Annotated in this window: 53 protein-coding genes and 3 pseudogenes (1 of these 56 cut by a window edge); 16 read left to right on the top strand and 40 right to left on the bottom strand. The window is 61.2% G+C overall.

Annotation, left to right across the window (positions count from 1 at the left end; translation table 11 throughout):
* From HCF10_RS10045 to urtA, 12 genes and pseudogenes are all read right to left on the bottom strand, one after another.
* On the bottom strand, positions 1 to 1,180 hold the 5' portion of the coding sequence (locus HCF10_RS10045; protein WP_167655424.1) for an MATE family efflux transporter. It extends 176 nt beyond the left edge of the window; 1,180 of the gene's 1,356 nt are visible here — the first part of the coding sequence; its start codon is at positions 1,178 to 1,180; the stop codon falls past the left edge of the window.
* Positions 1,181 to 1,217: 37 nt separating this feature from the next.
* The gene (locus HCF10_RS10040) at positions 1,218 to 2,210 is read right to left on the bottom strand and encodes an AAA family ATPase (RefSeq protein WP_145337232.1); all 993 of its coding nucleotides are present in this window, start codon (positions 2,208 to 2,210) and stop codon (positions 1,218 to 1,220) included.
* A gap of 3 nt (positions 2,211 to 2,213) precedes the next feature.
* Entirely contained in the window at positions 2,214 to 3,257 is a 1,044-nt protein-coding gene (locus tag HCF10_RS10035) for an aliphatic amidase (RefSeq protein WP_131700172.1), read from the bottom strand.
* A 15-nt stretch (positions 3,258 to 3,272) separates the two neighbouring features.
* The gene (locus HCF10_RS10030; protein WP_131700171.1) at positions 3,273 to 3,620 is read right to left on the bottom strand and encodes an FmdB family zinc ribbon protein; all 348 of its coding nucleotides are present in this window, start codon (positions 3,618 to 3,620) and stop codon (positions 3,273 to 3,275) included.
* A gap of 2 nt (positions 3,621 to 3,622) precedes the next feature.
* Positions 3,623 to 4,852, bottom strand: a complete 1,230-nt coding sequence (gene fmdA, locus HCF10_RS10025; RefSeq protein WP_131700170.1) for a formamidase — start codon at positions 4,850 to 4,852, stop codon at positions 3,623 to 3,625.
* Positions 4,853 to 4,941: 89 nt separating this feature from the next.
* A pseudogene (locus HCF10_RS31380) lies at positions 4,942 to 5,082 on the bottom strand (GntR family transcriptional regulator); the annotation flags it as partial.
* A gap of 250 nt (positions 5,083 to 5,332) precedes the next feature.
* Positions 5,333 to 6,310: a hypothetical protein gene (locus tag HCF10_RS31085; protein ID WP_178116767.1), complete on the bottom strand. Its 978-nt coding sequence runs from the start codon at positions 6,308 to 6,310 to the stop codon at positions 5,333 to 5,335.
* Between the two features lie 432 nt (positions 6,311 to 6,742).
* A complete protein-coding gene (urtE, locus tag HCF10_RS10010; RefSeq protein ID WP_145337231.1) occupies positions 6,743 to 7,432 on the bottom strand; it encodes an urea ABC transporter ATP-binding subunit UrtE in 690 nt (229 codons plus the stop codon).
* A 10-nt stretch (positions 7,433 to 7,442) separates the two neighbouring features.
* Complete coding sequence (urtD, locus tag HCF10_RS10005) at positions 7,443 to 8,201, bottom strand: urea ABC transporter ATP-binding protein UrtD (RefSeq protein ID WP_145337230.1); 759 nt, start codon at positions 8,199 to 8,201, stop codon at positions 7,443 to 7,445.
* Positions 8,198 to 9,349, bottom strand: a complete 1,152-nt coding sequence (gene urtC, locus HCF10_RS10000; protein ID WP_145337229.1) for an urea ABC transporter permease subunit UrtC — start codon at positions 9,347 to 9,349, stop codon at positions 8,198 to 8,200. The genes urtD and urtC overlap by 4 nt, the downstream gene beginning before the upstream one ends.
* A gap of 10 nt (positions 9,350 to 9,359) precedes the next feature.
* A complete protein-coding gene (urtB, locus tag HCF10_RS09995; protein ID WP_167655423.1) occupies positions 9,360 to 10,277 on the bottom strand; it encodes an urea ABC transporter permease subunit UrtB in 918 nt (305 codons plus the stop codon).
* Between the two features lie 103 nt (positions 10,278 to 10,380).
* Positions 10,381 to 11,589, bottom strand: a complete 1,209-nt coding sequence (gene urtA, locus HCF10_RS09990; RefSeq protein WP_131700166.1) for an urea ABC transporter substrate-binding protein — start codon at positions 11,587 to 11,589, stop codon at positions 10,381 to 10,383.
* A 215-nt stretch (positions 11,590 to 11,804) separates the two neighbouring features.
* Between urtA and HCF10_RS09985 the strand changes: the two genes are divergently transcribed.
* Both HCF10_RS09985 and HCF10_RS09980 read left to right on the top strand, forming a co-directional pair.
* Entirely contained in the window at positions 11,805 to 15,188 is a 3,384-nt protein-coding gene (locus HCF10_RS09985; protein WP_131700165.1) for an ATP-binding protein, read from the top strand.
* Positions 15,163 to 15,828, top strand: coding sequence for a response regulator (locus HCF10_RS09980; protein ID WP_131700164.1), 666 nt, complete (start codon positions 15,163 to 15,165; stop codon positions 15,826 to 15,828). Before HCF10_RS09985 ends, HCF10_RS09980 begins: the two co-directional genes overlap by 26 nt.
* A 9-nt stretch (positions 15,829 to 15,837) precedes the next feature.
* On the opposite strand, the pseudogene HCF10_RS09975 reads toward HCF10_RS09980, so the two are convergent.
* Positions 15,838 to 15,939, bottom strand: a pseudogene (locus HCF10_RS09975) (IclR family transcriptional regulator); the annotation flags it as partial.
* Positions 15,940 to 15,970: 31 nt separating this feature from the next.
* Here HCF10_RS09975 and HCF10_RS09970 point away from each other — a divergent pair.
* Positions 15,971 to 16,214: pseudogene (locus tag HCF10_RS09970) on the top strand (ABC transporter substrate-binding protein); the annotation flags it as partial.
* Between the two features lie 34 nt (positions 16,215 to 16,248).
* Here HCF10_RS09970 and nadE read toward each other — a convergent pair.
* From nadE to HCF10_RS09955, 3 genes are read right to left on the bottom strand one after another with little or no spacing between them, the layout of a single operon-like run.
* A complete protein-coding gene (gene nadE / locus HCF10_RS09965; RefSeq protein ID WP_167655422.1) occupies positions 16,249 to 17,055 on the bottom strand; it encodes an ammonia-dependent NAD(+) synthetase in 807 nt (268 codons plus the stop codon).
* Position 17,056: 1 nt separating this feature from the next.
* Positions 17,057 to 18,274 carry a nicotinate phosphoribosyltransferase gene (pncB, locus tag HCF10_RS09960; RefSeq protein WP_131700162.1) on the bottom strand — a complete coding sequence of 406 codons (1,218 nt, stop codon included), beginning with the start codon at positions 18,272 to 18,274 and terminating at the stop codon, positions 17,057 to 17,059.
* An 11-nt stretch (positions 18,275 to 18,285) separates the two neighbouring features.
* Entirely contained in the window at positions 18,286 to 18,933 is a 648-nt protein-coding gene (locus HCF10_RS09955; RefSeq protein WP_167655421.1) for a nicotinamidase, read from the bottom strand.
* Positions 18,934 to 19,079: 146 nt separating this feature from the next.
* Between HCF10_RS09955 and HCF10_RS09950 the strand changes: the two genes are divergently transcribed.
* On the top strand, positions 19,080 to 19,772 hold the full coding sequence (locus HCF10_RS09950) for an NUDIX hydrolase (RefSeq protein WP_167655420.1): 693 nt from the start codon (positions 19,080 to 19,082) through the stop codon (positions 19,770 to 19,772).
* A 140-nt stretch (positions 19,773 to 19,912) separates the two neighbouring features.
* On the opposite strand, the gene HCF10_RS09945 is transcribed toward HCF10_RS09950, so the two are convergent.
* Positions 19,913 to 20,686 carry an L-iditol 2-dehydrogenase gene (locus HCF10_RS09945; RefSeq protein ID WP_131700159.1) on the bottom strand — a complete coding sequence of 258 codons (774 nt, stop codon included), beginning with the start codon at positions 20,684 to 20,686 and terminating at the stop codon, positions 19,913 to 19,915.
* 21 nt (positions 20,687 to 20,707) lie between these two features.
* Positions 20,708 to 22,018, bottom strand: coding sequence for an ABC transporter substrate-binding protein (locus HCF10_RS09940; RefSeq protein ID WP_131700158.1), 1,311 nt, complete (start codon positions 22,016 to 22,018; stop codon positions 20,708 to 20,710).
* Between the two features lie 211 nt (positions 22,019 to 22,229).
* Here HCF10_RS09940 and HCF10_RS09935 point away from each other — a divergent pair, with 211 nt between their 5' ends.
* From HCF10_RS09935 to HCF10_RS09925, 3 genes are all read left to right on the top strand, one after another.
* On the top strand, positions 22,230 to 23,168 hold the full coding sequence (locus tag HCF10_RS09935; protein ID WP_167655419.1) for an AraC family transcriptional regulator: 939 nt from the start codon (positions 22,230 to 22,232) through the stop codon (positions 23,166 to 23,168).
* A 155-nt stretch (positions 23,169 to 23,323) separates the two neighbouring features.
* Positions 23,324 to 24,271 (top strand): nucleoside-specific channel-forming protein Tsx, encoded by a 948-nt coding sequence (locus HCF10_RS09930; protein ID WP_027607506.1) that lies wholly within the window; start codon positions 23,324 to 23,326, stop codon positions 24,269 to 24,271.
* Positions 24,272 to 24,285: 14 nt separating this feature from the next.
* Positions 24,286 to 25,314, top strand: coding sequence for a purine-nucleoside phosphorylase (locus tag HCF10_RS09925; RefSeq protein ID WP_167655418.1), 1,029 nt, complete (start codon positions 24,286 to 24,288; stop codon positions 25,312 to 25,314).
* A gap of 16 nt (positions 25,315 to 25,330) precedes the next feature.
* On the opposite strand, the gene HCF10_RS09920 is transcribed toward HCF10_RS09925, so the two are convergent.
* From HCF10_RS09920 to HCF10_RS09910, 3 genes are all read right to left on the bottom strand, one after another.
* The gene (locus HCF10_RS09920) at positions 25,331 to 26,290 is read right to left on the bottom strand and encodes a quinone oxidoreductase family protein (protein WP_167655417.1); all 960 of its coding nucleotides are present in this window, start codon (positions 26,288 to 26,290) and stop codon (positions 25,331 to 25,333) included.
* 30 nt (positions 26,291 to 26,320) lie between these two features.
* Positions 26,321 to 26,494 (bottom strand): DUF1427 family protein, encoded by a 174-nt coding sequence (locus HCF10_RS09915; protein ID WP_131700718.1) that lies wholly within the window; start codon positions 26,492 to 26,494, stop codon positions 26,321 to 26,323.
* Between the two features lie 69 nt (positions 26,495 to 26,563).
* Positions 26,564 to 27,340 carry an AraC family transcriptional regulator gene (locus tag HCF10_RS09910; RefSeq protein WP_167655522.1) on the bottom strand — a complete coding sequence of 259 codons (777 nt, stop codon included), beginning with the start codon at positions 27,338 to 27,340 and terminating at the stop codon, positions 26,564 to 26,566.
* Positions 27,341 to 27,457: 117 nt separating this feature from the next.
* Here HCF10_RS09910 and HCF10_RS09905 point away from each other — a divergent pair, with 117 nt between their 5' ends.
* Both HCF10_RS09905 and HCF10_RS09900 read left to right on the top strand, forming a co-directional pair.
* Positions 27,458 to 27,700 carry a DUF6555 family protein gene (locus HCF10_RS09905; RefSeq protein WP_131700717.1) on the top strand — a complete coding sequence of 81 codons (243 nt, stop codon included), beginning with the start codon at positions 27,458 to 27,460 and terminating at the stop codon, positions 27,698 to 27,700.
* Positions 27,701 to 27,716: 16 nt separating this feature from the next.
* Complete coding sequence (locus HCF10_RS09900; RefSeq protein WP_145337223.1) at positions 27,717 to 27,980, top strand: hypothetical protein; 264 nt, start codon at positions 27,717 to 27,719, stop codon at positions 27,978 to 27,980.
* A gap of 45 nt (positions 27,981 to 28,025) precedes the next feature.
* Here the strand turns inward: HCF10_RS09900 and HCF10_RS09895 are convergent, their stop codons facing one another.
* The 3 genes from HCF10_RS09895 to HCF10_RS09885 form a co-directional block, all read right to left on the bottom strand.
* Positions 28,026 to 28,196: a metallothionein gene (locus HCF10_RS09895; protein ID WP_131700715.1), complete on the bottom strand. Its 171-nt coding sequence runs from the start codon at positions 28,194 to 28,196 to the stop codon at positions 28,026 to 28,028.
* Between the two features lie 88 nt (positions 28,197 to 28,284).
* Positions 28,285 to 28,737: a DMT family transporter gene (locus HCF10_RS09890; protein ID WP_167655416.1), complete on the bottom strand. Its 453-nt coding sequence runs from the start codon at positions 28,735 to 28,737 to the stop codon at positions 28,285 to 28,287.
* A gap of 4 nt (positions 28,738 to 28,741) precedes the next feature.
* Positions 28,742 to 29,230 (bottom strand): DMT family transporter, encoded by a 489-nt coding sequence (locus HCF10_RS09885; RefSeq protein ID WP_065939787.1) that lies wholly within the window; start codon positions 29,228 to 29,230, stop codon positions 28,742 to 28,744.
* A 118-nt stretch (positions 29,231 to 29,348) separates the two neighbouring features.
* Here HCF10_RS09885 and HCF10_RS09880 point away from each other — a divergent pair, with 118 nt between their 5' ends.
* The 3 genes from HCF10_RS09880 (at position 29,349) to HCF10_RS09870 (ending at position 31,132) form a co-directional block, all read left to right on the top strand.
* On the top strand, positions 29,349 to 30,281 hold the full coding sequence (locus tag HCF10_RS09880) for a LysR family transcriptional regulator (protein WP_131700712.1): 933 nt from the start codon (positions 29,349 to 29,351) through the stop codon (positions 30,279 to 30,281).
* 126 nt (positions 30,282 to 30,407) lie between these two features.
* Positions 30,408 to 30,758 carry a type II toxin-antitoxin system Phd/YefM family antitoxin gene (locus tag HCF10_RS09875; protein WP_371920983.1) on the top strand — a complete coding sequence of 117 codons (351 nt, stop codon included), beginning with the start codon at positions 30,408 to 30,410 and terminating at the stop codon, positions 30,756 to 30,758.
* A complete protein-coding gene (locus HCF10_RS09870) occupies positions 30,755 to 31,132 on the top strand; it encodes a type II toxin-antitoxin system VapC family toxin (protein ID WP_131700710.1) in 378 nt (125 codons plus the stop codon). Before HCF10_RS09875 ends, HCF10_RS09870 begins: the two co-directional genes overlap by 4 nt.
* 21 nt (positions 31,133 to 31,153) lie before the next feature.
* Here the strand turns inward: HCF10_RS09870 and HCF10_RS09865 are convergent, their stop codons facing one another.
* The 3 genes from HCF10_RS09865 to HCF10_RS09855 form a co-directional block, all read right to left on the bottom strand.
* Positions 31,154 to 32,473 (bottom strand): Nramp family divalent metal transporter, encoded by a 1,320-nt coding sequence (locus HCF10_RS09865; protein WP_131700709.1) that lies wholly within the window; start codon positions 32,471 to 32,473, stop codon positions 31,154 to 31,156.
* Positions 32,474 to 32,514: 41 nt separating this feature from the next.
* Positions 32,515 to 34,068: a DUF726 domain-containing protein gene (locus HCF10_RS09860; protein ID WP_131700708.1), complete on the bottom strand. Its 1,554-nt coding sequence runs from the start codon at positions 34,066 to 34,068 to the stop codon at positions 32,515 to 32,517.
* A 93-nt stretch (positions 34,069 to 34,161) separates the two neighbouring features.
* Entirely contained in the window at positions 34,162 to 34,944 is a 783-nt protein-coding gene (locus HCF10_RS09855; protein WP_167655414.1) for an AraC family transcriptional regulator, read from the bottom strand.
* Between the two features lie 103 nt (positions 34,945 to 35,047).
* Between HCF10_RS09855 and HCF10_RS09850 the strand changes: the two genes are divergently transcribed.
* The 3 genes from HCF10_RS09850 (at position 35,048) to HCF10_RS09840 (ending at position 38,467) form a co-directional block, all read left to right on the top strand.
* A complete protein-coding gene (locus tag HCF10_RS09850; RefSeq protein ID WP_167655413.1) occupies positions 35,048 to 35,905 on the top strand; it encodes an EamA family transporter in 858 nt (285 codons plus the stop codon).
* Positions 35,906 to 36,031: 126 nt separating this feature from the next.
* Positions 36,032 to 37,840 (top strand): monovalent cation:proton antiporter-2 (CPA2) family protein, encoded by a 1,809-nt coding sequence (locus tag HCF10_RS09845; protein ID WP_131700705.1) that lies wholly within the window; start codon positions 36,032 to 36,034, stop codon positions 37,838 to 37,840.
* Between the two features lie 72 nt (positions 37,841 to 37,912).
* Complete coding sequence (locus HCF10_RS09840) at positions 37,913 to 38,467, top strand: hypothetical protein (protein WP_167655412.1); 555 nt, start codon at positions 37,913 to 37,915, stop codon at positions 38,465 to 38,467.
* Positions 38,468 to 38,598: 131 nt separating this feature from the next.
* Here the strand turns inward: HCF10_RS09840 and HCF10_RS09835 are convergent, their stop codons facing one another.
* From HCF10_RS09835 to HCF10_RS09825, 3 genes are read right to left on the bottom strand one after another with little or no spacing between them, the layout of a single operon-like run.
* Positions 38,599 to 39,318, bottom strand: coding sequence for an alpha/beta hydrolase (locus HCF10_RS09835; RefSeq protein WP_145338849.1), 720 nt, complete (start codon positions 39,316 to 39,318; stop codon positions 38,599 to 38,601).
* Positions 39,319 to 39,329: 11 nt separating this feature from the next.
* Positions 39,330 to 40,085 (bottom strand): precorrin-6A synthase (deacetylating), encoded by a 756-nt coding sequence (cobF, locus tag HCF10_RS09830; protein ID WP_167655411.1) that lies wholly within the window; start codon positions 40,083 to 40,085, stop codon positions 39,330 to 39,332.
* A 45-nt stretch (positions 40,086 to 40,130) separates the two neighbouring features.
* The gene (locus tag HCF10_RS09825) at positions 40,131 to 40,685 is read right to left on the bottom strand and encodes a histidine phosphatase family protein (protein WP_131700701.1); all 555 of its coding nucleotides are present in this window, start codon (positions 40,683 to 40,685) and stop codon (positions 40,131 to 40,133) included.
* Positions 40,686 to 40,843: 158 nt separating this feature from the next.
* Here HCF10_RS09825 and HCF10_RS09820 point away from each other — a divergent pair, with 158 nt between their 5' ends.
* Entirely contained in the window at positions 40,844 to 45,454 is a 4,611-nt protein-coding gene (locus HCF10_RS09820) for a dermonecrotic toxin domain-containing protein (protein ID WP_167655410.1), read from the top strand.
* 27 nt (positions 45,455 to 45,481) lie between these two features.
* On the opposite strand, the gene HCF10_RS09815 is transcribed toward HCF10_RS09820, so the two are convergent.
* From HCF10_RS09815 to HCF10_RS32000, 10 genes are read right to left on the bottom strand one after another with little or no spacing between them, the layout of a single operon-like run.
* Entirely contained in the window at positions 45,482 to 46,459 is a 978-nt protein-coding gene (locus HCF10_RS09815; protein WP_131700699.1) for a LysR family transcriptional regulator, read from the bottom strand.
* 51 nt (positions 46,460 to 46,510) lie between these two features.
* Positions 46,511 to 47,452, bottom strand: a complete 942-nt coding sequence (locus tag HCF10_RS09810; protein ID WP_053140749.1) for a peptidylprolyl isomerase — start codon at positions 47,450 to 47,452, stop codon at positions 46,511 to 46,513.
* The gene (locus HCF10_RS09805) at positions 47,449 to 47,910 is read right to left on the bottom strand and encodes a YbjN domain-containing protein (protein WP_167655409.1); all 462 of its coding nucleotides are present in this window, start codon (positions 47,908 to 47,910) and stop codon (positions 47,449 to 47,451) included. The genes HCF10_RS09810 and HCF10_RS09805 overlap by 4 nt, the downstream gene beginning before the upstream one ends.
* 20 nt (positions 47,911 to 47,930) lie before the next feature.
* On the bottom strand, positions 47,931 to 48,557 hold the full coding sequence (locus tag HCF10_RS09800) for a DNA repair protein (protein WP_167655408.1): 627 nt from the start codon (positions 48,555 to 48,557) through the stop codon (positions 47,931 to 47,933).
* Between the two features lie 18 nt (positions 48,558 to 48,575).
* Positions 48,576 to 50,276: a putative porin gene (locus HCF10_RS09795; protein WP_167655407.1), complete on the bottom strand. Its 1,701-nt coding sequence runs from the start codon at positions 50,274 to 50,276 to the stop codon at positions 48,576 to 48,578.
* A gap of 46 nt (positions 50,277 to 50,322) precedes the next feature.
* A complete protein-coding gene (locus HCF10_RS09790; RefSeq protein WP_167655406.1) occupies positions 50,323 to 51,027 on the bottom strand; it encodes an energy transducer TonB family protein in 705 nt (234 codons plus the stop codon).
* A 3-nt stretch (positions 51,028 to 51,030) separates the two neighbouring features.
* Positions 51,031 to 51,456 carry an ExbD/TolR family protein gene (locus HCF10_RS09785; protein WP_131700693.1) on the bottom strand — a complete coding sequence of 142 codons (426 nt, stop codon included), beginning with the start codon at positions 51,454 to 51,456 and terminating at the stop codon, positions 51,031 to 51,033.
* An 11-nt stretch (positions 51,457 to 51,467) separates the two neighbouring features.
* Positions 51,468 to 53,267 (bottom strand): DUF2341 domain-containing protein, encoded by a 1,800-nt coding sequence (locus tag HCF10_RS09780; protein WP_167655405.1) that lies wholly within the window; start codon positions 53,265 to 53,267, stop codon positions 51,468 to 51,470.
* 24 nt (positions 53,268 to 53,291) lie between these two features.
* Positions 53,292 to 54,881, bottom strand: a complete 1,590-nt coding sequence (locus HCF10_RS09775; RefSeq protein WP_167655404.1) for a ShlB/FhaC/HecB family hemolysin secretion/activation protein — start codon at positions 54,879 to 54,881, stop codon at positions 53,292 to 53,294.
* Positions 54,882 to 54,940: 59 nt separating this feature from the next.
* Entirely contained in the window at positions 54,941 to 55,534 is a 594-nt protein-coding gene (locus HCF10_RS32000) for a transposase (RefSeq protein WP_167655521.1), read from the bottom strand.
* Positions 55,535 to 56,224 lie beyond the last annotated feature (690 nt).

The following is a 56,224-nucleotide window of genomic DNA, read 5'->3' as shown; positions in this document are numbered from 1 at the left end:
TCGCCACTGGCATCAGCACCACGCCGCTGGCGCGCATGATCCCACCGATCACGGCCTGGAAGCCGAATACGAGGATGCTCCACAACATGATGTGCAGCAGGTGTTCGGCGTTGATCCGCGCGGCATCGTCGGTGATGAACAGGCCCAGCAACCAGTGGGACAACCCATAACCCAGCACGATCAGGCCACCGGTCAGGCACGTATTGATCAACAGCCCGGTGCGCAGGATCGGCCCGATACGCTCCAGGCGCCCGGCCCCAATCGCCTGGGCGCCGAGGATCGACGCGGTGATGGCAATCGACAGGGCCGGGAATTGCACGTAGTTGACGATCTGCGTCACCGCCCCATAGGCCGCCGTGGCTTGGGAACCGTGGCCGTTGACCAAAGCCAGGATGACCAGCTCCGACAGCGACAACACCACCATCTGCAAGCCTGTAGGCAAGCCGATGCGCAGGACTTTGCCAAGGATGACGCGGTCCAGGCGCAAGGCCGCGAGCAGTTCGCGATCCGGCGCCATCACATGGTTTTTATGGCGCAGGCGCAGGACCAGAAACAGCATTGCCGAGGCATTCCCCACCAGGCCTGCGTACACCGCGCTCTGGATACCCAGGGGCGGCAGACCGATCCAGCCGCGAATCAGCGCCGGGGTCAGCAGCAGGCCGACCAGGGTCGAGACCATCAGCGCCAGCAGCGGCGAGATCGTGTCGCTGACACCGCGCAATAGCTGGGTGTAGAGGATAAACACCAGCAGCAGCGGCATGATCAACATCATCATCTGGGCATAGCCCACTGCATCATTGAGTACATCAATCGGTGTGCCCAATGCCTGCAACGCCGGGCGCGCAAACAGGCTGCCCAGCACCGCTGCGATCAGGCCCACCAGTGCGCCGAGGGTCAGGGTGGCACCGGTAATCGCCTTTACCATCCCGGTTTCCTGGGCACCCCACGCCTGGCCAATCAGCACCGAGGCGCCCGCCCCAAGGCCGATCACCAGGGCAATAAAGAAAAACACGATGGGAAACATCCCCGACACCGCCGCCAACGCCTGGGTGCCGAGCATTTGCCCGACATAAATGCCGTTGAGGGTGCCGGAAAAGCTTTGCAGGAAGTTGGACAGCACCATCGGTGCCAGAAAGATCAGGTAGATCTGCCACAGCGGGCGTTGCACAGGGCTTTGCATGAAAAACGGGGCCTCGGAGAACTAAAGCGTCCGAGGGTTATACCGTAATTGGATCCGATCTTCCTGTGCTTTGTCCTTGTACCGCGTCCACCACCAGGCAGGCATTGCGTACCGTGGCATTCAGGCGCAGGGCATTGCCCTGCAAGACGCATTCGGCAATCGCCGGCTCCAGCTCCACCCGCAAACGCCGGCCCAGCGCACGTGCGCCGAACCGCGCATCGTGGTGACGGCACAGCCAGGCCCGCGCGTGTTCATCCAGCACCAACGAGCACTGTTGCGCCGCCAAGCGCTGATTGAGTTTGCCCAGCTCCACCTCCAGCAGTGCTTCCAGCCACTGAGCGTCGATGGGTTCGAACATCAGGATGCGGTCGATACGATTAAGGAACTCCGGTTCAAAATGACCATGCAGCGCCTCTTCCAATACAGCCGCCTCATCCCGGACAAATACCCGCAGCAACCGACGCCAACCTTGGGCGAACCGCTGACGATGACGACGCGCCTGCCGCGCGCCGATATTGCTGGTCATGAAGATCAGGCAGTTGCGAAAGTCCAGGGTGCGAGTGCCTGCAGCCAACGTCAGTTGGCCGTTTTCCAGAATGCCCAGCAGGCTGCGCAGCACTTCCTGGCTGGCCTTTTCCAGTTCGTCGAACAGCACGATGCCAGGTCGGCTGTAGGTACCCTGGATCAACTCGCTGTTGAACAGGCTGATACCCTCCTTGCTGCCCACATAGCCGGGGGGCGCGCCAGTGAGCGCAGCGGTGTAATGTTCCTGGGCCAGGGTGTGCATGTCGATGCGGCAAAAGCCGTCGGCGCGGCCGTGCAGCGCCTGGGCCAGCAGGCGCACGACCTCGGTCTTGCCCACACCGGTCGGGCCCATGAACAGATTGACGCTTAGCGGTCGATCACGCTCACCGATATCCGCCTTGACCACCTTGAGCAAGCCTTCCACCTGAGCCAGTGCAGCGTCCTGGCCGACGATCCGGCTGCGCAACAACGCCATCACCTGCGCCGGTTCAAAGGTAAAGCGCATGCGCTACTCCAGCGTCTTTTCTTTACCGCCATGGGGCAATTGCCCCACCGGGCACTCGGCCACGCCCACCGTGCTGCGGGTGATTTTCTCCACATTCTCCTGCGCCTTTTGCGCATCCAGCACCCAGGTACGGTAGAACTCGAACGGACAGTCGGCCACGCCCTTGTCGCCATCGCCCGAGGCATGCATACCGGTGTAGCCGCGGTGCAGCAGCTTGAACAGATGGTTCTGCGACTGGTCATTGGCTCGCGCATCGCGAATCTGCGACACCGACAATTGCGCGTACTGGATGCCCATCTCCTCCTCACCGCACTCGCCCAACGTGCGCCCGTCAAAGCCGATGATCGCCGAGTGACCGAAGTACGAATACACCCCATCGAACCCAGACGCGTTGGCCACCGCCACGTAGCAGTTATTCGCCCAGGCCATGCTCTTGGACATCTGCACCTGCTGCTCCTTGGCCGGGTACATATAGCCCTGGCAGCGCACGATCAGCTCCGCGCCCTTCATCGCGCAATCGCGCCAGATCTCCGGGTAGTTGCCGTCATCACAGATGATCAGGCTGATCTTCATGCCTTTGGGTCCGTCGCACACGTAGGTGCGATCGCCCGGGTACCACCCCTCGATGGGGCACCAGGGGATGCACTTGCGATAGCGCTGCACAATTTCGCCGCAGTTATTGATCAATACCAACGTGTTATAGGGCGCCTTGTGCGGATGCTCCTCATGGCGCTCGCCAGTGAGCGAAAACACGCCCCAGGTATTGGCCTGGCGGCAGGCGGCCGAGAAGATCGCCGTCTCGTCGCCAGGAATACTCGCAGCGGTCGCCATCATCTCGTCGTGGTCGTACATGATGCCCATGGTGCTGTATTCAGGGAACACCACCAAGTCCATGCCGGGCAGGCCCTGTTTCATGCCGAGGATAATGTCGGCAATCTTCTTCGCGTTGTCGATGACCTCGGCCTTGCTGTGCAGACGCGGCATCTTGTAGTTCACCACCGCGACACCGACGGTGTCCGGGCTGCTGGAAATATCGCCATGACGCATTGCAGTGCTCCTGCTCTAGTGACTGATCATCCACGGCCGCGGGCCGGTCCTGGTCTTGAGGCCCAAAGGGTTGGCCTTGCTCGGCAGCTCCTTTTTGCGGGTGCCACAGCAACTGCATCCGGTCGGGTGTCGACGGCTTTCCTGATACTCACCGACGGTTTGCGGCGCGTTGGCGCTGCGCTCGTTGCCGGCGATGGCCTTGCGCTGGTTGGCCGACAGCGTTTGCAGCGCCGGGGCCGACACCAATAGCTGCCCGCCGGGCCCGGCGCAGTAAGGGCACTGGTTGGGCTCGTGGCGCTGGGCGATAGGCCGCAACATCGTGAACGTGCCGCAGGTGTCGCAGGCGTATTCGTAGGTCGGCATGGCTACAGGTCCGGAGCGATGGGCAAGTCGATACTGCCGTCGAGAAATAGGGTCGGCCCGTTGGCGTTGGGGTTGATATCGAACTCGAAGATTTCCGTGGGCAACCACAAGGTCGCGCAGGCATTCGGTATATCCACCACGCCACTGATGTGCCCCTGCACCGGTGCCGAGCCGAGCAACGCGTAACCCTGGGCTGGCGAATAGCCGAACTTGGTCAAATAGTTGATCGCATTCAGGCATGCCTGGCGGTAGGCGACGTTGACGTCCAGGTAGTGCTGCTGGCCCTGCTCGTCCACCGAGATGCCTTCGAAGATCAGGTAGTTCTTGTAGTGCGGCGTGATCGGGCTCGGCTTGAACACTGGGTTCTTGATCCCGTATTTGGCCATGCCGCCTTTGATCAGCTCGACTTTCATATGCACCCAGCCAGCCATTTCAATGGCGCCGCAAAAGGTGATTTCACCGTCGCCCTGACTGAAGTGCAGGTCGCCCACCGACAGCCCGGCGCCGTTGACGTAGACCGGGAAGAAGATCTTCGAACCCCGGGACAAATCCTTGATGTCGCAGTTACCGCCATGTTCACGCGGCGGCACGGTGCGCGCGCCGGTGGCGGCGGCATCGTCGCGGGCCTGCCCCTTGAGCTTGCCCATATGCGCGGTGGCGGCCAGCGGTGCGTTGGCCAGTGGCGGTACACGGGTTGGGTTGGTGTCGATCAGCTCCTGTTCACGGCGGTTCCAGTCGGCGAGCATCACCGGATCGGGCAAGCAGCCAATCAGACCAGGGTGGATCAGGCCGGCGAAATTCACCCCCGGAATATGCCGCGAGCGGGTGAACATGCCCTTGAAATCCCAGATGGCTTTTTGTGCGCTGGGGAAGTGATCAGTGAGAAAACCACCGCCATTCTGCCGGGAGAAAAACCCGTTGAAACCCCACTGTGAATCGGCCTTGGCACCGATATCGAGCAAGTCCACCACCAGCAGGTCTCCCGGCTCGGCGCCGTGCACACCCACCGGGCCCGACAGGTAATGCACGGTGGACAGGTCCACATCGCGCACATCGCTGGCGTCGTCGTTGTTCTTGATTGCGCCGGCGGTCCAGTCGTAGGTTTCCAGGATGAAGTCGTCGCCCGGCTTCACCCAGCACGCCATCGGGATATCCGGGTGCCAGCGGTTATGGATTTGCTCGTTCTCGGTAACAGGCTGGTTGAGGTCGACTTTGATCAGCGTTTCGGTCATGGACTGGCTCCTGGACGGATGACGTAGGGCGTTCGATCCAGTCTCGGGGAGCCAGGTAAATCGGGGAATACGTTGGATGACGTATGAGGTCAGACCTTGTCGCGTTTCATCTGCATGGTCAGGGTGAAACGATCGGTGGGGTAGACCGATTCCGACACGGCGATCAGCCCACCGGGCTCATCGCGATATTGACGAATGATGGCCAGGCCCAGTGCGCCACTTTGCGCTTTGAAGCAGTGCATCACCGGCGCTGGCGTCGACCTTGATGCTCGACACACAGAAGTAATGCCCCCCGGTTCCAGCCCCAGTCGCCGGGCCAACGCACTATCGAGTACGTTCGAGTTGAATGTGGCCAAGCCGGTGCTGATCCACAACGTAGAGCATTCACTGTTTATGACCACAGCACTCAACCCCGTACTGGGCTATGAACGCGTCGCTACGAAGCGAGGTGCCACCGAGACGGTCGGCGGCACCCTCGGTTCATCCAGCGGCAGTTGCACGCTTTTTATCGATCACGTGATCCAGGTTCGCCAGATCAAACCGCCCGTCCTTGTACCCAGGGCCGCCTTTGTCATTAACGCCAACATCCGTATCTTCCAGAAGCTGTTTGCGCTTGAGAAGTTCTGCCGCCGCTTGGCGCGCTTCCGGACTGTAGGCTTTATCCGAAGGCAACAACCCTGCTGCTTGTTTCAACTCCTTGAAGTTGACATAGTCATCACCATCACCGTACTCGACAAAGTTCGCTTTAATTGTTCTAAGCAGCTCTTCATCACTCATGCCTTTAAATCTATTGGAGGTATTACCGAGGTCGTCCCGGGTAAAACTCCCATCCAGCGTGCCTGTTTTACCTTCATCAAGTTCCTTGAACAAACTCCCCCGCGCCAGCAGTTCCTTGGCAATATTTATCTCATCCTGAGTGGCAGGTGTACCGTCCAGACGGTAACCCGAGGCCACTGCATTCAGCGACCTGTCGGTTATGGCGCCAGGGGTATTCGGGTCTTCCAGGGAACTGAAATGGGAGAGTACCTGATTGGAAAAGTCTTCCTTGCTGAGGTGGGTATAGGACTTACTCTCGGCATCAGGCATGCGCAAGACCTGGCCCCCACCGTAGTAGGGTTGCTGCGCGGCGAAGTTTGAATTGTCATACCTCGGCGATTGCCCGAAGTGCGGCTGGGGAAACTGCTGGTTGACCCTTTGCTGCTGCATGGCGCCGTTATAAGGCCCCGAGCGCGGCGACTGCTTGAAGGGTGCCTCCTGCGCTTCATAATGGTCAACGACGGCGGATACGTCCCCATGGCTGATAACGCCATCCTCCTGGCCGCCGTGGTTGATTGCGTCAAGCAGGTGTTCCATTTTCGGATTGTTGAGAATCGCGCGGGCCAACAGGGTCATCTGATCATGATAGGGGTTTCCCGTCGGCGGACGACCGGCAGCGAGCTGAAGCGAATCACGCGACACAAAAGCCGTTCCCGGGGTTCTGAAGTAATCAAAATTACCTGAAAAGTCTCGCGCGATTCTAGAGCTCTGAGCGCCCTCATAACCGCTATAACCATGACCCCTTCCAGCGCCATCAGTGACTGGATTAAAGCCAGTGCCGGCAACTGGCTGACAGTGGGGTTGTTGACGACAATACAGTTCCATAGCTACACCTCAGTGTTATGGGGGTCGATAAATGCCAATCCAATAAAACTGCTTGCTGGATCAACGCCCCTCTCTGTGGTGACTGATAATAAGCCGGTTCCAAAAAACCAATTAAATGTACAACTAAGCGCGGGAAAACTACTTGGACATACTCTGCATGCGCCCCGAGCAGCAATACGATAAAACCTGCCATGGCTGTCGGAGAGCGCCTGGAATAAACCTGTATCCTCGCAGCCTTTGCCGCCCTGCTCACACCGACAAGTACCGACTGATCGTCGCCTCATCCACCCGATCCCGGGTCTCTTCAATCACGAACCGCCCCTTCTCGATCACCAGGAAGCGGTCGGCGATCTCCAAGGTAAACGACAACACCTGCTCCGACACCACAATGGTCAGATCCCGCAGGTTGCGAATCTCCTTCAACGTGCGCGCGATGTCCTTGATGATCGACGGCTGAATACCCTCTGTCGGCTCATCCAGCAGCAGCACCTTGGGGTTGGTTGCCAACGCCCGGGCAATCGCCAGTTGCTGTTGCTGGCCGCCGGACAGGTTGCCACCCTTGCGCGATTGCATGTCGTAGAGCACCGGGAACAGTGCATACAAATCCTCCGGCACTTTCCCCCGCGCGGACGCCGACAGGCCGGTCTGGATATTTTCCAGCACGCTCATGCTCGGGAAAATCATGCGGCCCTGGGGCACATAGGCAATCCCGCGCGCTACCCGTTCATGGGTTTCCAGCGCCGACACATCCTGCCCGTCAACGCTGACCTGGCCCTTCCACTGCGGCAGGATGCCCATCAGGCTCTTGAACAAGGTGGTCTTGCCCATGCCATTGCGGCCCATCACCGCGACAATCTCGCGCTTGGCCACGCTCAGGTCCAGGTCGTGGAGGATCTGGCTCTGCCCGTAGCCGCAGGACAACTGGTCGATCTTGAACATGCGCGGTTCCTCAGTGGCCCAAATACACTTCGATGACTTTCGGATTGCTTTGCACCGACTCCATGCTGCCCTCGGCCAGCACCTTGCCCTGGTGCAGCACCGTGACTTTGTGGGCGATGCTTTTGACAAATTCCATGTCGTGCTCGATCACCAGCACCGAACGGCCCTGGCTGATGCGGTTGAGCAGCTCGGCGGTTTGCGCGCGTTCGTTGACGCTCATACCGGCCACCGGTTCGTCGAGCATCAGCAGCTCGGGGTCTTGCATCAGCAGCATGCCGATCTCAAGCCACTGCTTTTGCCCATGGGACAGCAGGTCGGCCTGTTGCTGCAGCAAATCGCCAAGGAAGATCTCCCGCGCCACCTCTTCCACCCGGGCAATCACCTGGGGGTTACGCTTGAAAAACAGCGCCCCCCACACCTTGCGACCTGCCGGATAAGACATCTCCAGGTTCTCGAACACCGTGAGGTTTTCGTAGATCGACGGGTTCTGGAACTTGCGTCCCACCCCAGCGCGCACGATGTTGTACTCGCGCATCTTGGTCAGTTCCTGGCCGTCGAACTGGATACTGCCGCTGGTGGCGCGGGTCTTGCCGCAGATCAGGTCGAGCACCGTGGTCTTGCCGGCGCCGTTGGGGCCGATCACCACGCGCACTTCGTTGCGGTCGATATACAGGTTGAGGTTGTCGACGGCTTTGAAGCCGTCGAACGAGACAGTGAGGCCTTCGATGGCCAGCACCGGTTTATTCATTTCAAAGCCGACGGCGGTCATGGCTGGGTCTCCAGGATCTTTGTGTTGGCCTTGGCTTTAACCGGGGTGTTCGCCACAGGTGTGCGCCGCAGCAGTTTCGCCAACGCCTGGCGCCCATGACTGTCCCACAAGCCGGCCAAACCGTTGGGGAAGTACATGACCACGGCGATAAACAGCCCGCCCATCAGGTAAAGCCACAGTTCGGGGAAGGATTCGGAAAAGTAGGTCTTGCCGTAGTTCACCAGCAGCGCGCCATACACCGCGCCGAGCAACGACATGCGCCCGCCCACCGCCGCAAAAATAACCATCTCGATCGACGGCACAATGCCCACGAACGACGGCGACATAAAGCCCACCTGCAAGGCGAACATCGCCCCGCCAATCGCCGAAAACGCGGCGGCCACGCAGAACACGAAGATCTTGAAGCTGGCCACGTCATACCCGGAAAAGCGCACGCGTTCTTCCTTGTCGCGCATGGCCATCAACAGCCGGCCGAGCTTGGACGCGAGGATGAAACGGCCGATAAAGATGCAGCCGAACAACAAGCCGGCGTTGATGAAGTACAACATCATCTTCGCGCTGTCGGTACGCAGGTCCCAGCCGAGCAGCGTCTTGAGGTCGGTGACGCCATTGACGCCACCCGTCAGGCCTTGCTGGCCGACGATCAGCACCGTGAGGATCAGCGCAATCGCCTGGGTGACGATGGAAAAATACACATCGCCTACGCGCCGCTTGAACAGCGCCATGCCGATGACAAACGCCAGCAGCACCGGCACGGCGATCACCGCCGCCAGGGTAAAGCTGAAACTGTGGAACGGCTGCCACAGCCAGGGCAACTCAGTGATCTGGTTCCAGTCCATGAAGTCAGGGATACCCGGTGTGGATTGGATCCTGGTGCTCTGCGGGTCCGATGCCTCAAGCTTGAGAAACATCGCCATGCAGTAGCCGCCAACCCCAAAAAACACGCCCTGCCCCAAACTGAGGATGCCGCCATACCCCCAGCACAGCACCAGGCCCACGGCGACAAACGCGTAGGTCAGGTACTTGCCGACCATATTCAGGCGAAAAGCGTCCAGGGTCAGGGGGAATATCACCAGGATCAGCAGCGCCAACAGCACGAGGCCGATCATGTTTTGCTGGCCGCCCAGCAGCTTGTCTAAAGCCTTCATCTGCTCGCCTCTACTTGCGCACTTTGATGGAGAACAGCCCTTGCGGGCGCAGCATCAGGATCAGAATCACCGAGGACAACGTAAGTACCTTGGCCATCGAACCACTGAGGAAAAACTCCGACAGCGATTGGGTCTGCGCGATCACGAACGCCGAGGCAATGGTGCCAAACAGACTTTGCGCACCACCGAACACCACCACCAGGAAGGTGTCGACAATGTACTGCGAACCTGCCGTGGGTCCCGTGGAGCCGATGGTGGTGAACGCCGCACCCGCCACGCCCGCCACGCCGCAGCCGAGGGCAAAGGTCATGCGGTCGACCTTGCGCGTATTGATGCCCACCGCGCGGCTCATCAGGCGGTTCTGTACGGTAGCGCGCACTTGCAAGCCCCAGCGCGAGCGGTACAGCATCAGGAAGATCACAGCGGTCAGCAGCAGGGTCAGGGCCATCATGAACAGGCCGTTGCGCGGGATTTCGATGGCGTCGGTGAAGTTGACCGAGCCCATCAGCCAGGTCGGCGGTTCGGCGCTGACTTCGCGGGCACCGAATACCGAGCGGAAGGTTTGCTGCATCATCAGCGACAAGCCCCACGTGGCGAGCAAGGTGTCCAGCGGGCGCTTGTACAAACGACTGATCATCGCCCACTCCACCAGCCAGCCAACGGCACCGGCCACCAGGAATGACAGGGCGATGGCGAAGAAGAAGTAATAGGGTTGGAAGCTCGGCGCAAAGTGCGCGGTAAGGCTGGAACATACGTAGGTGGTGTAGGCGCCGATGGTCAGGAACTCACCGTGGGCCATATTGATCATGCCCATCTGGCCGAAGATGATCGCCAGCCCCAAGGCCATCAGCAACAGCACGCAGAATACGGACAAGCCGTTGAACCCCTGCATCGCCGCGATGGCTCCAAATTCCGATAGCCATTCCATGATGATGGTCTCCTACAAAGAGATAAAATGCAGTCTGCTTTGGCTTTGCTGTATGCGGGAGGGGGCTTGCCCTCCCACATGTGGATCTGGGTTCGCCTGTTACTTATTGGTAGCCTTTGGGGAACGGGTTCGGCTCGATCAGATCCGACTCGTAGATCACCTTGAACTGGCCGTTGGGCAGTACTTCACCGATGCGCGACTTGCTCCACAGATGGTGGTTCTCGTGGATCTTCACGTAGCCTTCCGGCGCGGTTTTCAGCTCGATGCCTGGAGACGCGGCGACGACTTTATCCACGTCGAAACTGCCGGCCTTCTCCACCGCCGCTTTCCACAACCATGGCCCGAGGTAGGCCGCCTGGGTCACATCGCCGATCACCGAATCCTTGCCGTACTTGGCCTTGAACGCATCGACGAAGGCTTTGTTGTTGGGGTTGTCCAGGCTCTGGAAGTACTTCATCGAGGCGTAGAAGCCGGCCATGTTTTCGCCGCCGATGCCGAGCAGTTCGTCTTCGGTCACCGAGAGCGTCAACAGCGTCTGCTTGGACGCATTCACACCTGCCGCATTGAGCTGTTTATAGAACGCCACGTTGGAACCGCCGACCACTGCGGCGAACACCACGTCCGGCTTCTTCAGCTTGACCTTGTTGATCAGCGACCCGAACTGAGTGTTGCCCAGTGGGTAGTAGTCTTCGCCCACCACGGTGCCGTGCAGCACGTTTTCAATGTGCTTGCGCGCGATCTTCATCGACGTGCGCGGCCAGATGTAGTCGGAGCCGACCAGATAGAAGGTCTTGGCGCCTTTGGTCTTGGCGATCCAATCGAGGCTGGCGAGGATCTGCTGGGTCGCTTCCTGCCCTGTGTAGATGACGTTTTTCGACTGTTCCAGGCCTTCGTAGAAGGTTGGGTAGTAGAGCAGGCCATTTTCTTTCTCGAAAATCGGCAGTACGGCTTTGCGCGAGGCCGAGGTCCAGCAGCCGAACACGGCGGCGACTTTGTCGTTGACCAGCAGCTTCTTGGCTTTTTCGGCGAAGGTCGGCCAGTCGGAGGCGCCGTCTTCCTGGATCACCTTGATCTGCCGTCCCAGAATCCCGCCCGAGGCGTTGATCTGCTCGATGGCCAGGCGCTCGGCCTGGATCGAGCCGGTCTCGGAGATCGCCATGGTGCCGGTGGCCGAGTGCAACTGGCCGACGGTGACTTCGGTGGGGGTCACAGCCAGGCCTTCGTTATCGGCCAGCACGCCCTGACTGAACAAAGCGGCCGCCAGTAATGACAGGGCCAACAGCGGTTTGGAGCGAATCAATCGTGATGCCATGGGGCGACTCCTCTGCAATGAGGAGGTCAGCATGGCGGCAGCCGGCCAGAGCGGGTATACGCAGCCTGACGTAACGGCATACGTCATTTGACGTATGCCGTTGCGCACGGTTTCAAGGCAGGTTGTGGCGAGCGACTTCACATGTGGGTCCTCAGCGTCTGCTGAGGCATAGAACTTGCTCAGTAATCACGCCAACTTCCCGGAGCCTACCCACCGTGCAATCCCCTCCCGGCACCCAGCGCATCGTCAAGATCCGCCGCGACTACAACACCTGGGTCGCCGACGAGACGATGGAAGACTACGCCCTGCGCTACACCCCCAAGTCCTTTCGCAAATGGTCGGAGTGGCGTATCGCGAACACCGCCTTGGGCGCGGTGTCGTTCCTGGCGCTGGAAGCCATCGGTGGCGTACTGGCCTTGAGTTACGGCTTCACCAACACCTTCTGGGCGATTCTGACCATCAGCCTGGTGATCTTCCTCACCGGCCTGCCCATCAGTTATTACGCCGCGCGCTACGGCGTGGACATGGACCTGCTCACCCGTGGCGCCGGCTTCGGCTATATCGGTTCCACCATCACCTCGCTGATCTACGCCAGCTTCACCTTCCTGTTTTTCGCCCTGGAAGCGGCGATCATGGCCTTGGCACTGGAGCTGTATTTCCATATCCCGCTGGGCATCGCCTATGTGATCTGCTCACTGCTGGTGATCCCGCTGGTGGCGTACGGTGTGACCCTGATCAGCCGCTTGCAACTGTGGACGCAACCCATCTGGCTGCTGTTGCTGGTGTTGCCCTACGGCTTTGTGGGGTGGAAAAACCCCGACGCCTTCAGCGACTGGACCAGCTTCGTCGGGCGCACTGGCGATGGTGGCGGCTTTAACCTGTTGGCGTTCAGCGCCGCCTGTACCGTGGCCCTGTCACTGGTCACGCAGATCGGCGAGCAAGTCGATTACCTGCGCTTCCTGCCGGAAAAAACCGCCGCCAACCGCACACGCTGGTGGGCCGCCCTGCTCTGTGCCGGCCCCGGCTGGATCATCCCCGGGGCGTTGAAAATGTTTGCCGGCGCGTTCCTCGCGTTTCTGGCCCTGCAACACGAAATCCCCATGGAGCGCGCCGCCGAGCCGACCCAGATGTACCTCGTCGCATTCCGCTACGTGTTCAGCTCACCGGAATGGGCACTCGGCGCCATGGTGCTGTTTGTGTTCATCTCGCAGATGAAGATCAACCTGACCAACGCCTACGCCGGTTCCCTGGCCTGGTCGAACTTCTTCGCCCGCGTGACTCACAGCCATCCCGGGCGCGTGGTATGGCTGGTGTTCAACGTGGCGATCGCGCTGATGCTGATGGAGCTGGGCGTATTCGATGTGATCGACCAGGTGCTGGGGCTGTACGCGAATATCGCGATTGCCTGGATCGGCACGCTGGTGGCCGACCTGGTGATCAACAAGCCCCTGGGGTTGTCGCCCAGGCATATAGAGTTCAAGCGCGCACACCTTTACGATATCAACCCGGTGGGGGTCGGCTCGATGCTGATTGCCTCATTGCTATCGATCCTCGCCCACTTCGGCCTGTTCGGCGCCCTTGCCCAGGCCGCGCCGCCCTTCGTTGCGCTGGGCACGGCACTGATCATGGCGCCGCTGTTGGCGTGGCTGACCCAGGGCAAGTACTACATCGCGCGCACCAGCGAAGTGCACTTGATTCATCCGGTGGCGCCCGCGACCCACGCGGTCTGCGGGCTGTGCAGCAACCCGTTCGAGACCGCCGACATGGCGTTCTGCCCAGCCTACAGCACGCCGATCTGTTCGTTGTGTTGCTCGCTGGATGCGCGCTGCGGCGACCGTTGCAAACCCCACGGGCGACTGGTCAGCCAATTCGAAGGCGTGTTGCGCTGGTTGCTGCCCAACACCTTGATGCCGCGCTTGCATACGCGCCTGGCGCATTACCTGGGTTTATTGCTCGCACTGGTGCTGATGCTTGCGGGGGCATTGGCGTTGATCTATGTCCAGGCTGCCCAAGGCTTGCCCCATTCGGAAACCCTCTACCAGGCGTTCTTCAAGGCTTTTCTCACCCTCTCGGTATTGGCCGCCGTGCTCGCGTGGTGGGTGGTGCTGACCCGCGAAAGCCGGCGCGTCGCCCAGGAAGAGTCCGACCGCCAGACCCTGCTGCTGATGCAGGAAATCGATGCCCACAGCCTCACCGACCAAGCCCTGCAACAGGCCAAGGAAGCCTCCGAAGCCGCCAACGCCGCCAAGAGCCGCTATGTCACCGGGTTGTCCCATGAACTGCGCACGCCGCTCAACAGCATTCTCGGCTTCACCCAGATACTGCAGCGCGACAGCGCCATGCCCGAGCAGCATCAGGACGCACTGGCGACCATACTGCGCAGTGGCTCGCACCTGCTGTCGCTGATCGACGGCCTGCTCGACGTGGCCAAGATCGAGGCCGGCAAGCTGCGCCTGGAACTCACCGAAATCCCCTTTCCCGAGCTGATCCATGACCTGGAACAAATGTTCACGCCCCAGGCCCGTGACAAGGGCCTGCGCTTTCGCCTGGACTGCGTGGGCAAGATCCCGGCAGTGGTGCGCGGCGATGAAAAACGCGTGCGCCAGATCCTGATCAACCTGCTCGGCAATGCGGTGAATTTCACCGACAGCGGCGAGGTGTGCCTGCGAGTCAGTTACCGGCGCGAGACCGCCAATTTTGAAATCATCGACACCGGTATCGGCATCGATCCGGGACAGTTGGAGCGGATTTTCCAGCCATTCGAACGTGGTGACCTGATGCGCCAGGACAAGGGCGTGGGCCTGGGCCTGACCATCACGCGCATGCTCACCTCGTTGATGGGCGGCGAGTTGCGTGTGACCAGTGAGCTGGACAAGGGCACGTGCTTCCAGGTGCGTTTGTTCCTGTCCCAAGTACGCGCGCCGCAAGCCGTGGTGCATGTGGAGCACGACATCATCGGTTATCACGGAGTACGCCGACGCATCCTGGTGGTGGATGACCATGTGGACCATCGCAAAGTGCTCAGCGGCATGCTGACGCCGCTGGGGTTTGAAGTGATCCAGGCCAGCAATGGCCAGGATGCGATCCGCCAGGTGGCGTTGCTGGCGCCGGACCTGATCCTGATGGACCTGTCGATGCCGACCCTGGATGGCTGGGAAACCAGCCGCCTGATCCGCCGCAATGCGCTGTCGAACGCGCCGATCATCGTGATCTCCGCCAACGCCTTTACCGACGACCGCGAACGCTGCATCGCCGCCGCCTGCAACGACTACCTGGCCAAGCCGGTGCGCACCCCGGAACTGCTCGGACGCCTGCAACAGCATCTGGATCTGCACTGGCTGCGGCGCACCAGAAGCTTGACACCGCCGACGCGACCCAGTGTGTTGCCCAGCCCTGACGACCTTGCCGCACTTGCCGAACTCAGCGCCATCGGCTATGTGCGCGGCCTGCACGAAAAGCTCGACACGATCCTTGAACAGCGCCCCGATACCAAACCCTTTATTACCAAGGTTCGCGGGCTGCTCAAGGGTTTCCGCCTGGATGAACTCAACCGAACCCTCAAGGAGGCCGAAGATGAATGCACTCACCCGCAGCACTGAACCCGGCGTGGTGCTGATCGTCGACGATACGCCCGACAACCTGGCGATGCTCTCCGATGCCCTCGACGACGCCGGCTACATGGTGCTGGTGGCCCTCGACGGCCTGAGCGCCCTGAACCGCGTGCAACGCCGGCGTCCGGACCTGATCCTGCTGGACGCGATGATGCCCGGCCTGGACGGTTTCGAGACCTGCCGCCGGCTCAAGGCCCAACCGGCCAGCGCGGATATCCCGGTGGTGTTCATGACCGGGCTGACCGACAGCAAACACGTGGTACGCGGTTTTGAGGTGGGCGGCAGTGATTACGTGACCAAGCCGATCCAGACCGACGAAGTCTTGGCGCGGGTGGCGGCGCATTTGCGCACGTCACGGATTTTGTTATCGGCGCGAAAGGCGCAGCAGTCGAACGTGTTGACACTGGAAGACGAGCCGGCGCAAAAACTGCTATCGGCCAGGTTTCAACTGACCGAGCGCGAGGTGGAGGTGCTGCGCTGGGTGGCGTGCGGGAAAACCAATCGGGATATTGGCGATATTCTGGGGTTGAGTCCGCGCACGGTGAACAAACACCTGGAGCATGTGTACGTAAAGTTGGGTGTGGAGACTCGGACAGCGGCCACATCAGTGGCCCTGGCAGCGATCTGAATGTGTGTGAGGCCCCAGGCGATCACTGATGGTCGCTACGCTCAACGCTGCCACCGCATGCCCATCGCGATTGAGGATCGGCACCGCCAAGCCCGCCATGCCTTCCAGCACCCACGCTGTACCTGGGCATGAACGGCGGCACCATGGTTTCCTGATGTTCAACCGCCTGCAGGGCGGCGACGAAACCAACGTGGAGCCCGGCTTCAAGGCCTGGCCAAAAACCGTCGGCCCCAACGTGCTGGAATACATCGCCAGCTCGGCGAAGATCTCCGAGGGGGGTGCAAGCCGACGAAGCCGCACTCTTGCCCCTCACCCCGACCCAGGTCGCTACCCAGAAACTGCTCGGCGTGCCGATGGAATATGCGCGGCCCAAGGAAGGTGCGGTGGAGTCGGTCGATTGAGCGTTGAGCATGGGAACGATCATGGAACGATGGGTTGCGCGCGTTTGTGGGCGGTCTTCAGGTAGGCGCGTTCCACGATGTCCCGCACCCGCTCACTCACCGGCTCGCCCATCAGGTACGCATCGATCTCTTCGTACGTGCAGCCATAGGCCTGTTCATCCAGCTTGCCCGGCGCCAGTTCCTCGAGGTCGGCGGTGGGTTGCTTGTGCACCAGGTTCGCCGGCGCGCCAAGGGCACTGGCCAACAGGCGCACCTGGGTCTTGGTCAGGCCCGACAGCGGTGCCAGGTCGCAGGCGCCGTCGCCGAATTTGGTGAAAAAACCCATCAATGCTTCGGCGCCATGGTCGGTGCCGACCACCAGGCCGTTGTGCAGGTTGGCCACGGCGTACTGGGCGATCATGCGGGTGCGGGCCTTGACGTTGCCTTTGATGAAGTCGACCTGGGCGGCGCTGGCGTCGGTGGCGGTCAGGCTGGCCATCAGGCCGTCGACGCTGGCGCCGATGTTCAGGGTGTCGATGTGGTCCGGGGTGATGAAATCCAGCGAGGCCTGGGCGTCGCTCTCATCGGCCTGGGTCTTGTAGGGCAGGCGCATGGCGATAAAGCGCGCGGCGTAGTCCTCGGTACGCAATTGCTCCACCGCCAGCTGGCACAGGCGGCCGGCGGTGAGGGAATCGACGCCGCCGCTGATCCCCAGTACCAGGGCCTTGCAGCCTGAATGGCGCAAGGTGGTCTTGATGAAGTCAATGCGCCGCTGGATTTCCTGGGCTTCACCGCCCTTGACCAATGTGCGATCGATATTGAGTTCCTGCGCGATACGTTCCTGCATGTCACACCTCCACGTTGCCGACATTGAATACCTTCGCTGCGTACTGCAAAAACGAGGGGTCTTCGCAGACGTTCTTCACCGGGTCATCGGAGAACTTCACCACCGGTTCGCCGTGCACGCGCACCAGCTTCATGACGATGCTCAGCGGCTCCACGCCCTCCACATCACAGGCCAGGCTGGTGCCCATGCCGAAACCGAACTTGGCCTTGCCACGGATGTGCCGCAGGATCGGCAGGCACTTTTCGAAGTTCAGGCCGTCGGAGAACATCAGGTCCTTGGTCATCGGGTCGATGCCCAGCTGTTTGTAGCGGGCCAGCACCTTGTCGGCCCAGGCGATGGGATCACCGGAGTCCTGGCGCAGGCCGTCGTAGAGCTTGGCGAAGTACAGGTCGAAATCCTTGAGGAAAAAATCGGTGCTGATGGTGTCGGTCAAGGCAATGCCCAGGCGGCCGCGGTATTCACGCACCCAGTTTTCCAGGCCGGCGTTCTGGCTTTCGCGCAACCGCCCCAGTTGCTGGTGCACCATCATCCACTGGTGCGCCATGGTGCCGATCAGCGGCAGGTCGAATTCGTAAGCCAGGTGCGCATTGCTGGTACCGACGAACTGGCCGGGGAAGTCGCGGCGCATGATGTCCACCACTTCGCGCTGGGCCTTGAACGACAGGCGCCGGCGCGTGGAGAAGTCGGAGACGCGCAGGTCGGCCAACTCGTCGCGGCTGAGGTTTTTCTCCAGCCAGTCGAACTTCTGGTAGAGCTTGCGGGTGACGTCTTCCAGGGTCACGTCGGGGTATTTGGCGCGGTTGCGCAGCTCGCTGACCAGTGCCAGTACCGGTTGCTCGAACATGATGCAGTGCAGCATCGGCCCGACCACACGGATGTTCAGTTGGCCGTCGACTTCGCTGACGTGGATATAGCGCAGGTTGAAGCGGAACAGGCCGAGGAAGCGTTCGTAGTCGGGGGTCAGGTATTCGCGAAAGCGTGGGTTGAACAGAAAGCGCAGCTCGCCCTCACGCATCTGCAGGCCGGCCATGTTCTCAAGCTCGGCGCGCAGTTCGGGGATCAGGTGGCCGAGTTTTTCCTTGGAGCGCACGATGAAGTTGTATTCCACATCGACATTCGGGTGCTGGTGCAACACCGCCTGCATCATGGTGAAGGTGTAGTAGTCGGTGTCGAGCAAACCCTGGATCACCGGGGCTTCGTAGTCGTAGGCACTTTCCATGGTGTATCTCCTTAACGCGTGGCCATCGCGGCCAGTTCTTCGCGGGTGCTGCTGATGACAGCACCGGCCTTGAGCAACTCATTGACGGCCTGTACACCGCCCTCCTCGCTGATCCCCCGGCACGCCGGCAGGTGCAGGACCACCTCCAGGCCGGCCTTGAGCAGTTGCAAGGCGGTGGTCTTGACGCAGTAGTCCAGGGCCAGGCCGCCGACGATCACGAGGCTGACGCCCTGGGCCTTGAGGTACTCGATCACGCCGGTGGAGAGTTTGTCGTGCAGGTCGTGGTAGCAGGCGCCATAGGGGTGCAGGTCGGGTTCGACGCCCTTCCAGATGAAGTAGTCGTAGTCATAGGGCGTGGGCAACTCGTCGAGCAAGGTAAAGCCTTCGGTGCCCGGTACGCAGTGGCTGACCCAGGTTACATCGGCATGGGCCAGGCCGGTGGGCTGGAGCATCTCGCTGTGCTGCGCGACCACCCAGGGTGCGTGCGGGGTGTGGGCGTCCTTGCTGCCGACGCGGTAGCCGGCGAGGCTGGCCATGTAGTTGAGTTCGGCACCGATCTGGTCACCGCCGACCACCGGCAACTCGTTGGGGCACAGCGGCGTGAAGCTCTTCTGGGCATCGACGTCGAATGAAGCAATGGCAGTTTTCGCAAGGGTCATGGCGGTTCTCCTGTGGCCTGGAAACAAAAGTACACGTCATGTACTTTCATTGCAAGAAACATTTGGTTATCTACCCGGGAGCCAGTACATGACATATCTGTCCGATCCGTTAGACTGTGCCCCACCGCTGTTCAGAAGGACGTCACATGCCCCTTAGCCCCTACCTCCATACCGTCGACCTGTGCGTGCTGTGCTACTGCCGCGCCGCCGGGGAACTCAAGTTGTTGCTGAACAAGCGCGAAGCCGAGCCCTTCGCCGGGCATTGGGCGCTGCCGGGCGTGGTGGTGAATGGCGGCGTGCAAGATCTGAGCCTCCAGGATGCGGTGGAACGCTTGCGCGCCAGCAGCAAGGTCGGCCTGGAGCTGGCCTGGAGCGAGCAAGTGGGCACGGTGGGCGATGCGTTTCGCGATCCGCGTTGCTGGTCGTCGTCAACCTACTACCTGGCGATCATCGCGGATGAGGTGGCGCCGAGTGAGCATCAAGGCTGGTTCCCGCTGAAGGCGGTGGCCGATGGCAGTATCAAGTTACCGTTCGACCACAACAGCATCGTCGCGGCGGTGCAGGACCGGCTGTTTTCCAAGTCGCTGTACAGCAGCTTGCCGCTGATGTTCCTGGGCAATGAGTTCAGCGCGCCGGAGGCGACCACGATCTTTTCCCTGGTGCTGGAGCGACCGGTGCTCAAGACCAGTATTCGCCAGCGCTTGTTGAAGCTGACGGAGGCGGGATATTTGCGCGAGACGGGGCGCAAGAAGCAGGGTGAAGGCGGCAGGCCTCAGGCGACGGTGGAGAATCTGAAGCCTGGGGCGGTTTACTTCTTTGATCGCAGTTTTGCCGACTAAGCCGCCTTTTCAAGAACGATGACGTTCAAATGTGGGAGGAGGCTTGCTCCCGATAGCAGTGTGACAGTCAGCAAATAAAGTGACTGATCCACCGCTATCGGGAGCAAGCCCCCTCCCCCAGTTTTGATTGGGGAATTGCTTTAGCTCATCCAGTTGCCGCCGTCGACGTTATAGGTCTGGGCCACCACATAATCCGCCTCCTTCGACGCCAGGAAGATCGCCATTCCGGTGAGGTCTTCAGCCGTACCCATCCGCCCGAACGGCACCTCTGCCCCCACGCGCCGCTTCTTCTCGCCAGGCGCCAGGCCTTCATGCCTGGCAAACAGCGCATCCACCCCATCCCAATGCTCACCATCGACCACACCGGGGGCGATGGCGTTGACGTTGATCCCTTGCTTGATCAGGTTCAGCCCCGCCGATTGCGTGAGGCTGATCACCGCCGCCTTGGTCGCGCAATACACCGCCACCAACGCCTCACCGCGTCGCCCGGCCTGGCTGGCCATGTTGATGATCTTGCCGCCGTGCCCCTGGCTGATCATCTGCCGGGCAGCGGCTTGCAGGGTGAACAGCGTGCCGGAGACGTTGATCGAGAACAGTCGATCAAAGCTGTCGCGGCTGATGTCGACGATGGGGGCCAGGTCGAACAGCGCCGCGTTGTTGATCAGGATGTCGAGCTTGCCGGCCTGGGCAACCACGGCGGTAATCGCGCTGTCGATGGAAGCCTGGTCGGTGACGTCCATCGCTACCGCGTAGGCTTGTGGGCCAAGCTCGGCGGCGGTGGCCTGGGCCCGCTGCAGGTTGATATCGGCGATGGCGACGGTCGCGCCTTCATGGATATAGGCCTGGGCAAACGCGCGGCCAATCCCGCGTGCCGATCCGGTGATCAGCGCGCTCTTACCTTCGAGTCGTTTCATAAGGCATCTGTCCTTTGAACATTATTTGGGATAGCCGGCGCGTTTCATTTCGCGCTCGGTGGTGGACTGCGCCTGGAGCAACGCCTGCTCAACCGACATGCCCCCCGTCAGCGCCGCCGAGAACAGCTTGCCGACGGACGTGCCGATGGCCTGGAACTCCGGGATGGTCACGTACTGGATACCCACGTACGGCACGGGTTTGGCCGACGGGTGTGCGGGGTCGGCGTGCTGCATCATCTCCAGGGTCACCTGGGCAAACGGTGCGGCCTTGAGGTACGCCGCGTTGTAGGTGGACTGGCGGGTACCGGGCGGTACGTTGGTGATGCCTTCTTTATCGGCGACCAACTGGATGTAGTCCTTGGACGTGGCCCAGGCGATAAAGGCCTTGGCGGCGTCCTTGTGCTGGGAAGTGGCCGGGATCGCCAGCGACCAGGCGTACAGCCAGGAGGAGCCTTTGTCGGTGACTTCGGTGGGGGCCGCGGCGAAGCCTACGCTGTCGGCGACTTTGCTTTGACTCTTGTCGGTGGTGAAGGAGCCGGCGACGCTGGCATCGACCCAGATCGCGCACTTGCCGCTGTTGAACAGCGCCAGGGTTTCGTTGAAACCGTTGCTGGACACGCCGGGCGGCCCATATTGCTTGAGGGTGTTGACGTAGAAGTTGGCGGCGGCGGTCCACTCGGGGCTGGTCAACTCAGGCTTCCACTGCTCATCGAACCAGCGCGCACCAAAAGCGTTGGCCATGGTGCTCAGCAGCGCGATGTTCTCGCCCCAACCGGCCTTGCCGCGCAGGCACATGCCGTACTGGCCTTTGTCCTTGGCGGTGAGCTGGGCGGCGAATTCACCGAGCTGCGTCCAGGTCGGGTGCGCCGGCATGCTCAGGCCGGCTTGCTTGAACAGGTCGGTGCGGTAGTAGGTGACGGTGCTTTCCCCGTAGAACGGCAAGGCATACAAGGTGCCGTTGACCGACAGGCCCTGGCGCACCGAGGGGAAGATATCGTCGGCGTCGTAATCGGCTGGCAGTTGGGTCAGCGGTTCCAGCCAGTGCTTGGCGCCCCACAGCGGGGTTTCGTAGGTGCCGATGGTGAGCACGTCAAACTGGCCGCCCTGGGTGGCGATATCGGTGGTGAGGCGCTGGCGCAGCACGTTTTCTTCGAGCACCACCCAGTTGAGCTGGATGTCCGGGTGCTGCTGCTCGAACACCTTGGACAGACGCTGCATGCGGATCATGTCGCTGTTATTGACGGTAGCGATGGTCACAGTGTCGGCAGCCTGGCTGGGCATGGCCAAGGCCAGGCCGGAAAGCAGGAACAACGCTTGCGGGAGCTTGAACATAGCGGTTTCCACCTGTTGTTTTTGTTGTTGAGGGCCGATTACAGCAGCTTGGGCCAGGCCCTCACAAACGCCTGACGCATGCCTGGCTGATACTTTTTTAACCGCTGCATAGGGCGCAAAAAAGTATCAGTGCCAGGCGAAACCGGGGGTAGCGAAGGTAGCGCCAACCCGCGTATTTTGAGGCGACTGCACCCATAGAAGAGGCATCACCATGCCCGTCAGTCGCGCCACGCTGTTCGAACACCGCCCCGCCGAGCTTGAGGTGATCCTGCCCGAGCCGCAGCACTGCTTTCGCTGGTTCGAACACGACTACCCTTACGATCTGGCGCGCTGGAACCACCACCCTGAATTCGAAATCCACCTGATTCGCCAGGGCAGCGGCAAGTTGGTGGCGGGCGACTATATCGGTGCGTTCAGTGCCGGGCATGTGGCCCTGATCGGCCCCGACCTGCCCCATGACTGGATCGGCGAACTGGCCCCCGGCGAACATTTGAGCGGTCGCGACGTGGTGCTGCAATTCGACGGCGCCGCCCTGCTTGCCCTGCGCCAGACCCTGCCCGAACTCGGCGACTTGCAGCCGTTGTTCGAACAGGCCCGGCGCGGCCTGGAATTCAGTGGCGACACCGCCGTGCAGGCCGCACGGTTGATGGAAGCCATCGGCAGCGCCCACGGCCTGCAACGGCTGACCCTGTTCCTGCAACTGCTCGACTACCTGAAAAACGCCCCGGCGCAGCAGGTAAAGGCCCTGGCCAGCCCCTGTTACGCTCCGACCCTGGACGCCCGCAGCGCCGAGCGCATCAACAAGGCCTTCGACTACCTGATGCGCGAACTCACCGGCGACGTGCGCCTGTCAGTGATCGCCCAACAGTTGGACATGAGCGAACCGGGCTTCTCACGCTTCTTCAAGCGCAACACGGGCCATGGATTTATCGACCTGATGCGCAAATTCCGCGTGCAACGCGCCTGCCGGTTGTTGCTGCAAAGCGAGATGTCGGTGGCGGATATTTGTTTTGAAGTGGGCTACGCCAACCTGTCCAACTTCAACCGGCACTTTCGAATCGAGATGCACCAGACGCCCAGTGAATACCGCCGTGAAACGGCGATGCACCTGTTCAACCCCATCGAGAAAATGACACCCAGTCATTTCTGATCAAAAGGTCGAGTAATTCTGTTTTTTTCCATGGCATTCAAGCCATTAAGTAAAGTTGGTACAGCCTGTGCAACCGTTTGCGGTACGAACTTGACCGCCAAGTTCCCCACGACCCGATGAATCGGGTTCAAACCGCGTACGAATAGGGACTTTCAATGCACCCAACCTCAAGGCCCCGTGCCTGCTTTGGTGTTTCCTTGCTACTGGCCGCCGTAACGGGAGTACTCAGCGCGCCCATTTTGGCGCAGGAAAAACCCGTCGATGACTCAGCACAGGGCGAAACCCTGAGCCCTGAGGCCAGCCCGGCGAAAAAAGGCGTCTATCTATCGGAATGGTTCAACCAGGACCTGACGCTGATCGGCAGCAAAGACATCAGCTTCGGCCCCAAGCCCCAGGATGATGTCTACCTGGAATACGAGTACTTCGGCCGCAAGGGGCCCTTCGAGTTGTACGGCTACATCGACGTGCCGAAGATCCTCGGCATCGGCAACAGTAACGACAAAGGCGCGTGGGACCATGGCTCGCCGGTCTTCATGGAGCACGAGCCGCGTATCTCCATCGACTACCTGGCCGGACGCAGCCTGGCCATCGGCCCGTTCAAGGAATGGTATGTGGCGTTCGACTGGATCTACGACCACGGCAGCAATAAGGCCAACCGAGCCAACACCCTGTACAGCGGCCTCGGCACCGACATCGACACCCACTCGCGTGTCAACCTGTCGGCGAACTTCTACGGGCGTTACCAATGGGAAAACTACGGCGCCAGCAATGAGTATTCCTGGGACGGCTACCGCGCGCAGATGAAATACATCGTGCCCATCGGCAAGTTCGACAACGGCGCCTCGCTGACCTACATCGGTTTCACCAACTACGATTTCGGCTCGGACCTGCACAAGGACAACCCGGCGCGCACCGCCAACGCCCTGGTGGCGACCAACGTGCTGCTGTATTCGTTCACCCACCTGCGCTTTACCCTGGTCGGTCGTTATTTTCATAACGGCGGCAACTGGGAAGATGGCAGTGAGTTGAACTTCGGCGAGGGTAACTTTCGCGCCCGCTCCGACGGCTGGGGTTATTACGCCGGCGTGGGCTACCAATTCTGATCAAGGATTATTAGATGAATACGTTTACCCGTCTTTCGCTGGCCGTCGGCCTGGCGCTGCTGCCCCACGTGGTGCTGGCTGATTCTGCTGCCCCCATCAAGCCCAAGGTGATGCTGATCACCATGTTCGCCCCCGAGGCGCAAACCTGGATCGACCGCCTGGAACTCAAGCAGGAAGTGCGCGTGCCGGGCCTGTCCGCCGAATACCCGGTGATCCGCTGCAACACCCGGGACGTGTGCCTGCTGGTGACCGGCATGGGCCAGACCAACGCTGCCGCGTCCACCCTGGCCCTGGCCTTGTCGCCCAAGTTCGACCTGCGCCAGAGCTATTTCCTGATCGCCGGGATTGCCGGCATCAGCCCGAAACACGGCACCATCGGCACAGCCGCCTGGGCCCACTACCTGGTGGAATTCGGCACCCAGTGGGAACTGGATTCGCGGGATGCACCCAAGGATTGGCCGACCGGCTACCTTGGCATCAACACCAAGGGCCCCAACGAAAAGCCGCCGCTGGACTATAAGACCGAAGTGTTTGAGCTGAACCCCAAGTTGCAGGCCAAGGCGTTCGCCCTGTCGCACACAGTCGAACTTACGGAAAGCAAAGAGTCCGCCGCCTGGCGCAAACACTACCCCGCCGCACCCGCCAACCAGCCGCCGCAAGTCACCCGCTGCGACACCCTGGCGGGCAATACCTGGTTCTCCGGCACGCGCCTGAGCGAACGCGCCGAGGTGTGGACCAAGTTGCTCACGGATAACAAAGGCGAGTACTGCACCACCCAACAGGAGGACAACTCAACGTACGAGGCCTTGCTGCGCGCCAGCCGCGAGGGGTTGGTGGACATCCAGCGCCTGGCCGTCGTACGTGCCGGATCGGACTTCGACCGCCCCTACCCTGGCTACAGCGAAGTGGACAACCTGCTCAAATACGCCGACCAGGGAGGGTTCGTACCGGCGTTGGAAAACCTCTACCGCACGGGTAACCCGCTGGTACAGGCGATCCTCAAGAACTGGTCGGCATGGGAAAAAGGCGTCCCAGAAGCCTAGTGCACATCAGAATGTGTCAAGGCAGCAAAATGATCTTGTCCGCACTGCCTTGATTCACGTCCTCATAGCACTGCACGCCATCGGCCAGCGCCACTTCGCGCAGGCCGGTCGGCAGCGGCAGCAGGCCCTCATCGAAGAAACGCCCGAACTGCTCCAGCATCACCGCGCACTGTTCACAGTTGTAGAGCAATGAATTGATCCCCACCACCGAGCCGCCCTTGCGATACAGGGCCAGGGCCGGCAGTTGTACATGGCCGTCCACCGGCGCGGCAATGATCGCGATGCGGCCGAACGGCGCCAGGCCTGCCACGGCCGCCGGCAGCCAGAAACCGGTGGTGTCGAAGATCACATCGGCGCCACCCTTGAATACCGCATTGACCTGCGCGCCCAGCGCTTCGGGCTTGCCCAACGCAATCGCGTCGAACCCTTGCGCCTGCAACACCTCGACCTGGTCAGCCTTGCGCACCGCTGCCAACACCTGCGCACCAAGTACCCTTGCCAAGGCCAATGCCGCACTGCCCACCGCCCCATTGGCGCCGATCACCAGCAACCGCGTGCCTTTGCCCACGCCACTGCGCGCCAGCGCATCCCAGGCGGTGGTGTACGGCACACCCAGGCTGGCGGCCTGGGCAAAACTCAGGTGGGCGGGTTTATGCGCCACGCCTTTGGCCGAGACGGTGAGGTACTGGGCGTGGGAACCGTCGGCGAAAAAGCCCAGGTCGCGACCGGTGCCCCAGACCTCCTGCCCCACCAGCGCCTGCGGACCTTGCACAACCACGCCGGCAAAGTCGCGGCCCGGTATGCATGGCACGCTGGTGTAGGGGAAACGCCCGAGTACGTTCTTCACATCGCTGGGATTGAGGCCGGCGGCCTTGATCTGTACCAGCACTTCATCGGCGGCCGGCACCGGCGTGGCGACGTCGACGAAGCTCAGGGCGGTGAGGTCGCCAGTGGCGGAAAATTGCAGTGCTTTCATTGCCAGTATCCATCGAAGGGAGAAAAGGAATCAGGACAACCAACCGCTGACCAACTGCCGGCCCATGGGCCAGAGTTTTTCGCCGAGCAGCATGCCCATCAGGCCCACCAGCGCAATGGCGGGTGGTGCGGGCGAGCGGAAGTCCAGTGCGCCGTAGATCACGCCGACAAAGAGGCCAATGACAAGGGAGATCAGGTAACTCATGGGGGCAGCGCCTGGTGATTTGATGGGCTTAGTGTAGGAAGCCCATCCCGGCAGCATCGGCCAAACGCTTCAGGATTTCGGCCAACTCACATACTGAGAAGGCGCCATCCCCAGTTCACGCCGGAACATGTCGCTGAAACTGCTCGGCGAATAGCCCAGGGACCGCGCAATAGCGCTGACCGACTGGCCCTGGATCAACTCGGCCACCGCCGTGGCCAATTGCACCTGGCGACGCCATTCGGCAAAGCCCATGCCCAGGTGGTGCTGGAACAACCGCGCCAAGGTGCGCACGCTGGCACCTGCCGCCTCAGCATGCTGCTCGAAAGGTATCTCCAGGGACGGCGCCGCCATGACCGCCTGGCAAGCGCTGATCAGCCGGCGATCGGCCTCCACCGGCATGGCGATACGGATCTGCGAGCGCCGCGCCCGTTGCAACTCCAGCAGGGCCAGGCCGACCACCGCGGCGTAATACCCCGCATCACCGCTGTCGCCCTGTTCCACCAGCGTGACGATCAACTCACGCAGCAGCCCACCGACTTCAATCACCTGCACCTGGCTGTCCAATGTCGCCGCCAAGGCCGGGCGCAAGTAGATATTGCGCATCTGCAAATCCGACACCACCCGGATGCCGTGCTCAACCCCCGGCGGCAGCCAGACCGCACGCTGGGGCGGCACCACCAGGGCTTCACGAGGCGTCTCGACCCACATCACGCCGCTCATGGCATAGAGCAATTGGCCCCAGTCGTGCCGATGGGGCTCCACATACAAGCCACGCGGGTACGTGCGTGCCAGGGGTTGCACGGGGACAGCGTGATCACTGAGGTCGGGGGGCGCGGCCAGGGCCATGAGGTGCACGTCTATCGATGGGTAAGCCGTCATGGTAATGACCACCGCTCGACAATCCGAGTGAATTTTTGCCGCCTGGGGCGATCACTTGTTTACACCACCAGGGTTGATGGGCCAATGAATAACGCAAAACTGTTTGTGATCGACTACACCCTCCATGGCGAAGCCAAGTCATTCATTATCCGTCTGGAAAAGCTGGATACCTTGGAGGCCTGGCATTGGGCAAGCTGTGACGCTGGCGTGGGCCGTATCGGCCGTTTCGCCCGCGAGCAGGTGAAGAAGACCAGCCAGGAACAGGCCGAGAAATTCGGCATAAAAAACGTGCAATGGCGCCGCTCGGATGTGCGCGCCCAGGCTTGATCAAGGAGAAATGAGCATGGATTCAATCAACGGCAAAGCGCGCATCGATTACACCCGGGACACGTTGTTCGGGCCATTGGCCAAGCATGTCGAGTGCCAGGTGAGCGTGCAGCACAAACCCGGCTGGCTGGTGCTGAAGGTGTTCCAGCCGTTGCCGGACGATTTGCATGATGCGCAAACCCTGGTGCTGGCACTCGAAGGTCGGCGAACCAGCGGCGTGGTAAAAGACAGCCGGCATTTGTCCGACCACAGCCTGCGCCTGGAGCTGGAACCCCAATAATCGATACGCAGGGAGCCCACTATTTCAGGCTCCCTGCGAACGTATTCAGCCTTTGGCCGACTTGGCGCACTCGCACCCCGTTGCAGCCGAACAAGGCTCGCCATGGGCATGGTGCTCGGCACAGCCCTGGCAGCAATAGCCCTTACCGTCCTTCATTACCGCATCGACGCCCAGCACACACTTGCAATGTGGGCAGGCACAGGTTTGATCAGGCATGGCCAGACTCCTTCTTCATGGTCGTCCGGTGCGGCGGTTGCCAGCACCTTAAGCAGTGACTGCCCGCCGTCGGCGATGGTTCAAACCATCAGTCGGTACGCGTATTGCTGCGGTACATGAACACCAAGGCCAGCGCCAGACACACCATCGCCAGGATGCGGCTGCTCGACAGTTCGACAGCCGGGTTGCCCAGCCACCCGAAGTTATCGATCAGCATGCCCATGCCCAATTGCCCGGTGATCACGGCCACGGTTGCCACCGCAGTACCGACCACCGGCACCGCCCCGACCATCACCATCATGTACACCACGCCAAACAATGCGCCCGTCAGTTGCCATTTGGGGACGTCCAGCAGGCTGAAGGCCTGGGCCGGTTCGAAGAAGAAAATCAGCAGTGCGGTGGTGAGCGCGCCCACCGCAAACGTCAGCAGACTGCTGCGCAACACGCCTACCGACTGGCCGAGGCGCCCATTGATCGCCGCCTGCACACTCAGCACCGCACCTGCAGCAATCACCAGCACCAATAACAGAATCAGATTCATCGCCTTACCCTCGTGCTATCAGAACAAGTGCCGCCACAATCAACGCCAGGGCTATCCAGCGCTCGCCATTGACCCGTTTGCGTGCGGTGCCGAACCAACCAAAATGATCGATCAGCACGCTCTTGCCCACCTGACCGGACAAAATCGCGATCATGGTCATGGCAATACCGATGTGCGGCGTGGCCAGGGTCAGCACCACCACATACATCGGCCCCAGGAACCCACCGATCAATTGCCAGCGCGGCAGCTCGGACAGCGCCGGCCCCTTCTGCGGGCCGCTGAACAGCAGCAGCAAAAACAGAATCGCCGAGCCCACGCCGAAGATGCTCAAGGTTGCCCACAGGTGCCCCACTTGCACGCCGAGCGGCCCGAGCAATCCTGCCTCGACCGACAAGCCCATGCCGGCCAGGATCACCAGCGGCAACAGCAGCAGCCGTAGGAGGTTTTTCTTCGGCGTGGCTTGCGCCACAGCCTCGATGGAACTTGCTTGCATACATCACCTGCACGTCAACAAAGGATTGGATGACGCGCATTATCCGGTGGTCGTTCTGTGCGATAAATGGGAGTATGCGGACAACACCTTTGCGCAGAACGCACAGCACGGAGCCACGATGCAGGGTTTGAATGAATTGAGTTTCAAGGCGCTGCGCCTGTTCGTCGCCGTGCTGGATCACGGTAGTTTTTCTGAAGTAGCCCGCCGTGAAGGCTTGGCGCCCTCCTCGATTTCCCGGCAGATCCAACTGATGGAACAAGCCCTCGGCCAGCAGTTGCTCTATCGTCACACCCGCGCGGTAAGCCCCACCGAGGCCGGGCGCCTGCTGGGGCGGCACGCGCGCGTGATGCTCGAACAACTGGAAGCCGCCGGCCAGGCCCTGCAGGAGCAGGAAAGCGAACCCAGCGGCCTGGTACGCATCAACGCACCGATGGTGTTCGGCCAGCGTCACCTGTCACCGTGGCTGGGTGAGTTATGCCGGCGCTACCCGAAACTGCAACTGGACATCCAGCAAACCGACACCTTCGTCGACCCGCTGCAAGACGGCACCGACCTGCTGTTTCGTATCGGCGTGCTCAACGATTCCAGCATGCAGGCACGCATCTTCGCACCCCAGCGCTTTCGCCTCGCGGCCAGCCCCGCCTACCTGGCCCGGCATGGCACGCCCCGACACCCTGAAGAACTGATCCACCACCAGTGCCTGGCCTACAAGGGCATCACCGGCCAGCAACGCTGGTTTTTCCGCAAGGGCCAGGACGACTGGACACCCTATAGCGTTAAGGGCCCGATCACCGGCAACCATGCCGACACCCTCACCCACGCCGCCGAACAAGGCCTGGGGCTGGTGGTGTTTCCGTCCTGGCTGATCGGCGAAGGCCTGCGCGCCGGCACCTTGCAGGCGGTGCTGACGGACTACGATGTGGCGACAACCCTCGAGCCCCAGCAGATTGCGGCGTTGTGGCCGGGGAGCCGGCGCCTGTCGCTGAAAGTGCGCACGGTGATTGATTACTTTGTGGAGTGTTTTGGGACGGTGCCGTATTGGGATCGATGAGCGGTTGAGGAATTTTCCGCGTAGTAAAAGTAGGCTCGGTCTGATTTAACGAGCCACTATATTTTGGACTGGGTGCATTGCGGCAGACTTTGGCGATGTCTTTTTTGGAGAGATGCCATGGTTTTCATGTACCCAAAGCCATCGCGCGATGAACGCGCGGCGGCAACCAGCGGTCGGCCCGTCTTGGATAGCTCGCCCAGTTTTGGCTATATTTGGCCAAAATACGCGGAGCACCTCATGATTACCGTACCCTTGGGCGAAGCAAAAAATAACCTGTCAAAACTGGTGGATGACGCCGCCGCCGGCAAAATTATCACCATTGCCAAGCATGGACGTGCGATGGCGCAACTCGTCCCCGTGGGGAAATCCAAAGGTCAGCGAATTGGCGTGATGAAAGGAAAGCTGGTTGTCCCCGAGGATTTTGAAGCGCCCCTGCCAGATGACCTGCTGGATACGTTTGCAGGCAGCCATCCATGAGGGTGCTGCTGGATACCCATGTTCTGCTCTGGGCACTGAGTGATGACCCGAAGCTATCCAGCAAAGCCCGACGACTGATCGAGAATGCCGCAGAGATTTACGTCAGCGCGGCAACCTTCTGGGAAATGGCGATCAAGGTCGGCCTTGGAAAACTCGATGCCGACCTGGACGAAATCCGGGAATATTGCCTTGAAAGCGGTTTCGTCGAACTGCCCATCACCTCAGAACACGCGATTGCCGTAAAGGATCTTGAGCATCATCACAAAGACCCTTTTGATCGGCTCATCGTAGCGACAGCCATCAGTGAACCGATGAGGCTAATGACCGCGGACGCGCAGATTGCCCAATACACATCCCTGGCCATTCTGGTGTAGTCCACACCCACTGCCCGGAACTCAGAACACCCACTGCCCAATCAACCACGCATTGGCCCCACTGATGACCGCAAACAGAAACCACGCCAACACGCGGGTATGCAGGCGATTGACGAACGGCCCCATCAGTTGCTTGTCGCCGGTCATGCGGATCAAGGGGTACAACGCGAACGGCAACTGCAGGCTGAGCACTACCTGGCTGAGGATCAGCAGCTTGCCAATGGCCTGGTCACCCATCAACCACACCCCGAGAAACGCCGGGATCAGCGCCAGCCCACGGGTGATCAGGCGGCGTTGCCAGCAGGGAATGCGCAGGTTGAGGTAGCCCTCCATGATCACTTGCCCGGCGATGGTGCCGGTAAAGGTCGAGCTTTGCCCGGACGCCAGCAAGGCGATGCCGAACAGGATGCTGGCAAAGGCGCCGCCCACCAGCGGGTCGAGCAAGCGGTAGGCGTCCTGGATCTCGACCACCTCAGTGTGCCCCGTCTTGTAGAAGGCGGAGGCGGCGAGTATCAGGATGGCTGCGTTGACCAGCAGTGCCAGGGCCAGGGAGCCAATGGTGTCGATCCGGGCCAGCTTGACCGCGTCCTGTTTGCTCGCGAGGTCTTTGCCGATCAGGCGGGTTTGCACGATCGAGCTGTGCAGGTAGAGGTTATGGGGCATCACCGTGGCGCCGAGAATACCGATAGCCAGGTACAACGGCGCGGCATCGCTGATGGCCGAAAGGGATGGGGTGAAACCACTGAACACATCCGGCCAATAAGGTTTGATCAGCACCAGCTCAATAAAGAAACACACGCCGATGGTCGCCACCAGCGCCAGCATGATCGCTTCCAGGCGGCGAAAACCACGGTTTTGCAGGGCCAGGACCAACAGCGTATCGAAGGCGGTGATGACAATGCCGGTGGTCAGGGAAACGCCCAGCAGCAGGTGAAACGCCAGGGCGCAGCCGAGCACTTCGGCAAGGTCCGTGGCGATAATGGAGATTTCCGCCAACACCCACTGGGTGCGTGCGGAGCGTTTGCTGTAGCGCTCACGGCACAGTTGTGCGAGGTCCTTGCCGGTAGCGATGCCAAGGCGTGAGCACAGGCACTGCACCGCCATCCCCGCCAGACTGGCGAGCAACACCACGAACAACAGGCTGTAGCCGTAGCGCGACCCGGCTTCGATGGCCGTGGCCCAGTTGCCCGGGTCCATGTAGCCGATGGAGATCAGCAGGCCGGGGCCGGCAAACATAAGAATGCGTTTGAAGAACGACGCCGTGGGGTCAACGGCGACGGAGCCCGCCACTTCCGGCGGGCAGAATGGAGCGGTAGCGATTTTCGGCAGGCTGAATTTCACGCGGTATCCCAGGCAAACACACTCGACAGGGGCTCAGCTTATCAGTCAGACGCAACGGTGCGCATCACCGTCTCCCGAGGCAGGTCAAACGCCTCCACCACCTGCACCACCAGGTCCATCTCCTGGTTCAAGGCTTCACGCTCCATGCGCTGGCGAATCACCCCGACCACCAACACCGCCAGGGTGGTAATCGAATAGGCCGGGCCGGAAAACGCCCGTACACCGCTCACCAGCAGCATCGCCGCCGCCAGCGCCTGGCCCACCACCGGGATCGCCGTGGCCGCACCACGACGCAGGATAAACCCGGTCAACCCGGCCAGCGCCGTGCCACTCAATGCCGTAGTGGCCGAGCGGCCGACATCGAAACGGCTGAACAGCCCCTGCTCTTTCTGTGCAGCCGCCTTGAGCTCTGCGTCGAATACCTGGCGGTCGGCGTTGCTGAGTTTGTCCTTGTACTGCTCAATCAGTTTTTCCGCGACCAGGGCTTCAAGGTCAGCCAGCGCAACGGTTGCGACGGGCTCGGAAAACTTGATCCCCAGCCGCTGCGCCACATCTTCGGCAATCTGGCGATAGTTCACGCCGTGGCCACGGGCCAGGTTCATAAAACTATCGCCGCCCATGCGCTGCAACTCGATGGCCAGCTTGAGCGGCTCGCGCACCGTGGCGTCGATCGATGCACTGCGCTTTTGCGCCATCAATTCGGCGAGAAACTTCAGCTCTTCCGGCCGCGCCTGCACCAGGGCCGGAAACAAGTCGACGTCCTCTTCGGCAAAGCGTACCTCGCTGCTGCGCTGGTCGGAACGAATCAGGCCGCGCCGCTCCTGCAACAGGTCGGTGTACTGCACCACGGTCTGCAACTGCGGCCAGTAGGCGGCGTGATCGAAGGTGGCCAAGTGCACATTGGTGACCTTGGCCTTGAGCGCCGGCGTCACCGGGATCGCGTACCGGCCGATGCACCGCTCGGTGTCCGGCTTCATCGCCAGGGCCCAGTCCTTGCTGGAATGGCAATTGATCACCCGCCCCTTGAGCGGCGCGCACACCTCTTCCCAAGGGCTAGACGTACAGATCGCGCCGCCCATCAACAGCAGGTTGTCCAATGGCAGCTCGCGCGCGGTGTCCGGGCTGGCCAGCAGGCTCTTGACCAGAATCCGCGCCCCCAGGGAATGACCGATCAGGTTGATACGCCGCACCTCCAGCGACTCGCCATGCAGGTAGCTGGCCAGCTCCGGCAGCAAGCTCCTGGCCACTTCGTCCACCCGCGCCTCGACGCTTTTATAGTGGTCGAGAAAATACGCAATCGCCTTGCCCACGCCTACGGTCGCAGCACCGATGCCACCACCACCCAGCATCGCGGCGATCACATCCTTGAAGGGCGCAAACAGGTTTTCCAGGAAATGCCCCGCCGGCCAGAACAGCATCAGGTTGGTCGACCCTTCGATACCCGCGAGCTGCGCCTTGAAATTGCCCAGTTGTTGCCGGTTGAAGAACGCCGAGTAACCGTGCACATAGAGATTGAGCACATCCCCCTGAGGCTCGCCGCACAATACGAACGTGGGCTTGCGGGTGCGGTGCATTTCATCCCACTGGTGCTGCATGGGCCGGTGACTCCTGGTGACGAGGGACGGCGATAATACCAAAGGGAGGCTTGTAGGACGGTGAATCCTGACCGGCGTGGCGGTCGCGAAGGATCAGAACTGCGCCGCAGCCTTTGATTTGGCCAGGTAGCGCGCCGGCGAATCCCCCAGGTTGCGCCGGAACACGGAGGTGAATGCACTGGAACTGCTGAACCCCAATTCGAGCGCTACCTCGGTGATGGACGCGCCGTGGCTTAGCCGTGCGGTGGCTTCCAATAGGCACACCTGCTGGCGCCAGGACACGAACGTCATCCCCGTGCCCTCGTAGAAATGGCGGGTGAAGGTGCGCCGGCTCATGTTCGACCAATCAGCCATCTCATCAAGGGTGATTTTCTGCGTGGGCGCATCCAGGAAGCGCTGACAGGCTCGCGCCAGCCGCGACTCGCACGGCAATGGCGCGCTGAGTGGCAGCTCGGGCATGGCTCCGATTTCATCAATCAACAGCGTCAGCACGCAGTGATGCCTCACGCTGGGTAATGTCGAGGAGTCGATAGCCAACGCCGCCTCAAGCAAATGCCTGAGCAGGGGCGACACTTCAAACACTTGGCAGCGCTCCTGCAACCCCGCCCGCTCAGCCGCCTCGGCGTTCAAGTAGGTATTGAGCATCACCACATCCCCGCGCATATGCATAGCGTGGGGCACACCACCCGGCACCCAGATCGCCCGTTGCGGCGGTACCACCCAGTTGCCGAGATCGGTGAACATTTTCAGCGCGCCGGTGGAGGCATAGGCGAACTGCCCACGTGAATGCGTGTGCCGCTCAAAGACGGTGCCGCAAGGGTATTCGCGCAGTGTTACCACGGCTTCAGGGCTGGCGGAGTCAAAGGTCGGAATCATGGCCCGATTCTGTCAAAAGATGACCTTACATAGCAAGCGGGCCAGCCAACCACCCCCTAACATCCACGCCCTTGGATAACTGTAATGACCAAGGGAACATTCCATGCTGAAAAAACATCTGGCGCTCGCCGTGCTCGTCACCTTGGTATGGGGGGTGAATTTCCCCATTACCAAACTGGGCCTGCGCTCGGTCGACCCCTTCGTCCTCACGGGCATCCGCTTTGCCCTCGCCGCCCTGCCACTGGTGTTCTTCATCAAGCGCCCCGCCGTCAAATTCAGCTACGTGGCCGCCTACGGCGTCATCTTCGGGTTGGGCATGTGGGGCGTGATCAACTATGGCATCGAGAGGGGTGTGAGCCCCGGCATCGCGTCATTGATCATTCAACTCAGCGTATTTTTCACCATGGGCTGGGGTTGCGTGTTGTTCAGGGAAAAACTCCGCGGGACGCAAATGGCAGGTGCATTTCTGGCCCTGATCGGCCTGGCAGCTATCATCTCCACCCGGGAAGGCAGCCACGCAGTGCTGGGCGTGATGCTGATCGTATTCAGCGCGCTGGCCTGGAGCGTGGGCAACGTCATCATCAAGAAGTCGGGGGTCACTGAGGTCTTCTCGTTCATGGTGTGGGCCAGCCTGTTTCCGCCGATCCCGTTATTTCTTATGGCCTGGCTGATGCATGGCAGCGCGCCGTTCGAAGGCTTGCAGTCGAGCCTCGACATCATGGCGATCCTGTCCATTCTGTTTCAGGTGTACCTGGCGACGCACTTTGCCTACTGGGGCTGGAACTCGCTGCTCAGGCTGTACCCGGTGTCCACGGTGGCGCCACTGTCGTTGTTGATTCCGGTGTTCGGGATCAGCAGTTCGATGCTGCTGATTGGCGAGCGTGTTTCCACGCCGGACCTGATCTCGATTGCGATCATCATCGTCGGCCTGGCCGTGGGTTTGTACCGCAAGCCGGCGTGAACCGCCCGCCGCCAAACACGCACTGGCGTGTTGTCCCTTCAAACGCAGCAAAAACACAATTTTCGAAAGGTAAAAAGCGCTCTAATACCCTCCTGTCGATTGGTTTTAAAGATCCTGGAGTTCGAAATGCCCCATGAAGGCAACCTGCTACAAGCAGCCGTGGTGTTCCTGCTCGCGGCCGTGCTGACCGTGCCCCTGGCCAAGCGCCTGCAATTGGGCGCGGTGTTGGGCTATCTGTTTGCCGGTGTGATCATCGGCCCATCGGTATTGGGCCTGATCGGGAACCCGCAAAGCGTCGCGCAGTTCTCCGAATTAGGCGTGGTGTTGCTGCTGTTTATCATCGGCCTGGAACTGTCGCCCAAGCGTTTATGGGTGATGCGCAAGGCTGTATTTGGCGTCGGCCTGGCCCAGGTGCTGCTCACCGGCCTGGTCATGGGCGTGGTGGCGTTGTGGCTGTTTGGCCAGTCGTGGAACAGCGCGATTGTGCTGGGCCTAGGCCTGGCGCTGTCGTCCACCGCATTTGGCCTGCAAAGCCTGGCCGAGCGCAAGGAGCTGAACCAGCCCCACGGACGCCTGGCGTTTGCGATCCTGCTGTTCCAGGACATCGCCGCGATCCCGTTGATTGCCATGGTGCCGCTGCTGGCCGGCAGCGATCATCCGACCACCGAAGCCCAAGGCCTGCAACACGTCCTGCAGATCCTCGGCAGTATTGCCGTGGTGATCATCGGCGGGCGCTACCTGCTGCGGCCGGTGTTTCGCATCGTCGCCAAGACCGGCCTGCGCGAAGTGTCCACCGCCACCGCCTTGCTGGTGGTCATCGGCACCGCCTGGTTGATGGAACTGGTGGGCGTGTCCATGGCCCTCGGTGCCTTCCTCGCCGGCCTGCTGCTGGCGGACTCGGAGTACCGCCACGAACTGGAATCCCAGATCGAGCCGTTCAAGGGCCTGCTGCTGGGGCTGTTCTTTATCAGCGTGGGCATGGGCGCCAACCTCAGCCTGCTGCTCAGCTCGCCGCTGGTGGTGATCGGCCTTACCCTGCTGTTGATCGGTTTGAAGCTGCCGCTGCTGTACGCCGTGGGGCGTATGGTGGGTGATCTCAACCGCGAAAGCGCCCTGCGCCTGGGTGTGGTGCTGGCCGCGGGCGGTGAGTTCGCCTTTGTGGTGTTCAAGATCGGCCGCGACCAGGGCCTGTTCGAACCGCACCTCTACGACGTGCTGGTGCTGACCATCACCCTGTCCATGGCCGTCACGCCGCTGTTGCTGCTGGTGTGCCCGAAGCTGTTCAAGCCCAAGGTCAAGCCGGTGGAAGTACCGGAGGAATACCGCACCATCGAAAGCGATGCGCCGCGGGTGGTGATCGCCGGCATGGGCCGTATGGGCCAGATCGTCGCGCGGATCCTGCGTGCACAGAACATCTCCTTCATCGCCCTCGACACCTCGGTGGAAACCATCGAGCTGACCCGCAGTTTCGGCGGCATGCCGGTGTTCTACGGTGACCCACAACGCCCCGAGATTCTCCACGCGGCCAAGGTCGACCAGGCGGAATTCTTCGTGATCGCCATGGACGACCCGGAGATCAACATCAAGACCGCCGAACTGGTGCGCAATCTCTACCCGCACATGAAGATCATCGCCCGCGCCCGTAACCGCCAGCACGTGCACCGCCTGGTGGACCTCGACGCGTCACCGGTTCGCGAGACCTTCTACTCCAGCCTGGAAATGAGCCGCCGTACCCTGGTGGGCCTGGGGTTGAGCCAGGCCCAGGCCGATGCCCGCATCACCCGCTTCAAGAACCACGACCTGCAAGTGCTCGCCGCACAGCACGCGGTGTACGACGATGCAGCCAAGGTGATGCAAACCGCCCAGGAAGCACGGGCGGAACTGGCGCGACTGTTTGAGATGGATCGACTTGAGGAAGAGTCCGACAAGGTGTGAGGCTAAGGATGAACGATATTGCGAATTTTCTGACAGAATACGCCGCAATTTCGTTCATCCTTGGAGCGCTTCATGGTCAATTTCACCAAGACCGCAGTCCTGTTGGCCCTCGCGCTTACCGCCGGCAGCGTGTTCGCCGCCGCCAAGCCGGCCACGCAAACCATCTCCACCCTGGGCGGTAAGTTCAACTTCAACCTGCCCAAGGCTTACGCCGCCGACGCCCTGCCAGCCGGCAAGGCCGAGGACGGCACCGCCGATACCCAAGGCACGATGTACGCCAACCAGACCACGAAAAGCGTGGTGATCGTCGCCGAAACCGTGCGTAACGACGGTGTAACCATCAAGGACAACGACCCGCAGTTCCTCGACGGCGCCGTGGCCGGTTTCATCAAGGACCAGAGCGCCGCCCTGCCCGACTTCAAGAAGCTGAGCGAAAAGAAACTGACCTTCAAGGGCCTGGGCCTGCGCCAGGTGGACAGCACCGCCACCCAAGGCGGCGGCAAGACGTTGAACTCCACGTTCCTCGGCGGCTCCGGCAACCACTTGCTGGTAATCCAGGCGATCTCGCGGGCCGATGATGCGAAGGGGCATGCAGAGCTGGTGAAGCAGATTACCGGCGGCAAATAACAAAGAGTCCTGACAACACCCATCAAATGTGGGAGGGGGCTTGCCCCCGATGGCGGTGGATCAGCTAATGAATCTGTTCACTGTCACTGCGCTATCGGGAGCAAGCCCCCTCCCACCTTTGTTCAGCGCGCTCACTTCAAACTCGTTTCCAGCCACGCTTTCAAGTCCTGCACTTCCGCCTCACTGACCGTGTGGTTCATCCCCGGATAGCCATGAAACTCCGGCTTCAACCCAAGCCCCACCAACACCTCATTGGCCCGCGTCGCCGACGCATACGGCAGTGCCTGGTCCAGGGTGCCGTGGCCAATAAAGATCGCCAGTTTGTTTAAACGCTCATCCGGCTTGAGCTCAGCCTTGAGCACCGGCAGCACGCTGCCACTCAACGCCGCAATGCCGCGCACCAGCTGCGGGTCACGTAGAGCCACCTCATACGACATGATCGCACCCTGGCTGAACCCCACCAGGAACACCCGGTCAGGCTGGGTGTGATACTTGGCGGTGGCTTTGCCGACAAAATCCTTGATCAGCTTGGCGCTGCTGTGCAAATCGGCGGTCACACCATCGTAATCGCCGTCACCCGGTGTCTTGGTAAACCAGCGAAAGCCATTCGGCTGCACCGGCGTCGGCGCGCGGGCCGACAGGTAGGTCCAGGTGGACGGCAGCGCGTCCTTGATGCCGAACAGGTCTTGCTCATTGCTACCGAACCCGTGCAGGAAAATCACCAGCGGCTCGTTGCGCGCATCGGCCTGGGTCTGTTCCAGGTACGCCAGCGGCAAATCGGTGTGCAACTCGGAATCAGCGTGGGCAACGCTGGCCATCAGGGTCAGCGCGAGGGCAAGCAGTTTGAACATGGGACGTTACCTCAGGGTTTGCGTAACAAGTAAGTGTCCATGATCCAGCCATTCTCAAGGCGCGCCGCCTTGCGCACCCGTTCGATCTGTTCTGCCACTTCACCGACCTTGCCGCTGATCAGGATTTCATCCGGTGTGCCCAGGTAGGCACCCCAGTAAATATCCAGGTCCTGATCGGCCACCGTACGGTAGGAATCTTCCGCGTCGAGCATGACCACCAGGGTATCGGCATCGCTGGCCTGCCCCGCCGCCAATCGACGCCCGGTGGTGATCTCGATGGACTTGCCGATACGGTTCAACGCCACCTTATGCTGGGCCGCCAGGGCTTGCACGCTGGTGATGCCGGGAATCACCTCGAATTCAAAGGCGCAGCGGCCACTGGCCAGGATCGCCTGCAGGATGCGAATGGTGCTGTCGTACAGCGCCGGGTCGCCCCAGGCCAGGAAAGCGCCCACTTCACCATCGGCCATTTCCTCGTTGATCATGCGCTCGAAGGTGGCCTGCTTGTCGCGGTTGAGGTCCTGTACGGCGGTGGTGTAGTCGATCTCACCGCGTACGCGCTCGGGGCAGTCGGCCTCGACAAAGCGGTAACCGGGTTCGGTGATATAGGTCTCGCAGATCTCGCGGCGCAGGTCGATCAGCTTGTCCTTGCTCTGGCCCTTGTCCATCAGGAAAAACACGTCGGTGCGGTTCAGCGCTTTCACGGCCTGCATCGTGATGTAGTCAGGGTTGCCGGCGCCAATGCCGATGATGAGGATGCGTTTCATGGGTTGCTCTCATTGCGGGGCATGGATTTTGCCATGTTCAAGCACTCAGGCGTGAGTTTCCAGGCGCAGGCGCCACACCGTGTTGAAGCGCAGCTCGGTAGCGGACAGGGGCTCGACGTCGATCTGGTAGAACATCGAGACCGGACACTGCATGACATACAGCATCGCCGCGCGAATAACAAAGGGATGGGTGATGGCCACTACGTGCCCGGGCTGGGCCTCCAGGGTTTTCATCCACGCTGCGACCCGCGCGCAAATTTGCTCAACCGACTCGCCACCGTGGGGCGCACTGGCGCTGTGGGTCATCCAGTCCAGCAACGCATCGCTGTCCAACTCGCTGATGGCTCGGCCCCTCCAGTCGCCAACGTCGCCATCGCGCAAGGCGTCTTCAATCACTGCTTGACCGCCGAACAACCCTGCCGTCTGCCAGGCACGTGCCTCGGGCGCGCACACCAGACGCAGGTTTTTCTTATAGCGCCCGGCCAGGGATAGCGCTGCGGCTTGCCAATCCATCATCACGGACTCGTTATCGGGAAAACGCCCGTACTTTTGAGCGGGTGTGGCGGCATGGCAAATGAGGGTCAAGCGGGTGGCCTGCATCACTGCTCACTCTGCATCGGGATAGCGCTCTGTATACACCTGATACACATGTGCGGAACCGCCGAGTTTAAACACACCACTCCCTACAAGCCACACGGTACACGCATCAAAGCGCGATCACGGTGTCGCCTTTTCCCTCATTATTACGAGAAAGCCTTATGAAAATCGCGCCCCAGACGTTTGCCGTACAGCCGCATCCGGTCGCGCAGCAGTCCGGTCAGAACAGCGATGCGTCAGAACATTCGAGAGCCAAACGATCACTGACTCAGACAATCACACAGTGGCCTGTGAATCCGCTACAGCCCTCCCCTACGGATGCACGTTTTCAACGCATTCAGGAACAAAGCAAACACCTTGTGCAGAAAAGCGACAGTGAAATGGCAAGCCAGTATTGCGCTGCATTGATGTTGCTGGATCGTCACAAGACGTCAGTGAGAAAAAACGCTGATCAACCTCCAACGGTCACTGACATACCAGCGTTTTCCACCTTCGGCCAGGCGTGGGCACTCTTCACGCAGGCGCTCAAACAAGAGCCATTTGCACGCTATGCCAAAGACAACAACATCGATATCTCAAGCCTGAGGTGGTTCCCTTCTGCGGATTCAATAGAGTGCAGCATCAACGGCAAAATTCAACTCTTCTCGAGCAATAAGCCCGGTTGGAAAGAAGCCTCCGCTGCTGTTGCGGCTGCGGCAAAAGAAGTGGCCGCCGGTCGACTTGAATCGTTCCAGTACACCGGCGAACACAACGCGCCCATTGACGTGGTGGGTAACTTCTATGGCGAAGATCCCGTGAACCATCGAGGCGAACTGCTCAGTTCGATCAGCGACTTACAGCACAGCGATAAATTCAAATCCCTGATGCCCTTCAACGGCCCACTTACGCCGCAAATCACGCGCGTCAGGGCGGCACAAGCCGAAGTAGAAAACGCCATCGCCACGGCAACCTATAGCCATACCAGGGGGATAGCGGACGCTAACCGCACGCCGACACCTTCGGAACGTGTCGAGGAAGCCGACCGCGAAGTTGCTCGCCTGGTCAGCAGAATAGTGACACACAAAGCCATAAACCCCGGCACCAGCGCTAGTGGGGGCATCATCGGCACGCCTGAAGACTCATCCTATGGACAGGCAGTGCAAGCCTATAAAGAGGCCCTCTCCGGCGACGCGTTTAAGCGCTTCATGCACGCACAAAATCTAGATCCCCGAAGCGTACATATCAATTTGGATGGAAGTCTGTTGGCCTTGGGACCAGACTCAGACGGCAGCCTCAAATGGCTCACATTCCCCGCTGAATATGCACCGTGGGCAGCCGTTCAACCTGACATCTTGAAAGCGGCCCGCGAGATAGGAGGTAGCGGGCCGATGGGCTTACCGAACTACAACTTCGTAGAGGATCGCTACCCGATGGCGGGCATCATGGAGTTTTACGGAGTCCGCGAGCATTACGGCTCACCGCAGTGGCTCGAACAAAACGCGGGGCTCATTCGCGACGGTTTCCCCGCCCTGCTCAAAAACAATCCTCCGAACGACGCCCCCTCCCTTGCGGTTCGCGAACGCCAACAGACAGCCAAGCAGCGCCTGGCGCGCCTCCAAGGCCTGCCATCTCCAAGCGTCCAGACGCCCACGCCACCGTTCAGACGCAACCTGGTCGACGCGGCTATACCCACGCCACCGCCCGTTGGGTCCGTGGACATCATCGGCCAGCGTCTGTTTGAAGGGGAACCGAACAGGCAAACAGTGGTAGCCGGATTGCTCAAGGACGCCATCAGCAAGGCATTGCCCGCACTGAATGTGGATGTCCAGCAGTTGGCCTTCGCCGTCCCCGACCCGGCAAATCCCGGTCAATTCCTGGAAACACCGCTGATGGAGTTGGCCATTAACCACGTAGAAGGCGCTGATGCTCCGGTGTTCAGCAGTGACGGCAAGTTTTTCGACACCCGCGCGGACGTACAGGCACGTACCGGCGACCCTGCGGGCACCGCGCTCGACATCGATAAAGCGGCTGTCCAACAGGCTATCAGCCAGTTGCCAGGTAAATTGAACGAAGCACTTCAGACAGCCAGGCTCGATTATTGGGGCAGGCCACCGTTCAATGACCCCATTCCTGGTTCAGGCACCGACACGTCAGTGGGTGTCACGCCCATTTTCGCCGGAGACCGCCGGTTGATGCTCAGTGACCTGGTACGTAACAACCTGCGCCTGGCCAGCATCAAGCAACCGGGGCTGGATGACGAGCAACGCGAAACCCTGGACATGCTCGTGAGGTGTCCCCAGGGCTCGACACGCCCCAAACTGGCGGATGATTCTGAAGTAGCCGTGCACATGCTGGCCAGCACCGAAAATAACCATTCAGGCACCCCGGAGTTTCAAACCCCCAACCTGGTTATCGAACGCAAGGTCGCAGGGCGCACGATCGTATTGGTCTGCGAACCGAGCGGCAAGGTAACCCCTTATGCCTCCCTGGCTGCCGTCAAAGATAAATGGGACCAACACCTCGAACAGGCAAGACCACACGAAACATTCAGCACCCACTTGACCAAGGTAGACGTCGATGCGTTCTATATCCAAGCGAACATCATTATCAACGGGCATGAAGCAAAAGCAGTGGCCACCGAGCCAACACTGCTCGACACGCAGCGACCGGATCGCTCTCAGCACAAGGTGTCCGATTGGATAAAAAATACCTCCGATGCCAACCGCTTCATCTTGCACGACCTCGTCCTGGAACTGGCGGGTTATATGTACCGCCACAAAGAGCAAACCTATAACAGCGGTATCCCGGACATCCGTACTTTTATCCAGAGCCAATTAAACGCACTCTCACCGCCTCCCGTCCCCTATGACATCAATGATGTGGAAGTGGTATTCCACACGCCGTATGCCGTGCCTGTCAGCGGCTTCGGAGCCATCCAAACCACCAGGATGCCCCTCAGCGACGCCTTCATTCAAAACCTTGCAGGACTACCGGGCGGTCGCATAGAGGTTCGTCACAAACCAACCGGGGCATTGATACCTGCCTTGGGGCAAGAGGGTGCTCTCAAAGAACTGATTCAAAAAATAGATGCCGGCAAAAACTATCCCGAGCTGCTTAAACGCGAGTTGCTCAACGACCCCGCCAAAAAGACAGAACGTCAATTACGCTTTGCGCAACAAGTGCCAATCGAGTTGAAGATGAAAGCCTTGGAGCTGACCAGTAAAGGCGCTGAGGGTTTTGATAACGCCATGGGTTACCGGTACCTCCAGGCAATACTTGACCCCATGCCAGGGAAAAAGTATGTCAATGGCAACGAGATCACGATGCGTCCCTTGGCGTTCGAACGCGAGCCGGGCGCCACACCCGATGTCGTCGAAAACATGTTCCTGATCGAACCCAAGGACAGCTCGGTAGGCCCGCATATTCTCTATCGCCCCTTGATAGCAGAAGAGCCCTTGCTACAGTTTCCTTCGCGCCAGGCTTTAATGGAGGCACTGCGTAAAACAAAGTCGCTCCAAGATGACGCAGTTGCCTGGCTACCTGATGAAGCGACCCGCTCCATTTATGATCACGGTGGTTTCAGCGAGCCCCATCTACCGAGAAACAGAGTGTTTATCGATGAATTCACGTTACCGCGCAGGCCTGCCGCCCCAACGTTGGCGACCAACGGCGATGCCATCGACACACTTGCAGAGAAGGTGCAATCCGGGCAACTGATGGACTACCTCTACGATGCCAACGCCAACGCCCTGGCAACATTGGCCGAGCGCCAATCGGTGTCCAATTCGCAAAGCCGTTGGGCGACCTTCAAAGAAGGCGGCTTCCTGCTGCTCAACGCAATACTGCCGGCCCTTCGCGGGCCGGCGGCCGTTGTGGGCCTGGCACTGCAGACCCAGGGCATCCTCGGCGATCTTAAAACCTTGGCCAGTGAAAAGGAGGGCAACAAGGACGCGGCCATGGCGGATCTGTTGGCCAACCTGGCATCGTTGGTGCTTCATTCCAGTGTGCGGCGACAATCCAGACCGGCAAGCGTTGCCCCACCGAGGCAAGTGCCGCCCAAACCACCCATAACGGTCGTTGAAAACAATCATTTGCCCACCACAGAAGTAACAACCTCGACTGCAACAGATGGAACACAATATCGCCCCATCATTGAAGCCTTCCAAAAAGACGGATTACTGATCAGAACCCTTCAGCTCAGGAACGCGCATCTGGAGTTTCATAACACCGGTGAGAACCTTGACAGCATTCGTGCGCAGGGCGAGGCCAATAGAGGACACGGCGGGCTGCGCAAATGGAGCCTGGCTCAAGCAGACTTGTTGCCCAACTACTACAAAATGGGTGACAACGCTGGAGCCCTGCCGCGAAACATGGCCATCCTGGCGCTGCCGGAAAAACTCCAGGACAACATCACGGCCATACATGAAAAAGACGCCTTCTCTGGGAACATCCAGGCCGACACGCGATACCTGGGGCGGGAGAAGGCCCGTGAAGGCATGCAAGGCTTATTGAATGACCTGAAGAACCAACAAGGCGAGCACCCCGGCAGCGCGCTTGAAAACAGCGAAATACAGACGGTAGGCGTGCCACCCGATGCACTGGTCGGCCTGGTTTTCTATGGTTCAAACGGTCAGACCTGGGAGGCCGCCAAGCCACAGTTTCAGAAAGCCATTAACCGAGCCGGCCCTGAGTTCGATGGGAAGTCATACCCTGTCTTTACCTACAAGGTAGAGGGCGGAAAAACCAAGCTGGAATACCTCGAAACACTGAAGGTTGATACCAAGACCGGCTAGCAACACCCTTTTGCCGGCCAACGCGCGTTAATCAAACCACTCCCGCCGCCCCTCGAACGTACTCACGATCAGCTCGACGATCATCTGCACCGCTTCGGGGTGGCGCACCTGCGCGTTCACCGCCAGCCACACCTGACGCTGCATGCGCTCGGCCAACAGCCCTGGTAACGCCACCAGCCCCCGGTCGAAGCTGCTCATATAATGGGGCAGCAAACCGATGCAGGCGCCGCAGCGGATCATCTCCAGCATCAGCGAATAGGCATGCACCTGCACCACCGCCGCCAGGCGCTGTTGCACCACCTGGTTCCACGGCTGCAGAGCCTCGACCTGGGCGTCCGGCTGCCATTGCACCAGCATGTAGTCGGCCAGGTCTTCCACGCTGTCCGGGCGCGTGATCAGCCGTGAATAGCGCTTGGCGATATGCGGCAGGTACTGCAATCGCGCCAGCGCCCGCGGCGGTTCGGTGACGAAGCTCGGGCCGGGCATCGGGCCGTCGGTGTCGGCCAGCCACAGCACTACGTCCACGTCCACCGCTTGCAGTGACAAGTGGCTGTCGAGGGAGATGATCTCCAGGCGCACGCTGGCATTGCGGCGCAGCAAGGCGATCAGGTCGCGGCCGAGGATGTCGTGCAGGATCGGCTCGGCCACCGCCAGGCGAATCAGCGGCTGTTCCAGTACCGGCAGGTGCCGTTCGTGGGCCAGGGCGATCAGTTGGGCCTGCAATTGCTGGCCGTCACGGCTGAGCACCAGGCCGTTGCCCTGGTAGCTGAACAGCGCATGGCGCAGGTGTTCCTCCAGCTGGGCCAGGCGCTTGCGCAACAGGGTTGCCTTGATATTCAGGCTGCGCGCGGCCTGCATGAAACAGCCGCAGCGCGCACTCACCAGAAAGTAGCGTGCCACCTCCGGATCGATCTCACTGGCCAGGGCCAACCAGGCACTGCGTGGCTCGGAGGGTGCGCGATAAGCAGTGGGCCCCTGTGGGGCAGACGGTTCGAGAAATGCCATGGGAGACTCCCTGTCTGGTTGGTCTGTGCATCCAATGCGGGTTGAGGCGTGTTACTCCAGCACTTTGTTCAACTCGGCGCCGTCGATACTCAAGGTCGCGGTGTTGAGCATGCCTTCCAGGTAGGCCTTGGCGATCTGTTCCTGGCGCTGGGCGCGCAGGGCCTGGGTCAGGCGTTCACGCAGCTCGTCCAGGGTGGCGGTACGCGCCGGCTGCTGGCCGATGAGCTTGAGCACATGGAACCCGGCAGGACTTTGCACCACGTCCGAGACCGCACCGACCTTGAGCCGCGCCACCGCGCCGCGCACTTCCGGCACCAGTTGCTGCAACGGCTGCATCCCCGAGTCACCACCGCGCGCGGCGCTGTCGGGGTCCTGGGAAAACTGCGTGGCCAGGGCGGCAAAATCAGCCGGCGCGGCCTGCGCCTTGCGGCTCAGTTCCTGGGCCTGGCGCCGTACGGCATCGAGGTTTTGCGGGTCATTCACCGCGAGGAAAATCTGGCTCACCCGGTACAACGGCGGCGTCACCCACTGCGCCTTGCCACTGTCGTAGGCCTGTTGCAGTTCGGCGGCGCTGGGGTAGTCCGCCGGTACCTGGCTGACCGAGAGCATGTAGTCGCGAAACACAATCTGCTCGGTGGCGGCGCGGGTCTGCTGCTCCACCTCCGGGCGCTGGCGCCAACCCTGGGCGTCGGCCTGTTCGAGCACAGCCTTTTGCGCCAGCCTCGAGCGAATCCAGGTTTCCAGGGCGCCACGGTTGCCGCGCAGTTGCTCGCGGGATTCGGCCGGCAGGCTGGCCAGCACGCTTTTCAGCTCCGGCAGGTCGATCTGCTGATTGCCCAGGCGCGCCACCGCCGGCCCACTCGCTGCCGGATTGATCACCGGCGCCGGTTGCTGCGCCGCCACGGGGTCACTGCCCGGTCGCAGGCTCAAGCCCACCGCCACCACCAGCAAGGCCAGCGCACCCGCGCCGACCATCAGGGTCGGCTTTTTCACAGGACCGCCGCCCCTTCACCCACCGCGGCGGCCTGCAACTGCGCGGCCTGCTGGCTGTACTCACGCAGGTAGACGATAAATTCCTGCAACAGGCGGTCCCACAATTCCAGCTGGCTGCGCAGGTGCGTGGCGCCAACGCCAGCCACCACCACGTCCATTTCCATCAGCAGGAACTCACCCTGCACCGACAACCGCGCAAAGCGCCGCGAGGCGTTCCATACCGGGGCCAGGCCTTCGGGCAACTCACCCTGCACCCGCAGCGCGCAGCTGTAGGTGAAATCCACATAGCTGCCCTGCTCCGCCGCCGGGTTACCAAAGCGCACGGCAAAGCCAATGCCCTGGCTGGCGCTGAGCAGTTGCACGATGCCGTTCTGTTCGCTCTGGTTAACCCGGTAGCCGGCGTCCTGCAACAGTTCGGTAAGGCTCTGGACGGTGACGCTGGTGATCAATTCGCTCATGGTGATTTCTTCCTTGTCTGTCAGTGATTGGCAGTTGCCTGGGGCGCATCAAAACGGCTCTTGTACAGATCATCGCCAAAACCCTGGGCCAGTTCCTCGAACTTCACCCGGGCGCTGCTGGCGAACGGCTGGCGAATGCTCATCACCTCGGCCACATCGATTTTTTCGTAGGCCGCGAGCAGTTGCTGGGCCACGCCGTACATCTGTTGATTCTTGACTGAACATTGCTGCACTTGTGTGTCACGTTCACTTAAGGCCGCCTGCAAGCGCGCGCGCTCGGCTTCCTTGCCCTTGGCCAGCACCAGCAGTTCGTCATAGGCCTTCTTGAACTTGCCGATCTGCTCGTTGCTCGCCGCCACCTGGGCCTGCGCCTGGCTGTGCAGGCTCTGTTGCTGGCCGGCCAGTTGCTCAGCCGTGCCACGGGCCTTTTCCAGCTCGGCCGTCAGTTGCTTGATTTGCGCCTGGGCCTGCTTGGCCTGGTTTTCGGCGGCCAGCCGTGCGGCACTGGCCTGGGCCTGTTCGCTTTGCAGCGCCTGCAATTGCTGGGTGGTGCTGCGCAATTGCGTCCGCAGGCGTTCCTCCATGCCTTCGGCCGACGCGCCGGTGGACACCAGCAGCAGTAGCAGCGCGCAGATTCGAGTGTTCATGTGGCATCTCCCTGCGCATCAAAAGCGCGTGTTGAGTTCCAGTTGCATCACATCGACTTCGAACGGCTGGCCATATACTTCGGAGGCGCTCAACCAACGCGCACTGGCGTAGATGTTCTTGTCGATACCGTAGTTGCCGCCGATGAAATACCCCTTGGCGTTGGTGCCGCCCAGGTGGAACGACGAGTCGTTGAAGCCGTCGGGCAAGGCGTCGGGCTGGATGTACTTGTAGCCGGCCAACACGTTCCAGTCGCCGCGCTTGCGCATCTCCAGGGCGCTGCCGAGGGTGAACGAGACCATCAGCGCATTGCCGCCACTTTCAAACTGGCCATTGCTGTTGAGGTTGTTGACGATCTCGCCTTCGCTGCGCTTGAGCATCTCGCCCTTGTCGTAGGCCAGGTTGTGGATGAAGTTCGCCTGGCTGCGCAGCTTGAAGTCGCTGGGCAGTTCGCTGTCCCAGACCAGGTTGAGGTCCAGCACATCGAACTTGGACGCCAGGCCTACGTACTGCGGGTCAGGTGTTCGCGCTGGATCCGCCGGGTTGGTGGTGTTGTTGCGCAGGTTGAACACGGTGTTGCCTTTTTGCATGAAGGCCACACGTGTGCCGTCGGTGTCGCAACCCGCCGCGCCCTGCCAGGTGGAACAAGGACTGGAGCGCTCGCCTTCGATGTCCTGGAACTGGTAGTAAGCGGCCGCGAGTTTGAGGCGGTTGCTGCGGTTGATCTTCCAGTCGGCGCCAATCTGCCCGCCAAACAACCATTTGGTTTCGCTGTCTTCCTTGTCGATGCCATTGCTGCTGGCGGTGTCGGAGGTGTACTCGACCGGGAAGGCGCCGAGGGTACCGAACAGGCCCCACTCGCTGTTGAGGCTGTGGTTGAAGATCGCCGCCACGCCGTCGAAGTTGAGGTCGTTGGAATACATCATGTCGGTGGCGTAGAACGGGTTGCCAATGCGCCCGGCGGTCAACGTCATGTAGTCGGTGGTTTTCCAGCTCAGGTAACCCTGGTCGAGCCAGATGTCCTTTTTGCCAAAGCCGCCGCCCAGGGTCTGGGTGGTGGACACCGGGTTATTGTCGGAGCCGGTGGCGATACGAATGCCGGCGGTCCATTCGGGCGAGATCACCGCTTTCATGCCCAGGCGTGCCCGCAGGCGGAACAGGTTTTCGCGGTCCTCGCGGGTGTTGATCAGCGGTGGGAACTTGGTGTTGGAGTTTTTGTTGACGTCGTAGGGGCCGGTGTCGTTCAGCTTGGCGTAGTCGGTGATGGTGTTGTCGTTGCGGCCGGAGAAATAGCGCGACTCGTCGCGCAGACGAATATCGCCATCGAAGCTGATGCGCGAGATCCAGTCGGGGAAGGTATTAGGCTGCGCCCAATTTTCCTTCTTGGCGGTGGACATGACTTCGGCTTTGACCTGGTCGCGGATCTGGTCGCGCACCGCCTGCGGCACGTACTGCACGCGCACATCGCCAGGCGCGGTCGCCGGGCCGCTGGCGACCACCGGCGCGGCATTGGCCTGGCGGGCCTGCTGGGCTTCTTTTTCGGCCTGGGCGATCAGCCCATTGGCGGTGTCCTGGGTCAGCACACCTTGCTGCACCAGCAGGCGGATCAGGTTGATGGTGACGTTTTCCGAAGGCGCAACCGGGGCTGCCGCCGCTTGCCCGACCAGGGTCGCGATGACCATGCCAACCGCCAGGGTCAGTCGATTCACGGGGGAAATCATGTGTACGCAACTCCTGTAAAAACCGTAGATAAGAGGTTTCGTGCAATCAATCCGGGCGCCGGCCCTTGAGGGACAGGCGCATGGGCAGCGTCAGCGACGCCGGAGGTTTCTGTGTGGCACGCGGCGCTCGGATCAACGCGAGCATCTGCGCGTCGGTCTCGGCATCCCCGCTGGACTTGGCCACCACGGCCTTCGTCACCTGGCCATCGGCGCCCAACCACAGGTCTATCTGTATCGAGAACGCCTTCTTGCGCAGCTCAGGGTCTTCGCGCATCAGGCGCTGATACGTACCGGCCAGGTACTGCTTGTACGTGCCGGTCCCCAGCCCACCGCCGCCACTGCCGGCCATGCCGCCGCCCTTGCCGGCGCCGATGTTGAAGCCGTCGTTGCCGGACTGCGCATCGCCGTCGATCTGCATCGGGTTGGCCAGGTCTTCATTCGGTGAAGGCGGTGCTTCCTCGGCCGGCTTGACCTCTTCGGGCTCGGGGCTCGGCACCGGCTCCGGGACTTTCTCTTCAACCTGGGGCTCGGGCTCCTTGGGCTTCTCCGGGGGCGGCGGCGGCAGTGGCGGCAACGGGATAATCGTCGGCACCTTCGGCGCTTCACGGCGTACGCCACTCATGTCATTGGCCCACTGCCAGAGAAACCAGGCCGCCACGGCACTCAGCAACAGGCCGGCGCCCCACTTCAACGGGCGCAACGGCGGTTTGTTCTTCACCGGCAATGGCGCGATCGGGATCTGTGCGGTCATGACTCAGCCCTGGCTCGGTTTGCCGGTGACCAGCCCGACCTGGGACAGCTCCAGCCGACGCAGCAGGTCGAGCACCTCGATGACCTTCTGGTACTGCACCATCGCATCGCCGCGCACGATCACCGGGAAGTCCGGGTTCAGCGCTTTCTCGACGCGCAGGCGTTCCTCGAGTTCGCCGAGGGTCACCGGGTAAGCGTCGAGGAACACCTGGCCGCCGTCGTTCACGGAAATGGCCTTGGTCTTGGCCTCCGACAGCGACACCGAGGCGCTGGCCTTGGGCAGGTGAATCTGGATCCCCGAAACCTGGGCGGTGGCGGTGAGGATAAACATCACCAGCACCACCATCAGCACGTCCACCAGGGGCGTGATGTTGATGCTGTCAACGGCGGCATCATCGTCATCGTCGTGGGAGGCATTTACGGAAGCCATGGCGATTCTCCTCAGGCCGGAACCGATGCGTGATGGTCGCGACGGTGCGCGGTTTCACTGTGCTGGCTCTCGCCGTGCATCTCCGCCAGGCGGGTGATGAACTCGTCGACGAATACCCGCATGTCGGCGCTGACTTCCTTGTTACGCGTGATCAGGCGGTTGTAGCCAAACAACGCGGGGATCGCGACGAACAGGCCCATGGCCGTGGCCAGCAAGGCCGCCGCCATGCCTGGGGCGATGGCGTTGATGTTCACGTCGCCGGCCATGGCCGTGCCGAGGAACACCACCATGATCCCCAGCACCGTACCGAGCAGGCCGATGTACGGGCCGCCGGCGATGGCGTTGGACAGGGTCGACAACTTGGAACTCAGGGCCTGGTTCTCACGGGTACGCACGCCGTCCATGGAGCAGCGGATCGCTTCGATGGTCGCCGCCGACACCGACGAGGTATCGGCGCCCTGGGCACGGCGGGTGCGGATCTCCTTGACCGCCACCAGGTACAGGCGCCACAGCGAAGAATGGCTCAGGCGCTCAGCCAACTGCGCGTCGTCGGCATACATCTCCAGGCGCGTGCCGATCTGGGCGAAGTGCTCGCGGAACACTTCGTTGGCACTGCTCAAACGGCTGACCTGGCGGTTCTTGCGCAACATGATCACCCACGACTGGAACATCATCGCCACCAGCACCAGGATGATCACCCAGGCGTCCACCGGCACGGCGTTGAGCAAAAAGCCCAGGCTGCCGAAACCGAAACCGGACTGTTCTTCATCCACGCCGTAGGCCACCAGTTTCGACTCGGCGCCCTGGGCGCTCGCGTCAGCCAGCAACAGCGCGGCCGGGCGCGCCACCTTGGACAGGCGCAGCTCATCCATGGCCCCGGCGAACGGCAGGTGCGTGCTGCCGGCTTCCGGCAGATCGGCGCCGATCGCCAGTTGAGTGTTGAACGCGGGCATGGCCACGGCGAGGGTGGCGCTTTCACGGCCATTCACGTACAGCGTGACCTTGTCACCCTCGGCGGTGAACGCCAGGTGCTGCCATTGACCAGGGTTCAGCGGTTGGGTCGACACCGCGCGCTGGCCGTCGATCTCCACAAACGGCGAGCCCTGGTTCAGGCCCAGCAACAGGCTGTGGGCGCCGTCACGCCGGGCCAGCACGATTTGCTCGCCACTGGCCTGGTCCAGGCGCAGCCAGGCGCTGAAGGTGAAGGCAGCGCCGGCGGCGTGTTGCAGCGACGGGCTGGCCGGCAACATCAGCGGCTGGCCGGCGAACTGCAAGGCACGGCCGATCACGCCGTCGATGCTCGCGCCGGTGGCGTTCAACGCGGTGTTGGCGTAGGCCGTGGTGTCCCGTGGCGGCGTCGCGTTGGCGCCATCGAAGTGATAGAGCGCGGTGTAATTCGGGTCGAAAGTCAGTTGGCCGTTAGCGGTGGCCGGGGCCTTCTGGTTGCCGTAGTACATCCAGATGTCCTGGCGCTGGCCGCCCTCGACCTTGGGCACATCGACCCAGATCAACGCCATGCCCATCAATGGGTCGAAGCTTTCGATCTGGTGATTGAATACGGTCTTGTCATCGGCACTCACAAAGCGCAGGTCGGCGCCGTCGTCCTTGACCCCGTCAAAGGTGAAGTTGCCGGTGTGCAGGCGCACCAGCAACGCGGTGCGGCCCAGGGCCTGATTGATCGCGGCGCCTTGGGCGGTGGTGTCCACCGAAATCTGTTTGCGGTAGTGCCAATCGTCCTGCCACCAGGCATGGGCGGTGGCCGGGAGCGCGAAGCCCAGGCAGATCAACAGGCTCAGGAATAGGCGTTGCATGGGTGAAGTCTCCGGAAGAAAAAGTCAGAAAGTCGCCTGCACACTGAAGTGCAGTCGCGAGTCCTGTTTCTGGGTGTTCGGTCCATCGAGCAGCGGGTAACCCCAATCCAGGCTGCCGGACAACCACTTGCTCAAACTGGCGCGGGTGCCCAGGCCGACACTGGCCAGGCTGTATTCGTCTTCCTGCTCGGGCAGCGGGTCGTGCAGGCGCATGCGCGCGCCTTCGGCGAACGCGTAGAAGCGCCACTCCTGCACATAACTGCCGAGGAACTTGGCCAGGGACGGCGTGCGCAGTTCCTGGGAGAGCAAATACCCCTCGTCCCCGGTGCGCTCGGCCGCCAGGTAGCCGCGCACCGAGGTGGCGCCGCCGGCGGAATACTGCTCGTTGGACACCAGCGGCCCGGAGGCCAACTGGAAAGCGCCCTTGGAGGCCGACTGCCAATCGTTGGCGAAGGTGTAGGTGTAATTCAGGTCACCCTTGAGCACGGCAAAACTGGCACTGGCCTTGTAGCGCTTGTAATCAAACTCTTCGGCGTCGCTGCCGTAGCCAAAGAATGCGCGGGTGCCGACCACCAGGTTCAAGCCCAGCCCCAGCTGGGATTGCTCGGTGTAGCGATAGCCGTTGTAGCCCAGGGTGAACGGTGCGTACTTGAGCGGCACCTGGTCGCTGCTGGAACCGAACTTCAACTGCTCGTCAAAATCCTTGAAGTCGATGCCGAACGAAAACGAATTGGCCCAATTGCCCGCCGCCGGCAAGCTGTAAATGGCGGACACGCCATAGGAGTGGCCCTTGCCCAACACGTTGCTGCCGCCGATGGTGGCGATGTTGCTGTCGGACTGGTAACCGGAGAACTGCAAGGTCCAGCGTTCGTTCAACGGCGCACTGTAGGAGCCCGACCAGACCTTGGCATTCTCGGTGTCCTGAGGCGCGGTGAAGTAGGTCAGGGAAATGCTGTGGCCCAGTTGCCAGAGGTTGTCGTAGCCCAGGGTGGCGACCGAGCGCAGCTTTTCGGTGTCGGCGCTGTAGTCGTTGTTCAAGCCGAGGCTGGCGTGCCAGGGGTTCTGGTCTTCGACCTGCAGGTCCACGTCCATGGTGCCGGGGCGCTGGCCTTCGCGTACCAGTGGCGTAACCTGCCGACCGGCACTGCGGTTGAGCCCGGCCAGTTGGGTTTGCACCGTGGTGAAATCCGGCACCGCGCCTTCCTTGAGCCCCGGCACTTCGTCGCGGATCTCCACCGGCGAGTAGTGCTTGGCGCCGACCACACGCACGCGGCCCACCTTGGTCTCGCTGACCTGCAGATAGACGATGCCGTCATCGACCTTCTGCTCCGGCAGCTCGACAAACACCGACTGATAGCCACGCGCCTGGTAGATCTTCTGCAACGCATCGCGCGCGCCTTCGATATCGTCCAGGGTCTTTTGCGGGCCGAGAAACGGGTACACCGCCTCCTCGATCGTCGCCGCATCGAGCACGGTATTGCCGCGCACGAAGTACTCGTTGACGTCCACCTTGCGCGCCGGGGCCTCATCGCCCTCCTCGGCCCACACCGGTTGCGCCAGGACGCCCAGCGTCAGGCAGCACAACGCCAGCGTTGATTTGAACAGATGCTCCACACCGCCCCCTAACTGTCTAAGATTTTTCGCCGTCGCCGATTGCACGGCGTCTGGCCTGCTCAATTACTGCTGGTCGAAAGATGGCTGTGCCGCGCCAGCCAGGTGTGCAGCAAGGCGAAGTTCAGGGAGAACTCCGGCATGTGCAGCAAGGCGCCGCAGAACACTTCACCGATGATGGTCTGGATCAACTGCACGGCCTGCGGGTTGTTCAACAGGCTGGCGATGTCGCGCTGCAGGACGTGGATGCTCCACACCTTCTGGTTCAGCTCCAGGCCGACGAACCAGCGGAACAGCAGGTTGTAGTTCAGTTGCTCGTGCAGCTGCTGTTCGCTGGGCACCGAATACAGCAGTTGCAACAGCAGGATCTGCACCACGGTCTGCGGCGCGATCAACATGCCCGGCTCGGCCTGGAGCAGGTAGCGATGCTGCTCGAGCACCTCGTCGATCTGCGGGCGCAACAACACCAGCGAATGCCCTACCGGGATGTAGCTGGACACTTCCTTCAAGGCGCCCTGCCAGTCGTCCTGAGAGACGATCCACACCCACGGCGCGCCGTAGCGGTACACCGAAACCGGCTTCTTGCGCGCGGCCTCGACGATCTTCGACAGGCGCTGGTCGAGCTCTTGCATGCCGACTTTCGAGTAACGTTCCATAGTTCCCATTGCCCCACTCCTGGCGTCCCGCTGACGGCTGGGGAGGCGGCTCGTGGCGGCCTCCAGCGCGTTACATAGGCAAGACGGAAGTGGCGATGAGCTACCGAACTTTTGTCATGAAAGCTTCATTTGGGATTGTGAGGGGGGCAATTTTTCGGGGGGCTGCTTTGGCGGCCCTAGAGCTGAGCGGAGTTGTGCCCGGTGTACTCGGTTGGAAATGTGGGAGGGGCGGTGCGACGATTCGACTTGCCCCCGATGGCGGCCTCTGGGCCGACCATTTGCTGGGGTTGGAATGAGTACATATCCGTTGCTGCGGTAACGGCTGCTTAGGGTTCCGCTCTTACAGCGGGTCACTTTGGAAAAGCCCCAAAGTAACCAAAGGGCTCTTGCCCCACCACTCGGTACCTCGCCTAGGCTCGGTATGCCCGAACGCAGGCTTGAATCCGTGGGTAACCCGGCAGGACGCCGGGTTAGCCGCGCTGGGCCATGGATGGCCCATCGCGGCGGCCCACGCTCCAAAGCCGGAGTGAGGGCACACCGAGCCTAGGCGAGGTGCCGAGTGTTGGGGCGTGTACGGGACAACCACATGGGTTACAAAAAAGTGCATTCACATAGGTGACACTTTGATTGAAACATAGCCGTTCTTTGCATCCCTGGCATTGACGTGACCTAAGATCACCGGACCGAAAA

This window comes from Pseudomonas sp. B14(2022), assembly GCF_012030485.1.
GTDB lineage: Bacteria > Pseudomonadota > Gammaproteobacteria > Pseudomonadales > Pseudomonadaceae > Aquipseudomonas.
This window is presented reverse-complemented; position numbering and strand designations above follow the sequence as displayed.

What these genes read in the sequence shown, in the direction of transcription:
- HCF10_RS09785 (WP_131700693.1), bottom strand. Translation starts at nt 51,456, where the DNA reads ATGGCTTCCGTAAATGCCTCCCACGACGATGACGATGATGCCGCCGTT.
- HCF10_RS09940 (WP_131700158.1), bottom strand. Translation starts at nt 22,018, where the DNA reads ATGTTCAAGCTCCCGCAAGCGTTGTTCCTGCTTTCCGGCCTGGCCTTG.
- HCF10_RS09825 (WP_131700701.1), bottom strand. Translation starts at nt 40,685, where the DNA reads ATGCAGGCCACCCGCTTGACCCTCATTTGCCATGCCGCCACACCCGCT.
- urtB (WP_167655423.1), bottom strand. Translation starts at nt 10,277, where the DNA reads ATGGAATGGCTATCGGAATTTGGAGCCATCGCGGCGATGCAGGGGTTC.
- HCF10_RS32000 (WP_167655521.1), bottom strand. Translation starts at nt 55,534, where the DNA reads ATGGAACGTTACTCGAAAGTCGGCATGCAAGAGCTCGACCAGCGCCTG.
- HCF10_RS10040 (WP_145337232.1), bottom strand. Translation starts at nt 2,210, where the DNA reads ATGCGCTTTACCTTTGAACCGGCGCAGGTGATGGCGTTGTTGCGCAGC.
- urtE (WP_145337231.1), bottom strand. Translation starts at nt 7,432, where the DNA reads ATGTTCAAGATCGACCAGTTGTCCTGCGGCTACGGGCAGAGCCAGATC.
- HCF10_RS09935 (WP_167655419.1), top strand. Translation starts at nt 22,230, where the DNA reads ATGCCCGTCAGTCGCGCCACGCTGTTCGAACACCGCCCCGCCGAGCTT.
- urtA (WP_131700166.1), bottom strand. Translation starts at nt 11,589, where the DNA reads ATGGCATCACGATTGATTCGCTCCAAACCGCTGTTGGCCCTGTCATTA.
- HCF10_RS09920 (WP_167655417.1), bottom strand. Translation starts at nt 26,290, where the DNA reads ATGAAAGCACTGCAATTTTCCGCCACTGGCGACCTCACCGCCCTGAGC.
- HCF10_RS09890 (WP_167655416.1), bottom strand. Translation starts at nt 28,737, where the DNA reads ATGAATCTGATTCTGTTATTGGTGCTGGTGATTGCTGCAGGTGCGGTG.
- HCF10_RS09850 (WP_167655413.1), top strand. Translation starts at nt 35,048, where the DNA reads ATGCTGAAAAAACATCTGGCGCTCGCCGTGCTCGTCACCTTGGTATGG.
- HCF10_RS09855 (WP_167655414.1), bottom strand. Translation starts at nt 34,944, where the DNA reads ATGATTCCGACCTTTGACTCCGCCAGCCCTGAAGCCGTGGTAACACTG.
- HCF10_RS09875 (WP_371920983.1), top strand. Translation starts at nt 30,408, where the DNA reads ATGTACCCAAAGCCATCGCGCGATGAACGCGCGGCGGCAACCAGCGGT.
- HCF10_RS10030 (WP_131700171.1), bottom strand. Translation starts at nt 3,620, where the DNA reads ATGCCGACCTACGAATACGCCTGCGACACCTGCGGCACGTTCACGATG.
- HCF10_RS09900 (WP_145337223.1), top strand. Translation starts at nt 27,717, where the DNA reads ATGGATTCAATCAACGGCAAAGCGCGCATCGATTACACCCGGGACACG.
- HCF10_RS09795 (WP_167655407.1), bottom strand. Translation starts at nt 50,276, where the DNA reads ATGATTTCCCCCGTGAATCGACTGACCCTGGCGGTTGGCATGGTCATC.
- nadE (WP_167655422.1), bottom strand. Translation starts at nt 17,055, where the DNA reads ATGCAGGAACGTATCGCGCAGGAACTCAATATCGATCGCACATTGGTC.
- HCF10_RS09925 (WP_167655418.1), top strand. Translation starts at nt 24,286, where the DNA reads ATGAATACGTTTACCCGTCTTTCGCTGGCCGTCGGCCTGGCGCTGCTG.
- HCF10_RS09980 (WP_131700164.1), top strand. Translation starts at nt 15,163, where the DNA reads ATGAATGCACTCACCCGCAGCACTGAACCCGGCGTGGTGCTGATCGTC.
- HCF10_RS09800 (WP_167655408.1), bottom strand. Translation starts at nt 48,557, where the DNA reads ATGAACACTCGAATCTGCGCGCTGCTACTGCTGCTGGTGTCCACCGGC.
- HCF10_RS09915 (WP_131700718.1), bottom strand. Translation starts at nt 26,494, where the DNA reads ATGAGTTACCTGATCTCCCTTGTCATTGGCCTCTTTGTCGGCGTGATC.
- HCF10_RS09860 (WP_131700708.1), bottom strand. Translation starts at nt 34,068, where the DNA reads ATGCAGCACCAGTGGGATGAAATGCACCGCACCCGCAAGCCCACGTTC.
- HCF10_RS09880 (WP_131700712.1), top strand. Translation starts at nt 29,349, where the DNA reads ATGCAGGGTTTGAATGAATTGAGTTTCAAGGCGCTGCGCCTGTTCGTC.
- HCF10_RS09950 (WP_167655420.1), top strand. Translation starts at nt 19,080, where the DNA reads ATGCCCCTTAGCCCCTACCTCCATACCGTCGACCTGTGCGTGCTGTGC.
- HCF10_RS09955 (WP_167655421.1), bottom strand. Translation starts at nt 18,933, where the DNA reads ATGACCCTTGCGAAAACTGCCATTGCTTCATTCGACGTCGATGCCCAG.
- urtC (WP_145337229.1), bottom strand. Translation starts at nt 9,349, where the DNA reads ATGAAGGCTTTAGACAAGCTGCTGGGCGGCCAGCAAAACATGATCGGC.
- HCF10_RS09905 (WP_131700717.1), top strand. Translation starts at nt 27,458, where the DNA reads ATGAATAACGCAAAACTGTTTGTGATCGACTACACCCTCCATGGCGAA.
- HCF10_RS09815 (WP_131700699.1), bottom strand. Translation starts at nt 46,459, where the DNA reads ATGGCATTTCTCGAACCGTCTGCCCCACAGGGGCCCACTGCTTATCGC.
- HCF10_RS09885 (WP_065939787.1), bottom strand. Translation starts at nt 29,230, where the DNA reads ATGCAAGCAAGTTCCATCGAGGCTGTGGCGCAAGCCACGCCGAAGAAA.
- HCF10_RS09945 (WP_131700159.1), bottom strand. Translation starts at nt 20,686, where the DNA reads ATGAAACGACTCGAAGGTAAGAGCGCGCTGATCACCGGATCGGCACGC.
- HCF10_RS09790 (WP_167655406.1), bottom strand. Translation starts at nt 51,027, where the DNA reads ATGACCGCACAGATCCCGATCGCGCCATTGCCGGTGAAGAACAAACCG.
- fmdA (WP_131700170.1), bottom strand. Translation starts at nt 4,852, where the DNA reads ATGACCGAAACGCTGATCAAAGTCGACCTCAACCAGCCTGTTACCGAG.
- pncB (WP_131700162.1), bottom strand. Translation starts at nt 18,274, where the DNA reads ATGGAAAGTGCCTACGACTACGAAGCCCCGGTGATCCAGGGTTTGCTC.
- HCF10_RS10035 (WP_131700172.1), bottom strand. Translation starts at nt 3,257, where the DNA reads ATGCGTCATGGCGATATTTCCAGCAGCCCGGACACCGTCGGTGTCGCG.
- HCF10_RS09780 (WP_167655405.1), bottom strand. Translation starts at nt 53,267, where the DNA reads ATGCAACGCCTATTCCTGAGCCTGTTGATCTGCCTGGGCTTCGCGCTC.
- HCF10_RS09805 (WP_167655409.1), bottom strand. Translation starts at nt 47,910, where the DNA reads ATGAGCGAATTGATCACCAGCGTCACCGTCCAGAGCCTTACCGAACTG.
- cobF (WP_167655411.1), bottom strand. Translation starts at nt 40,085, where the DNA reads ATGAAACGCATCCTCATCATCGGCATTGGCGCCGGCAACCCTGACTAC.
- HCF10_RS09820 (WP_167655410.1), top strand. Translation starts at nt 40,844, where the DNA reads ATGAAAATCGCGCCCCAGACGTTTGCCGTACAGCCGCATCCGGTCGCG.
- HCF10_RS09910 (WP_167655522.1), bottom strand. Translation starts at nt 27,340, where the DNA reads ATGGCCCTGGCCGCGCCCCCCGACCTCAGTGATCACGCTGTCCCCGTG.
- HCF10_RS09835 (WP_145338849.1), bottom strand. Translation starts at nt 39,318, where the DNA reads ATGTTCAAACTGCTTGCCCTCGCGCTGACCCTGATGGCCAGCGTTGCC.
- HCF10_RS09840 (WP_167655412.1), top strand. Translation starts at nt 37,913, where the DNA reads ATGGTCAATTTCACCAAGACCGCAGTCCTGTTGGCCCTCGCGCTTACC.
- HCF10_RS09930 (WP_027607506.1), top strand. Translation starts at nt 23,324, where the DNA reads ATGCACCCAACCTCAAGGCCCCGTGCCTGCTTTGGTGTTTCCTTGCTA.
- urtD (WP_145337230.1), bottom strand. Translation starts at nt 8,201, where the DNA reads ATGACCGCCGTCGGCTTTGAAATGAATAAACCGGTGCTGGCCATCGAA.
- HCF10_RS09870 (WP_131700710.1), top strand. Translation starts at nt 30,755, where the DNA reads ATGAGGGTGCTGCTGGATACCCATGTTCTGCTCTGGGCACTGAGTGAT.
- HCF10_RS09845 (WP_131700705.1), top strand. Translation starts at nt 36,032, where the DNA reads ATGCCCCATGAAGGCAACCTGCTACAAGCAGCCGTGGTGTTCCTGCTC.
- HCF10_RS09895 (WP_131700715.1), bottom strand. Translation starts at nt 28,196, where the DNA reads ATGCCTGATCAAACCTGTGCCTGCCCACATTGCAAGTGTGTGCTGGGC.